Source organism: Staphylococcus sp. HGB0015, assembly GCF_000411275.1.
Classification (GTDB): domain Bacteria; phylum Bacillota; class Bacilli; order Staphylococcales; family Staphylococcaceae; genus Staphylococcus; species Staphylococcus schleiferi.
In genome coordinates, this window is the sequence record NZ_KE150418.1 from 580212 (window position 1) to 637882 (window position 57671).

Annotated in this window: 47 protein-coding genes and 3 pseudogenes (1 of these 50 only partly in view); 36 read left to right on the plus strand and 14 right to left on the minus strand. The window is 37.0% G+C overall.

The window, feature by feature from the left end:
* Positions 1 to 16 precede the first annotated feature (16 nt).
* The 5 genes from HMPREF1208_RS09170 to HMPREF1208_RS09190 all read left to right on the plus strand — a co-directional run bounded on the left by HMPREF1208_RS09170 (position 17) and on the right by HMPREF1208_RS09190 (position 5058).
* Positions 17 to 439, plus strand: a complete 423-nt coding sequence (locus HMPREF1208_RS09170) for a universal stress protein (RefSeq protein WP_016426100.1) — start codon at positions 17 to 19, stop codon at positions 437 to 439.
* 211 nt (positions 440 to 650) lie between these two features.
* Positions 651 to 911 carry a ferredoxin gene (locus tag HMPREF1208_RS09175; RefSeq protein ID WP_016426101.1) on the plus strand — a complete coding sequence of 87 codons (261 nt, stop codon included), beginning with the start codon at positions 651 to 653 and terminating at the stop codon, positions 909 to 911.
* Positions 911 to 2596, plus strand: coding sequence for a hypothetical protein (locus HMPREF1208_RS09180; RefSeq protein WP_016426102.1), 1686 nt, complete (start codon positions 911 to 913; stop codon positions 2594 to 2596). Before HMPREF1208_RS09175 ends, HMPREF1208_RS09180 begins: the two co-directional genes overlap by 1 nt.
* Positions 2597 to 2614: 18 nt before the next feature.
* A complete protein-coding gene (locus tag HMPREF1208_RS09185) occupies positions 2615 to 3862 on the plus strand; it encodes an ATP-grasp domain-containing protein (RefSeq protein WP_016426103.1) in 1248 nt (415 codons plus the stop codon).
* Positions 3859 to 5058, plus strand: coding sequence for an ATP-grasp domain-containing protein (locus tag HMPREF1208_RS09190; RefSeq protein WP_016426104.1), 1200 nt, complete (start codon positions 3859 to 3861; stop codon positions 5056 to 5058). The genes HMPREF1208_RS09185 and HMPREF1208_RS09190 overlap by 4 nt, the downstream gene beginning before the upstream one ends.
* Before the next feature lie 164 nt (positions 5059 to 5222).
* Here HMPREF1208_RS09190 and HMPREF1208_RS09195 read toward each other — a convergent pair whose 3' ends face one another.
* Complete coding sequence (locus HMPREF1208_RS09195; protein ID WP_016426105.1) at positions 5223 to 6452, minus strand: MFS transporter; 1230 nt, start codon at positions 6450 to 6452, stop codon at positions 5223 to 5225.
* A 158-nt stretch (positions 6453 to 6610) separates the two neighbouring features.
* On the opposite strand from HMPREF1208_RS09195, the gene cidR reads away from it, so the two are divergent.
* The 9 genes and pseudogenes from cidR to HMPREF1208_RS09235 all read left to right on the plus strand — a co-directional run bounded on the left by cidR (position 6611) and on the right by HMPREF1208_RS09235 (position 14267).
* A complete protein-coding gene (cidR, locus tag HMPREF1208_RS09200; protein WP_016426106.1) occupies positions 6611 to 7540 on the plus strand; it encodes a cidABC operon transcriptional activator CidR in 930 nt (309 codons plus the stop codon).
* Positions 7541 to 7618: 78 nt separating this feature from the next.
* Positions 7619 to 8011, plus strand: a complete 393-nt coding sequence (locus HMPREF1208_RS09205) for a CidA/LrgA family protein (RefSeq protein WP_016426107.1) — start codon at positions 7619 to 7621, stop codon at positions 8009 to 8011.
* On the plus strand, positions 8008 to 8694 hold the full coding sequence (locus tag HMPREF1208_RS09210) for an LrgB family protein (RefSeq protein WP_016426108.1): 687 nt from the start codon (positions 8008 to 8010) through the stop codon (positions 8692 to 8694). Before HMPREF1208_RS09205 ends, HMPREF1208_RS09210 begins: the two co-directional genes overlap by 4 nt.
* Positions 8695 to 8806: 112 nt before the next feature.
* The gene (locus tag HMPREF1208_RS12135) at positions 8807 to 8989 is read left to right on the plus strand and encodes a hypothetical protein (RefSeq protein WP_154840321.1); all 183 of its coding nucleotides are present in this window, start codon (positions 8807 to 8809) and stop codon (positions 8987 to 8989) included.
* A 400-nt stretch (positions 8990 to 9389) separates the two neighbouring features.
* Positions 9390 to 10358, plus strand: coding sequence for an ABC transporter permease (locus tag HMPREF1208_RS09215; protein ID WP_016426110.1), 969 nt, complete (start codon positions 9390 to 9392; stop codon positions 10356 to 10358).
* Complete coding sequence (locus HMPREF1208_RS09220; protein ID WP_016426111.1) at positions 10348 to 11307, plus strand: iron chelate uptake ABC transporter family permease subunit; 960 nt, start codon at positions 10348 to 10350, stop codon at positions 11305 to 11307. Before HMPREF1208_RS09215 ends, HMPREF1208_RS09220 begins: the two co-directional genes overlap by 11 nt.
* Positions 11304 to 12065 (plus strand): annotated as a pseudogene (locus HMPREF1208_RS09225) (iron ABC transporter ATP-binding protein). Before HMPREF1208_RS09220 ends, HMPREF1208_RS09225 begins: the two are co-directional and overlap by 4 nt.
* A 57-nt stretch (positions 12066 to 12122) precedes the next feature.
* Positions 12123 to 13157: a ferrated catecholamine ABC transporter substrate-binding lipoprotein SstD gene (locus HMPREF1208_RS09230; RefSeq protein WP_016426114.1), complete on the plus strand. Its 1035-nt coding sequence runs from the start codon at positions 12123 to 12125 to the stop codon at positions 13155 to 13157.
* Between the two features lie 228 nt (positions 13158 to 13385).
* On the plus strand, positions 13386 to 14267 hold the full coding sequence (locus HMPREF1208_RS09235) for a hypothetical protein (protein WP_016426115.1): 882 nt from the start codon (positions 13386 to 13388) through the stop codon (positions 14265 to 14267).
* 90 nt (positions 14268 to 14357) lie between these two features.
* Here HMPREF1208_RS09235 and HMPREF1208_RS09240 read toward each other — a convergent pair whose 3' ends face one another.
* Positions 14358 to 14807 (minus strand): MarR family winged helix-turn-helix transcriptional regulator, encoded by a 450-nt coding sequence (locus tag HMPREF1208_RS09240; RefSeq protein WP_016426116.1) that lies wholly within the window; start codon positions 14805 to 14807, stop codon positions 14358 to 14360.
* Positions 14808 to 14942: 135 nt separating this feature from the next.
* Between HMPREF1208_RS09240 and HMPREF1208_RS09245 the strand changes: the two genes are divergently transcribed.
* Positions 14943 to 15572, plus strand: coding sequence for a nitroreductase family protein (locus HMPREF1208_RS09245; RefSeq protein ID WP_016426117.1), 630 nt, complete (start codon positions 14943 to 14945; stop codon positions 15570 to 15572).
* A 323-nt stretch (positions 15573 to 15895) separates the two neighbouring features.
* Positions 15896 to 16639, plus strand: coding sequence for a GTP pyrophosphokinase (locus HMPREF1208_RS09250; RefSeq protein ID WP_037559438.1), 744 nt, complete (start codon positions 15896 to 15898; stop codon positions 16637 to 16639).
* Between the two features lie 116 nt (positions 16640 to 16755).
* Here the strand turns inward: HMPREF1208_RS09250 and HMPREF1208_RS09255 are convergent.
* Positions 16756 to 17311 (minus strand): annotated as a pseudogene (locus HMPREF1208_RS09255) (M23 family metallopeptidase).
* A gap of 227 nt (positions 17312 to 17538) precedes the next feature.
* Positions 17539 to 18396 carry a CHAP domain-containing protein gene (locus HMPREF1208_RS09260; RefSeq protein ID WP_016426121.1) on the minus strand — a complete coding sequence of 286 codons (858 nt, stop codon included), beginning with the start codon at positions 18394 to 18396 and terminating at the stop codon, positions 17539 to 17541.
* A gap of 599 nt (positions 18397 to 18995) precedes the next feature.
* Here HMPREF1208_RS09260 and HMPREF1208_RS09265 point away from each other — a divergent pair.
* A complete protein-coding gene (locus HMPREF1208_RS09265; RefSeq protein WP_016426122.1) occupies positions 18996 to 19457 on the plus strand; it encodes an ISL3 family transposase in 462 nt (153 codons plus the stop codon).
* A 319-nt stretch (positions 19458 to 19776) separates the two neighbouring features.
* Here HMPREF1208_RS09265 and HMPREF1208_RS09270 read toward each other — a convergent pair whose 3' ends face one another.
* The gene (locus tag HMPREF1208_RS09270; protein ID WP_016426123.1) at positions 19777 to 20490 is read right to left on the minus strand and encodes a hypothetical protein; all 714 of its coding nucleotides are present in this window, start codon (positions 20488 to 20490) and stop codon (positions 19777 to 19779) included.
* 429 nt (positions 20491 to 20919) lie between these two features.
* On the opposite strand from HMPREF1208_RS09270, the gene HMPREF1208_RS09275 reads away from it, so the two are divergent.
* Both HMPREF1208_RS09275 and HMPREF1208_RS09280 read left to right on the plus strand, forming a co-directional pair.
* Positions 20920 to 22338 (plus strand): phosphate--AMP phosphotransferase, encoded by a 1419-nt coding sequence (locus HMPREF1208_RS09275; RefSeq protein WP_037559439.1) that lies wholly within the window; start codon positions 20920 to 20922, stop codon positions 22336 to 22338.
* A gap of 88 nt (positions 22339 to 22426) precedes the next feature.
* On the plus strand, positions 22427 to 23302 hold the full coding sequence (locus HMPREF1208_RS09280; RefSeq protein ID WP_016426125.1) for an alpha/beta hydrolase: 876 nt from the start codon (positions 22427 to 22429) through the stop codon (positions 23300 to 23302).
* 193 nt (positions 23303 to 23495) lie between these two features.
* Here the strand turns inward: HMPREF1208_RS09280 and HMPREF1208_RS09285 are convergent, their stop codons facing one another.
* Positions 23496 to 23705 (minus strand): hypothetical protein, encoded by a 210-nt coding sequence (locus HMPREF1208_RS09285; protein WP_016426126.1) that lies wholly within the window; start codon positions 23703 to 23705, stop codon positions 23496 to 23498.
* A gap of 318 nt (positions 23706 to 24023) precedes the next feature.
* Between HMPREF1208_RS09285 and HMPREF1208_RS09290 the strand changes: the two genes are divergently transcribed.
* Together HMPREF1208_RS09290 and HMPREF1208_RS09295 are read left to right on the plus strand one after the other, a co-directional pair.
* Positions 24024 to 29039, plus strand: coding sequence for an Ig-like domain-containing protein (locus HMPREF1208_RS09290; RefSeq protein WP_016426127.1), 5016 nt, complete (start codon positions 24024 to 24026; stop codon positions 29037 to 29039).
* Positions 29040 to 29194: 155 nt separating this feature from the next.
* The gene (locus HMPREF1208_RS09295) at positions 29195 to 30340 is read left to right on the plus strand and encodes a hypothetical protein (RefSeq protein WP_016426128.1); all 1146 of its coding nucleotides are present in this window, start codon (positions 29195 to 29197) and stop codon (positions 30338 to 30340) included.
* Positions 30341 to 30542: 202 nt separating this feature from the next.
* Here HMPREF1208_RS09295 and HMPREF1208_RS09300 read toward each other — a convergent pair whose 3' ends face one another.
* Positions 30543 to 32060, minus strand: coding sequence for a M4 family metallopeptidase (locus HMPREF1208_RS09300; RefSeq protein WP_016426129.1), 1518 nt, complete (start codon positions 32058 to 32060; stop codon positions 30543 to 30545).
* A 289-nt stretch (positions 32061 to 32349) separates the two neighbouring features.
* On the opposite strand from HMPREF1208_RS09300, the gene HMPREF1208_RS09305 reads away from it, so the two are divergent.
* From HMPREF1208_RS09305 to HMPREF1208_RS09315, 3 genes are all read left to right on the plus strand, one after another.
* A complete protein-coding gene (locus HMPREF1208_RS09305) occupies positions 32350 to 33231 on the plus strand; it encodes an SDR family oxidoreductase (RefSeq protein WP_016426130.1) in 882 nt (293 codons plus the stop codon).
* A gap of 225 nt (positions 33232 to 33456) precedes the next feature.
* Positions 33457 to 34617 carry an FAD/NAD(P)-binding protein gene (locus HMPREF1208_RS09310; RefSeq protein ID WP_016426131.1) on the plus strand — a complete coding sequence of 387 codons (1161 nt, stop codon included), beginning with the start codon at positions 33457 to 33459 and terminating at the stop codon, positions 34615 to 34617.
* Between the two features lie 123 nt (positions 34618 to 34740).
* The gene (locus HMPREF1208_RS09315) at positions 34741 to 35124 is read left to right on the plus strand and encodes an NUDIX hydrolase (protein WP_016426132.1); all 384 of its coding nucleotides are present in this window, start codon (positions 34741 to 34743) and stop codon (positions 35122 to 35124) included.
* Between the two features lie 62 nt (positions 35125 to 35186).
* Here HMPREF1208_RS09315 and HMPREF1208_RS09320 read toward each other — a convergent pair whose 3' ends face one another.
* From HMPREF1208_RS09320 to HMPREF1208_RS09330, 3 genes are all read right to left on the minus strand, one after another.
* Positions 35187 to 35582, minus strand: coding sequence for a hypothetical protein (locus tag HMPREF1208_RS09320; protein ID WP_037559440.1), 396 nt, complete (start codon positions 35580 to 35582; stop codon positions 35187 to 35189).
* A 157-nt stretch (positions 35583 to 35739) separates the two neighbouring features.
* A complete protein-coding gene (locus tag HMPREF1208_RS09325) occupies positions 35740 to 36873 on the minus strand; it encodes a sugar diacid recognition domain-containing protein (protein WP_016426134.1) in 1134 nt (377 codons plus the stop codon).
* A 779-nt stretch (positions 36874 to 37652) separates the two neighbouring features.
* On the minus strand, positions 37653 to 38639 hold the full coding sequence (locus HMPREF1208_RS09330; RefSeq protein ID WP_016426135.1) for a YeiH family protein: 987 nt from the start codon (positions 38637 to 38639) through the stop codon (positions 37653 to 37655).
* Positions 38640 to 39742: 1103 nt separating this feature from the next.
* Here HMPREF1208_RS09330 and HMPREF1208_RS09345 point away from each other — a divergent pair.
* Positions 39743 to 39922 carry a hypothetical protein gene (locus HMPREF1208_RS09345; RefSeq protein WP_016426138.1) on the plus strand — a complete coding sequence of 60 codons (180 nt, stop codon included), beginning with the start codon at positions 39743 to 39745 and terminating at the stop codon, positions 39920 to 39922.
* Positions 39923 to 40411: 489 nt separating this feature from the next.
* Here the strand turns inward: HMPREF1208_RS09345 and HMPREF1208_RS12680 are convergent, their stop codons facing one another.
* On the minus strand, positions 40412 to 40633 hold the full coding sequence (locus HMPREF1208_RS12680) for a rolling circle replication-associated protein (RefSeq protein WP_420833315.1): 222 nt from the start codon (positions 40631 to 40633) through the stop codon (positions 40412 to 40414).
* A gap of 462 nt (positions 40634 to 41095) precedes the next feature.
* On the opposite strand from HMPREF1208_RS12680, the gene HMPREF1208_RS09360 reads away from it, so the two are divergent.
* The 9 genes and pseudogenes from HMPREF1208_RS09360 to HMPREF1208_RS09400 all read left to right on the plus strand — a co-directional run bounded on the left by HMPREF1208_RS09360 (position 41096) and on the right by HMPREF1208_RS09400 (position 50480).
* A complete protein-coding gene (locus tag HMPREF1208_RS09360) occupies positions 41096 to 42739 on the plus strand; it encodes an alpha-keto acid decarboxylase family protein (RefSeq protein ID WP_016426140.1) in 1644 nt (547 codons plus the stop codon).
* A gap of 567 nt (positions 42740 to 43306) precedes the next feature.
* Positions 43307 to 44710, plus strand: coding sequence for an anthranilate synthase component I (locus HMPREF1208_RS09365; RefSeq protein WP_016426141.1), 1404 nt, complete (start codon positions 43307 to 43309; stop codon positions 44708 to 44710).
* The gene (locus HMPREF1208_RS09370) at positions 44707 to 45291 is read left to right on the plus strand and encodes an anthranilate synthase component II (RefSeq protein WP_016426142.1); all 585 of its coding nucleotides are present in this window, start codon (positions 44707 to 44709) and stop codon (positions 45289 to 45291) included. Before HMPREF1208_RS09365 ends, HMPREF1208_RS09370 begins: the two co-directional genes overlap by 4 nt.
* A complete protein-coding gene (trpD, locus tag HMPREF1208_RS09375) occupies positions 45275 to 46279 on the plus strand; it encodes an anthranilate phosphoribosyltransferase (protein WP_016426143.1) in 1005 nt (334 codons plus the stop codon). The genes HMPREF1208_RS09370 and trpD overlap by 17 nt, the downstream gene beginning before the upstream one ends.
* Positions 46276 to 47055, plus strand: a complete 780-nt coding sequence (gene trpC, locus HMPREF1208_RS09380; RefSeq protein ID WP_016426144.1) for an indole-3-glycerol phosphate synthase TrpC — start codon at positions 46276 to 46278, stop codon at positions 47053 to 47055. The genes trpD and trpC overlap by 4 nt, the downstream gene beginning before the upstream one ends.
* Before the next feature lies 1 nt (position 47056).
* Positions 47057 to 47686: a phosphoribosylanthranilate isomerase gene (locus HMPREF1208_RS09385; RefSeq protein ID WP_016426145.1), complete on the plus strand. Its 630-nt coding sequence runs from the start codon at positions 47057 to 47059 to the stop codon at positions 47684 to 47686.
* Positions 47683 to 48888 (plus strand): tryptophan synthase subunit beta, encoded by a 1206-nt coding sequence (gene trpB / locus HMPREF1208_RS09390; protein WP_016426146.1) that lies wholly within the window; start codon positions 47683 to 47685, stop codon positions 48886 to 48888. Before HMPREF1208_RS09385 ends, trpB begins: the two co-directional genes overlap by 4 nt.
* 2 nt (positions 48889 to 48890) lie before the next feature.
* Positions 48891 to 49621: pseudogene (gene trpA, locus HMPREF1208_RS09395) on the plus strand (tryptophan synthase subunit alpha).
* Between the two features lie 145 nt (positions 49622 to 49766).
* On the plus strand, positions 49767 to 50480 hold the full coding sequence (locus tag HMPREF1208_RS09400; protein WP_016426148.1) for an HAD family hydrolase: 714 nt from the start codon (positions 49767 to 49769) through the stop codon (positions 50478 to 50480).
* Positions 50481 to 50584: 104 nt separating this feature from the next.
* Here HMPREF1208_RS09400 and HMPREF1208_RS09405 read toward each other — a convergent pair whose 3' ends face one another.
* Positions 50585 to 51013, minus strand: a complete 429-nt coding sequence (locus HMPREF1208_RS09405; protein ID WP_016426149.1) for a 6-pyruvoyl trahydropterin synthase family protein — start codon at positions 51011 to 51013, stop codon at positions 50585 to 50587.
* A gap of 980 nt (positions 51014 to 51993) precedes the next feature.
* Between HMPREF1208_RS09405 and HMPREF1208_RS09410 the strand changes: the two genes are divergently transcribed.
* Together HMPREF1208_RS09410 and HMPREF1208_RS09415 are read left to right on the plus strand one after the other, a co-directional pair.
* Positions 51994 to 53772 (plus strand): ABC transporter ATP-binding protein, encoded by a 1779-nt coding sequence (locus tag HMPREF1208_RS09410; RefSeq protein ID WP_016426150.1) that lies wholly within the window; start codon positions 51994 to 51996, stop codon positions 53770 to 53772.
* On the plus strand, positions 53769 to 55547 hold the full coding sequence (locus HMPREF1208_RS09415) for an ABC transporter ATP-binding protein (protein ID WP_016426151.1): 1779 nt from the start codon (positions 53769 to 53771) through the stop codon (positions 55545 to 55547). The genes HMPREF1208_RS09410 and HMPREF1208_RS09415 overlap by 4 nt, the downstream gene beginning before the upstream one ends.
* A 226-nt stretch (positions 55548 to 55773) precedes the next feature.
* On the opposite strand, the gene HMPREF1208_RS09420 is transcribed toward HMPREF1208_RS09415, so the two are convergent.
* Complete coding sequence (locus HMPREF1208_RS09420) at positions 55774 to 56202, minus strand: pyridoxamine 5'-phosphate oxidase family protein (protein WP_016426152.1); 429 nt, start codon at positions 56200 to 56202, stop codon at positions 55774 to 55776.
* 226 nt (positions 56203 to 56428) lie between these two features.
* Positions 56429 to 57671, minus strand: the 3' portion of a protein-coding gene (locus HMPREF1208_RS09425) for an alanine/glycine:cation symporter family protein (protein ID WP_016426153.1). The gene runs 143 nt beyond the window's last position; only the last 1243 of its 1386 coding nucleotides appear in the window; the start codon falls outside the window, past its right edge — the gene reads right to left on this strand; its stop codon occupies positions 56429 to 56431.

Below are 57671 nucleotides of genomic sequence, written 5' to 3' on the forward strand. Positions count from 1 at the left end.
TGAGGAGGGATTGGATATGTTTAAAAATATTCTAGTTCCATTTGATTTCGGAAATAGTTTTAAAAATGTACCTGAGCAATTAGTGAAATTAACAGGTGAAAATTCTGCATATAAAATTGTCGTTTTTAATGTTATTTCTGAAACGGAACTTGCAAATTATGTACGCTATCAAGGCAAACATTTTGAAGAAGTTGTTGAAGAGAAAAAAGATGAAATGAAACCATTTTTAAAATCTTTAGACGATGCCAACTTAAAATATGATGTCAAGTTTACGACAGGCGCAGCTACGAAAGAAATCGTCAATGAAGTTGAAAATGCAGACTATGACGTTGTAGTCATGAGTAACAAACGTTCCGAAGTTGAAATTAAGCACGTGTTAGGACATGTTACACATAAAATTGCGAAACGTGTCAATATCCCTGTAATGATTATAAAATAATAATAAATAACTTCAGTAAATGATATGGTTATAATGTAGTTTCTCCCTTCAGACATTCGTTGTTTGAAGGGTTTTTTCGTGGAATTGCTGGAATAAGCGGAATTACCATATTGACTCTATATTACTTTGTGGATATAATATAAAAAAATAATAGTAATAAGTGAATATAATATACATTTTATTTGTATTCGAGTAATAAGGAGGGAAGTTGATGCATTATTATGCGTATGTAGACAGAGAAGTGTGTATTTCTTGTTCAGCTTGTGGTGCTGCGGCGCCCCGATTGTTTCGGTATGATGCTCAAGGGATAGCGTACATGTGTTTAGATTGTAATAGTGGCACGGCGCATATACCTGAATGTGACTTAGAAAATTTAGATGATGCAGTTGAAAATTGTCCCACGTCAGCGATTATAGTGGGACAGCAGCCTTTTTCGTTACCGATCATATTAGACAGAGAGAAGGAATTCTAATGAAGCAAAAAGGTTTTGAACAGTTGTTGGAAGAAATGCACGTAAAGGTGACACAGCTCGAGCAACCGATAGAAGTGATTGAAACGATGCTAACATTGGATGGTAAAATTCCACTTGAGATTGCACGACAAAGTTTGAATTTTGAACAATGGGCGATTTATCAACATTTGGCGCATGCGACGTGTGTATTTACAGATGAACAACCATCAAATCCAAAGCAAGCCATCAGTTTTGGAATGTCAGCCTATGGGCGTCTTCACTTAGGACCGAGTTTCACTGATGACTATACGAAAGTTTGGGGTTATTTTTCATTGACGCCAGAAGCAATGTCTGAAATTGAACAATTGACGACACGTTTGCAATCGGAGGAAATGTTGCGTTATCAATCAGAAGTTGTTCCTTTTTTCCGGCATTTACAACCGCAAGACGTGTTACGAGTCATTGATGCAATTAAAGAAAAAGTGGATTTTATGGCACCGGTATTACTGTATTATAACGGGCATACGTATACGACGTTTTATCATTACAATAATCTACTTAAAAGCTTAGAAGGTGATACCGCACGCTTTTTACTAGATGATTTGGCTGAGAAAAATAAGGGTACGTGGACAAGAGATGAACGTATATTTATTTTTAACCTCTATACATTGTTGCAATCCGGTCCGCCTGCTAGAGGAGAAGAGGTGAATGGTGTTCATTTTTCACTGCATTATTTATCCCAATATTTAGAAGAAAAGTTAGCGATTTATCATGAAATGACGGATACGCCTTCCAAACCTATACCCAAATCTCTTTTAGCGAAAGCACGATTGATATGTCAGTTGCGTGAAAAAGTTGCGGAAAACTATGTCATTTACCGAAAAATTAACGGCCTCAACTTACATAAACAAGAACAGTTTTTAAACAAGCAAAAAGTTGGACTGTATCATGATGAAGCGATGGAGAATGAATTAGCACAAATATTAAGGATGTCGTCAGAAGAGACGTATCAAGACGCATTTATAAACTATATTGCGCAACATCCGGATATTACGGTGATCCAAACTTTGCTTGAAAAAATGGTAGGTTATGCGATACGGGCAACGGATTCAGATGTGGGAATGACGCGAGGTTTTAGACAGCCATGGATGTATAATGATGCATTAAAACACCATCAGTTAGAAACAATTTTTGAATGGAAACAGCAATTTTATTTTTGTTGTGCGATACCGAGTGACAAAATGAAACAAGCTTTTCTCAATCAAGGCCAAAAGTTGGCAGGTATTTTAACGGCGATTAGTAAACGCATGGAATACAACAGTTGGCACTATACACCGGGGAATTTTTTGAATGAGCGGCATCGGATTCAACGGCATTACTATTTTCCACCAGTGATGAGTGACATTACCGAATGGAGCAATCAGCATCATCAAGGGCATGTATATGCAAATGTGAAACATGCGATACGTTGTCCGGGGACAATTCTATGTCTACCGTATACGTTAAATGCCTATTATGATTTACGGTTGATGAAAACGTCTGGCGTGATGTATTCTGAAATAGACTTAATGAAAGCGCTTTATTACAAAGAGGTTGTTGGTGCACTCTATCAAGCGTGGTTTGATTATTGTCGTGAACATCAAAGTCAACTTGATATGACGGCATATGATCGTAAATGGTATCAACAGCAATATACAAAGATTTAATATAGGAGCGTGAAGTGCGTGAAAACATTACTATTTATTAATTTGAGAAGTCACAAAGTAGAGCGCGTTGCGCCGATAATTGAGGCAAAAAGACAAGGGTATCGTGTTGTATTGATGATAGACCATGATCCACAACTGATTGACAGTGGACTAGATGAAGTGATTGAAATCGATACATATGATGAAACAGCAGTCGTTGAAGCAGTGCTTGCGTATCATCAAAAACAACCGTTGAGCGGGATACTGACATGGTCGGATAAAGATGTGGAATTGGTTGCGCAATTAAATGACCGCTTACAATTGCCAGGTATTCCGATGTCGCATGTCAAAAATGCACGTAACAAATACTTAATGCGTGTAGCGTTCGATCAAGTGCCTGATATTTCACCTACTTTTGAAAATGTGCGCAGTGAAGATGATTTTCGTCGAGCTGTTGCACGCATTGGGACGCCAGGGATATTGAAACCAGTTGGCGCTTCGGGAAGTAAAGGAATCTTTAAAATCGAAAGTGAATCATGTATTGATGATGTGTACGAAACTTTACGTCATGCGACATCACCAGAACGTGACAAAGTGTATTCTTATTATCCGAATGATTACATTTATGAAGGGTATCTTGTCGGTGAAGAAGTGTCGGTTGAAGGTGTCGTACAAAATGGAGAAGTACGCATTGCAGGGATTACGGACAAAGCGGTCACACCTGAATATTCACTGGAGTACATTGCGATTTTTCCGTCTGATAAACATGCTACCTTGCAACAAGAGATTAAGACGAAAGCGACACAAGCCATTCAAAGTTTAGGCATTGACCACTGTGCATTTCATCTGGAAGGTAGAGCAACGAAAGATGGTTTTAAAGTCATCGAAGCAGCAGCAAGACCAGGGGGCGGTTTCATTACGTCACATTTAATTCCAGGTGCATCAGGTCATTCGTTTATTGAAAAAATATTGGATGTGTCAGTCGGAAATGATGTGACTGAAAATTGGCCTATTTTTGATCAAACGTCAAAGAAAATGTGTTTTTATAGCGTCATGGCGGAGCAAGCAGGAACATTTCAAGGGATTAAAGGGCTTGACCGCTTAGTTGAAATACCTGGCGTGCACTATGTCATTCCGTTAAAAAATGTTGGTGATGCTATCGTCATGCCACCGGAACATTTTTCGAGTTGCTTTGTGCTCAATATCGTTTTAGAAGGTGAGACGACAGAAGCGCTTCGCCAAAAAATTGATTGGATTCATAAAGTGATTGAGGTGGTTGTGGAATGACAATACTCATGTTATCAAGTACGGAGCATGCAAAAACACCTTATGATGAATGGTTTCCGGATACAGCAGAACAAATGATATTATTTTGTCCAGCTGAGAAAAAAGACAGTTATGCTGATAAAAACTATTTGCGTATTGAAGCCTTTGAACATTATATGGTAAATCCTAACATTGAAATGCGTGCGCTCGAATTAAGTGCGCAATATAACATTACACATGTGTTATCGATTTCGGAATTTGACGTCATTCGAGCAGCGAAAATTAGAGCGTTGTTGGAAATAGAAGGGCAGTCGTTAATCAGTGCAGAAGCGTATCGGGATAAAGTGCTAATGAAACAGTTGTTACAAAGCACGGCAGTAAAAATACCCCACTTTGATAAAGCGATAGACGGCGCGAACATACAACGATTTGTAGAAAAGTACGGCTATCCTGTCGTGCTCAAGCCGATTGATGGCTCAGGTTCGTCAGATGTCGTGATTGCACGCGAACAACAGGATATTGACATGTTTTTGCAGACACATCCCGACATCGGAAGATATGAAATAGAACAGTTTATTGATGGGGAAATGTATCATGTCGATGGACTTGTTCACAATGCAGAAGTGAAGTGTGCCTATGTTTCGCACTATTACAATGGATGTTTAGCATTTAAAGATCATCAGCCGTTAGCGAGTTATATGTTGAAGGCAGATAATTCACTCAGTCAAGCGCTACAGCAAGAAGTGAAGCAAGTCGTTGCGGCATTACCGACATTGCCGAACGGATCGTTTCATGCCGAATTTTTCGTGACACCGACGAATGACATCTATTTTTGTGAAATTGCAAGTCGTACAGGGGGTGGTGAAATCGGTCGTACGTTAGAACATGCCATCGGAATGCAGCTCAATCAAATGAGTCTTTACTTACAAACAGGGCGTGCAGATGAGGTAGATGGCCACACACAAATTCAACGGTATGGCGGATTCATCTTGTTACCTCCCCAAAATGCGACATTTCAAGGGATACAACAACAATTAGATGAAGATTGGGTGCTTTTTCAATCTCTTAAAGCGACACCAGGCCAATCATTTGGCGCAGCGCAATTAAGTGTGAATCATATCATGTCAGTCGTCATCGAAGGAGAAGATGAGGCAACATTGATTGCGCGTATTGATCAAGTCATCGCGTGGTATCAGAAAGAAGTACAGTGGAAATGATTGTATGCAACGGCACGCAATGATAACCTACGATCATGCATACACATCAGTTGATCAGGGGAGATTGAGTGTGGTTTTTATATTTGTGATAGGCATCGTTTAAAAAAGCGATCGGAAGGCTGGGAAAACTTAAATGCATCCCAGCCTTTTAAATGTGGACTTTTTCAAACCGCCTCATAACGTTTGACGGTTGAGAGTAATAATAGAAAGCCTATTACGACTGTTGCCAAAACTAAACCTGACATCATAAGTGGTGTGAGTACCGTACCAATGATTAAAAATAGCCGTGATATGAGCTCTGCACCAATCGGTACCCAACTGTCTAGTGCAGAATGTGCACCACGTGTATCGGCAGGAATAAACCGTATTTTTTCTGCTTCCACAGTCGGCGTGAACAAAATTTCGCCAATTGTGGCCATCAACATGAAGATAACGAGGACGACTGCGTGGTTATTACTCATAACGACAGTATAGCCTCCTGCGAAAAAGAGAAAGCCAATATTTAAAACGGTCGCGACTTTGAAACGTTTGAAATAATGTAAAATCGCAAAGCTTAAACTAATAATCGTCAAAGTATTGATTAATAACAATATTGAAAACATACGGACACCATCAATCGGAAAGCCAAACAATTGAAACGTTTTGAATTGATGTTCTAAACGCACTGCAACATAGGATGAGAGTGACATTTCCGCACTTAATATGAGCATACTGCTGATAAGCAATAAGACGAAGGGTCGATTCCGATATGCCACTTGATAACGTTGAAACATCGCCACAAAGCGACGTGCTGATGGATGACTGATTGTGCGTCGCGCTTCTTGTACACCAAAATAGAGAATCAACACATTCAAAGTCAAACAAATAAAAATCAATATAAATAAACACACTTTGAACGAGCTGTAAAATAATCCTCCAATCAGCATCCCGAGTGCAGTAGAGGTGTTCGAAATCCAATACTTAAAGCGGGCATAGGGTTGTCGGTTTGTCTCGTCAATACTATCTAAAGCTAAAGCATTGTACATCGGTTTGGCTAAGGCAGTAAAGAGCTCATTGAGAAGGTAACAAGCCAAGAAAACCAAAAATAATAATTGAAATGACTGTGCCCCTTCTAATTGAGCCAATACAGCCCCCATACCTAGAAAGAGCAGTGCACTCATTGCCGTTAAACAAGCGATGACATGCTTCTTAAGTGGTAAATGGTCGCTCAAATAGCCACCGATAATCGACCCGCTAAACTTTAATAAAATTCCGACAATGAGCATAAGTCCGGCTTTTTTACCGCCTAAATAGTGCGTGAGTAATAATGCCATAAACGGAAACACGGCATTCACTGAGGCATTTTGAATAAACAACATGAGTAAACGCAACTTCACATTTTTAGGTAATGTCATAAGCATATCTCCATTTTATAAGATAAAAAATATGTAAAATTAGTATTATATTACCTTTAAAGTGTAAGCGTGTCAAAATTTGTGTGAGACCGTTGTGCACGTTACAATTTTTAAGAGGCATTGGGCTATAATAAAGAGAAAGAATGGAGGGTTATCGTTTGGATATCAAACAAATGAAATACTTTGTAGAAGTTGTACGTCAAGAAGGGATGACACGTGCAGCAGAAACATTGTATATTGCACAGCCAACAATTAGTAAGGCAATCAAAGAGCTAGAATTAGAATTAGGAGAGCCATTATTTGATCGTTCGAAGCGGCAACTGAGCTTAACAGATGTGGGTGAAGTTTTCTTTAATAAAGCGTGTGAAATATTAAATTTATATGATAGCTTACCTTTTGAAATCAGTAGTTTACTTGGAATAGAGAAAGGTTATGTTTCTATTGGATTATCTGCCATTATGGATATGGAAAGATTTGGACAAGTATTGGGAGAATTTCATCAAAAGTATCCGGATGTCGTTTTTAATCTGAATGAGAACGGCGGGAAAACGATTGAAGCTCAAGTGAGAAACAATGATATCCATTTAGGGTTAACGTCCTTACCAGTAAATAACCAAGAATTCGATTCATTCCCACTCTATTCAGAGCGCTTTGAAGTGGTGATGCATCATCTCCATCCGTTAGCACACCAACAAAGTGTGACAATTTCTGATTTAAAAGACGAAGATTTTGTGATGTTTAACGAGGATTTTTATTTGAATGATAAAATCATTGCGGTAACGCGCCAAGCGGGGTTCGTTCCGCATATTGTTTCTAAAATTTCGCAATGGCGTTTTATTGAGCATTTAATTACTGCCAAGATGGGGATTAGTATTTTGCCTGAGAACATCGTGCGTATCATTGCTCAGAATCCAGAAATCAGAGTCTTACAACTGAGTGATGTCACTTTAGATTGGGAGATGGGCGTGATATGGAAAAAAGATGTGCACCTTAACCATGCCACTAAAACTTTTTTAGATTACCTGAATATCCATCTGCCATTGGCACAACAAGGAGATAGCGTTATCATAGAAAAAAGTAATGATTGATATGAAAAACCAATATTTTTCTTATGTATCATCACCCTTTACAATAGAATCATTCGAATGAAGAGAAGGGTGGATGAAATGATTAAGTTGAAAAAGTGTTTTAAAGTGTTATCACAATTACTCATCATATACGGCATTACATTATTAGGTAACGGGATTCAACAATTATTTCACATCCCACTTGCAGGAAGTATTGTTGGATTAATCCTATTTTTTATTTTACTGCAGTTCAAAATCGTGAAAGTAGAATGGATTAAAGAGGGCGCAAATTTTCTACTCGCTACGATGGTGTTTTTCTTCATTCCTTCTGTGATAGGCGTGATGGATGTGGTTTCTGAATTAAATTTAAACTTCGTTGTCTTTTTCTCGCTTGTTGTTTTAGGGACTATACTTGTCGCTTATAGTTCCGGTTTAGTTGCTGAAAAAATGACAACAGGACGTGTATTTCGCAAAGGGCATGAGCAATCATGATGTTTTTACAGGGCGTTGCAATGATTGCGTTGACAGTCGTGATGTATATACTGTCTAGAAAACTATATACAAAGTTTAATTTTCCTATTCTTAACCCTGTTTTAATCACATCTATAAGTGTCATTATGATATTACTCTTATTTCGTCTCGATTATCACAGTTATATGGTTGGAGGACAATGGATTAATCAATTACTCGGATCTACCGTTGTTTGTTTGGCTTTTCCATTGTACTTAAATCGTCACAAGATTTTAAAATACTTCAAAACCATCTTCGTGAGTGTGTTAACTGCGGTCACTTTAAACTTTTCCCTAATTTATTTTAGCTTAAAGTTACTCGGTTACGGTCGCGAAGATATCGTGACTTTGTTACCCCGGTCGATTACAGCCGCGGTCGGAGTGCAAGTGTCACATCAGCTCGGCGGCGAAGATACAGTGACAATTATGTTTATTATTGCTACTGGTCTCGTCGGAAGTATGATCGGTGCAACACTTGTGCGCATGACGAATTTTCAAACTTCTATCGCACGTGGGATGACATTTGGGAATGCTTCTCATGCATTTGGTACTGCACGTGCTTTAGAGATGGACTTAGAGTCGGGCGCATTTAGCTCAATCGGCATGATTTTATCTGCCGTTTTAAGTTCCGTTATGCTTCCAATCTTATTGATGTTGTTCTATTAATGAATAAAGAATCGTCATGGCTACCCCTACATGCCATGACGATTTTTTAATTTTATATTGATAAATATGATAATATGATATTATTCACGAAATGACATTGGAGGTGCAGGAAGTGAACACCATGTTCTTTATAGTGATTTTATCAATCTTAACGGTGATTGCTTGGGTCATTACCATACGTGCGTTTAAACGTACAGCAAAACCTGGTAAAATCAGTCCGAATAATTGGGCGGTGATTACAGCGGTTATCACAACGCTGACAATTATGTTAATGTTCATTTATAGCTTGATGTAGACTCGCATTAAGCATATATCATCATGACAACTTGAGTAGGTTGTTCAAACACCTTGAGTTCTTTTGAGGTGTATTTTACGATGGATATTGCATGACGCAGTCAAACCGCGTTCCCATGTTCACTGATGACTATTATCATATGTAAATTTCAATTTCCACATCATTTGCGATAACACTGTAATTTTAAATGCAGTGTGCGCGAAATGATGTGGCTTTTTTATTTTGATGTTTACATTGTGATGGTCGCTGATATGCATTTAACAACAATTTTTAAATGAGAACTGGATTTAAACTTAATAGAAAATTTAAATTTAATATTGTGTAAAAGTTGGCTTAATGCTAAAATTTTATTGATAATGAAAATCATTATCAATAATTGCTTTTATAAGGAGACAGAATAATGCGCGTGATAATGAATGTTTATGTGTTGTTCTTGATCCTTTGTGTGCTCACTGTCTGCTCTTTATTTATTGGTGTGAGTCGTGTCCCTATCACTGAGCTATTTCAATTTAATGCGCATCAACTGAATATCTTATGGGCAAGTCGAATACCAAGAACAGTAAGTATTTTAATTTCTGGGAGTGCTCTAGCGCTTGCAGGGCTTATTATGCAACAAATGATGCAAAACAAATTTGTGAGTCCAACGACTGCAGGGACGATGGAATGGGCAAAATTAGGTATTTTAATATCACTTATCTTTTTCCCAAAACAACATATCCTTTTAAAATTGGTTTTTGCCGTTTTATGCAGCTTATTTGGAACATTTATGTTTGTTCAAATTGTGCAACGGATTAAGTTCAAAGACGTGATCTTTGTACCGCTCATCGGCATCATGCTTGGCGGGATTGTCTCTAGTTTTGCGACTTTTATTGCATTAAGAACAAACGCTGTTCAGAGTATTGGCAATTGGCTAAATGGTAATTTCGCGATAATTACGAGCGGACGCTATGAAGTTTTGTATTTGAGTATACCGCTACTCATTCTTACATATATTTTTGCAAATCAATTTACGATTGCTGGAATGGGACGTGATTTCAGTAAAAATCTAGGCTTAAATTATGAATGGATTATGAATATAGGCTTGTTTATTACTGCCACGATGACTGCACTTGTTGTAGTCACTGTTGGGACGTTACCTTTCTTAGGGTTGATTGTGCCAAACATTGTTTCAATTTTTAAGGGTGATCATTTAAAAAATGCGTTGCCACAAACAGCGATTCTCGGCGCCATTTTTGTGATGATTTCTGACATTTTTGGCCGTCTTATCGTTTATCCATACGAAATCAATATTGGACTAACGATTGGTATATTTGGCACATTTGTTTTTATTGTGATGTTAATGAAAGGACGTCGACATTATGAACAATAAACCTTTGAGAACACTTATCTTTTTAATGTTAGGTACAGTGATTGCGGCTTTGATGTATTTATTGATCGGAATTGATTTCGAAATATTTGCCTACCAAATTTCAAGTCGACTTAGAAAATTTTTCTTAATTTTATTAGTTGGCGCTGCGATATCCGCATCGACAGTTGTTTTTCAGTCGATTACAGTCAATCGACTATTAACCCCGTCCATTATGGGATTAGATGCTGTCTACTTGTTTAGTAAAGTACTGATATTATTTGTATTTGGTGTGAATTCAGTCTTCGTCCATTCTTTTTATTTAAATTTTTCAATATCGCTTATTGCTATGGTCATATTTGCACTGCTTTTATTTGAAGTTATTTTTAAATTCGGTCAGTTTTCTATCTATTTTATTTTACTGATCGGTGTTATTCTGGGGACATTTTTTAGAAGTATTACCAGTTTTCTTGAGCTCTTAATTAACCCAGAAGATTTCTTAGCTGTACAAAGTGCCATGTTTGCAAATTTTGATGCATCTCAAACACCGCTTGTAATGATTTGTGCGGTTGTGTTACTTGTATTGCTTGGTATTACAGTGGCAGTGATTCCTTATTTAGACGTTCTCTTATTAGGGAGAGCCCAAGCGATTAATTTAGGTGTGAATTACAATGTGGTCACACGCTTACTGTTAATTCTTGTCGCACTACTAGTCGCTATTGCAACAGCTTTAGTAGGGCCGATTACCTTTTTAGGTCTTTTAACAATTAACTTAGCCCATGAGTTAATGAAAACATTTGAGCATCGCTATATATTACCTGCAACAATTTGTATCAGTTGGATTAGTTTATTTATAGCACAGTGGATTGTGGAACACTTATTCGAAGCAACAACACAAGTGAGTATACTGATTAATTTAATTGGTGGTATTTACTTTATTTACTTATTAATGAGAAGGAGGACAGCGGCATGATTCATATTCGAGGATTAAACCAATCTATCGATGGTAAAGAGATACTCAAAGATATTGATGTTGATATTGAAAAAGGAAAATTAACATCTTTGATTGGTCCAAACGGTGCTGGAAAGAGTACATTACTTTCAGCAATGAGTCGTTTGAATTCATTTGATTCTGGGGCTATTGAGATCGAGGGTCAAGCAATAGAAACGTATCAAAGTCAGACGCTTGCGTAACGTTTATCCATTCTGAAACAAACTAATCATACAGAGTTAAATATTACCGTTGAACAGCTCGTTAATTTTGGTCGCTTTCCTTATTCGAAGGGCTATTTAAAGAAAGAGGATAAAGAAAAAGTTAATGAAGCACTCTCATTATTAAAGTTGGAAGAAATTCGACATCGTTATCTTAAAACGTTATCCGGAGGTCAGCGTCAACGCGCTTATATTGCGATGACAATTGCTCAAGATACGGATTACATTTTATTAGATGAGCCTTTAAATAATTTGGATATGAAGCATTCTGTCCAAATTATGCAGACGTTACGTGAACTTGCTGCTTTTCACAATAAGACCATTGTGGTTGTCTTACATGATATTAATTTTGCTTCTGTATATTCAGATCGTATTGTCGCTCTGAAGGATGGCAAATTGATCAAAGCAGCACCTAAACGCGAAGTCATTCATACAGCTGTATTAAAAGAACTTTATGAAATGGATGTCAAAATAGAAGAAATTCGTGGACAACAGATTTGTATTTATTTTGATGAATAATGCTGTATATCATTAAAAGCAACACGATTAAATAGCTTAAATATGTGGAGGAAAACAATGAAAAAACTGGGTCTATTATTAATGATGACACTCATGGTGATTTTAGTCGCATGTGGTAATCAAAACAATGATAAAAAAGAAGAAACGAAAGAAGCGGACAGCAAAAAAACTGTTGAAATTAAAAATGATTTCACTTTAAGAGGGGAAGCTAAAGACGGTAGCGAAGACAAATCATATCAAGATACAGTGAAATTAGATAAAGTTCCTGAAAAAGCAGTCGTTTTTGATTATGGTACGGTCGATACGATGAAAGCACTTGGATTAGAAGATAAAATTGTCGCGTTACCAAAAGGTGAAGGTGGTGCATCACTTCCAGATTTCTTAGATGATTTTAAAGATGATCGCTATGCGAATACAGGGAGTTTGAAAGAGATTAATTTTGATGTTGTCGCAAAAGCAAAACCAGATGTCATTTATTTATCACCAAGAACAGCGTCACAGAAAAATATTGATGAATTAAAAAAAGCAGCCCCTAAAGCAAAATTAATTTATACGGGTGCTAACGATAAAAATTATGTAGCTTCTATGAAAACAAACACTGAAAATTTAGGTAAGATTTATGATCAATCAGACAAAGCGAATCAACTTGTTAAAGATTTAGACCAAAAGATTGATGAAATGAAAGCAAAAACGAAAAACATTGATGAAAAAGCAATGTACTTACTTGTTAATGAAGGTGAATTATCAACATTTGGCGCTGGTGACCGTTTTGGTAATTTAGTTTATGGTACATTAGGATTTAAACCAGCTGATGACCACATTAAGAGTAGTAGACATGGTCAGAATGTGACAAATGAATATGTCAGTGAGAAAAATCCAGGTATTATTTTTGCGATGGATCGTGGTCAAGCGATAGGTGAACAATCTTCAGCAAAACAGGTACTTAGCAATGATGTGCTTAAAAATGTAAAAGCAATCAAAGATAAAAAAGTTGTCGAAGTAGATCCAAAATTATGGTATTTTGCATCTGGTTCAACGACTACAACAATTAAACAAATTGATGAATTGGAAAAAGGGCTTAACTTAAAATAAGGTTCTAAGCTTTTAGTGATTCTATGTTATAGACAGGGTTGGAGCGACACGGTTCCAGCCCTATCTTTATATAGAGCATCGAGTTTGCAAGAAGCAAGTTACCATAATAGAACGCTTTGATGATGAACAATATGACACGCATGCTTAGCTATGGCGCTTATTCGATTCATTATCGATTAAAAAATTGGTATAATACGTTTAAATTGAAAAAACGAAAGAGTGAGAAGGATGGTCAATACTTTAGTCATCACAGACGGTCAACCTTACACCCATGAATATGTAAATATGATGCGGGAGCAAGGTCATAAAGTTTATGTACAAGTGTCACCGACTATGGCACAAACGACGAATGGGCGAACACGCCACATTGATTTATTTAACAAAGCAGATGTTGTAAAGGCGCTAGAAGATATTGCTTTTGTCGTGATTATTGGAGATCCACATTATTCTAACAACGCCTTAACACAAGGACGTGTGATTAATTTGGAGCGACTCATCTATGATAATTTAGCAACCGCTATGCATCAAGCGGGTGTCCAAAAATGTTTAGCAATTCAAGCACGTCTCAATCCTATACTTGAACAAACATTGGCAGCTTATAATATTGATGTGATTCATCAAAAAATAAAGGTGAGACATTTAAAATGGGGAAAACGTGCGCTTTACCAACTGAGTAAAGAAACACAAACTGTACGTTCTATACAGGCCCTTGAAATTCCTGAAAATGTTTCCATGGATGGTGTTACATCTATGTATGGTCGCTTTCTTAAGACATTGAATGGTCGATTGATCAACGGTGTCTATGATGGAACGCGTTTTACAATTATTTTAATGCCATTCAAGTTACCCCTCATTCAAATGTATCACGACACCACAAGTGATCCTGTTAAAAGCGTAGTACTCAATATTACAGGGGGATTGCTTGTTAAAAGAAGCGGTCGGATTCCAAGGTTAGAGTTTAGACGTTTAGAAGGCGCAACAACGACTTGCTTAATCGCTTTGCATGACTTTGTGCCGAGATTACCTTGGCCGATTTATCGTTTAACACAGGCGCCATTGCATGTAGGCGTTTCATATTTATTTTATAAGTATTGGAATAGCTTTAAATAAAGAAAAGGCTTTAAGTTCACTAAAAAGAAAAACTCACCTAGTCCATGAGACTGGGTGAGTTGAAGTGTATCAACGACCTATTTAGGTGTCTTACAGTGCGGTTGGATTTGAAGGGAAATTATTATCTAGAAAACGTTGTAAAATACCAACCATATCTGCCAAATCATTGCCTTCAAATTTAAGTGAAGCACAAGCATCAACAGTGACATTTCTTAATTGTTGTTTCAGTTGACGCCCTTCATCGGTCAATGAAATATTAAGGTTACGTTCGTCTTCAGGGTTTCTAATTTTTTCAACAAATCCTTGCGCAACCAACTTTTTAATAAGTGGTGTGAGTGTACCTGAATTTAAATAAATTCGGTCACCTAAACGTTTAATATTGATCACTTCATCATCTTCTATTGAAATCAATGTAATATAACCTGTATATGTGAGATTATAGTTTTTTAAATGCGCGCTATACTTTTTAATGACTTCTTTGGAAGCGACATAAAATAAAAAGCATAATTCTTTATTTAAATTTTTATCTTGATTTGTCATTTTCAGACCCCCAGTATATAGAAGTGATTATTTCTATTATAACACTTTTCTCTTGATTCAAAAGAAGGTATAAAATATAATCAAATAGCACTTGATTAAATGGATTATTATAAAAATAAAAGAAAGGTGATACTTATGGCACTTAATCAAAACTTTGAGGAAATAATGACAGGAAGACGCTCGGTAAAATTATTTGACGAATCTGTTAAAATTCCACGTTCAGAAATGAATGAGATGATTAGAAAAGCGACGTTAGCACCTTCATCAATTAACATGCAACCATGGCGCTTTGTAGTGGTTGACACTGAAGAAGGTAAAGATACATTACGTCCACTTGTTCAATTTAATACACGCCAAAACGATTCATCTGCAGCGATGATTGTTATTTTCGGTGATATGTTAAATTATGAATATGCAGAAGAAATCTACGGTTCTGCAGTTGAACAAGGCTTTATGCCAGAAGATGTTAAAGTTGACCTTGTTAAACGTTTTGTAGGTATGTATGAAGGTCTTGATCAACAATCAATGAATGACATTGTTAAAGTGGACAGCAGTTTAGCTGCAATGCAGTTAATGTTAGTTGCACGTGAACATGGTTATGATACGAACCCAATTGGTGGTTTTGAAAGAGAAAAAATTGCTGAAGGTTTAGGATTAGACCCTCAACGTTATGTACCTGTTATGATCGTAGCTATTGGTAAAGCAGCCCAAGAAGGTCGTCCAAGTGCACGTTTAGATGTAGACAGAATCGTTCAATACCGTTAAACCTAAAGAGGCATTGCTATTCGCTTTGTAAAGAGTGGCTTCATTGCGAATATGTTCTCCATCCCCAAGGCTAAAATGAACGTAACTTTCATTTTCTTAAATGAGATCAATTGCCACATAATTAAAGTGATAGTGACTGATGAACAAATTAATGGTGATAGACCAGATTTGCATCTGTTGCTATCACTTTTTTTGCAATTTTTAGCTAAAAATTTGATAATACAATCATAAGTAGTAAAGTGGTAAGTAGTGAGAACATCGATGACATGGGAGTAAAGACAAAAAATGATAAAACGCGTATTCAATCAATATGGGGTGAGAACATGTTTGTAGAAAAAAACGCGCCAATCAATGTTCAAAGTTTGAAGCATGAATTTGCAAGCTATCGAATTGAAGATTTAAAGCATTTGGACCAACCTGAGGAAATCATCGCATTTGTAGCACTGGAACATTCGTATCGCGCGGCGTTAGAAGAGATTAGTACAAAATTGAGGATACTAGACGAAGATTTCCAAGTCAAAAATGCCCATAATCCAATTCACCATATGGAGCGACGAGTGAAAAAGCTACCTAGTTTACTCCAAAAACTTAAAAGAAAAGGCATCGAAATCAGCGCGAAAGCTGCACAGACACATATCATGGATATTGCAGGAATTCGAGTCATCTGTAATTATATTGATGACATTTATACTGTGGAGCAACTATTGTTAAAACAAGCAGACATTAAATTGTTGAAGCGTAAAGATTACATCGAAGTGCCTAAGCAAAACGGCTATAAAAGTTTGCACATTGTTGTTTCAGTCCCTATATTTTTGACAGATGGGACGGTTGAAACGCCCGTTGAAATCCAATTACGTACGATTGGGATGGATATGTGGGCGAGTTTAGAACATAAATTGCATTATAAAAACACAAATGGCAATACAGACGTTTATCGTCATACATTGAAAGAATGTGCGCTTGAAATTGCAAATGTTGAACGCAAAATGCAGCGTATTCATCTCAATATTCAACAAGATGATGTGAGCAATCAAAATACAACGCATCATCCCCATTTGGAAGAATAACCTGATGTTATTCATAAGCATGCAACCAACGCATATGAAACATTGGTATAAATAAAACGCTATGTAAAAAGGACATATTAAGAAATCGAAAGGTGTATTGATTTCTCAATATGTCCTTATTCAATGCGATAAAGACTACGTTGTTGATGGGGTAATTGATGAATAAAAGGTTCAGGATCTTCGGCAAAACGATTACCAATACCGCCCTTCATACGTTGAAAATGGAGGTGAGGGCCTGTTGTTTGTTCTCCCGTATTACCAGATTGTGCGATGACATCTCCAGGAGACAGTATCGCCGGCTTTAACTTCATATCGGTTTAAATGCATAAACCATTGATAATGTGTGCCGTCAGCTTCGCGAATCTCTAAAACATTGCCACCTAATTTATTTTTAAAGGTACGTGTCACAGTACCGTGCGTTGGCGCAAGGATTTTTGTGTTTTCAGGTAAAGCGTAGTCGATACCATAATGACGGGAATCGCCATTAAATGATACACCATGACTATACTTTCCAAATCCATGTGTTTTTCGATCAGGATGTATATACTTTTCATATTGAGCTGTATACCAATGTGTGAGCTGTGACTTGAGCGTGCGGTCATTCCGAAGCACAGTAAAAGTCACTCCTAGCATGATCATAGAGAAAAGTATAAAAAATAAGGAACGTTTCATATATCCTCCTTATATGAATAAAGTAATATTATTTTATAAGGCATATGTAATCAGCACAATGATTTTGTTTCAAAGTAGCACGTAGCTAATGATATGGAAGGAAATAATTCATATATCATAGCAGTTTTATTATAAAAAGAAGCGCTAAGACGATTTTCTGTTAAGAATCATCTTAGCGCTTCTTATTTTAATATTGATGTTCTGATCTATTACATATTCACTAGCGATTAGTGAATAAAGTTATAACCTGCAGCTTGGCTTGCAGAGATTGTACGTGAAGTGACAACGCCAGCACCGTGGCCATAGTTCATTTCAGATACTGTTACTGAACCGTTTGAACCGACACTTTCAACGTAAGCAACGTGGCCATATGCACCAGCAGATGTTTGCATGATTGCACCAGCAGTAGGTTTGTTGTTTACTGTATATCCAGCAGAACGCGCTGCATTCGCCCAGTTATTTGCATTGCCCCAAGTAGAACCAATTTTACCGCCTGCACGTTCAAATGCATAGTAAGTACATTGACCAGAAGTATATAAGTTTGAGCCAGATGCAGTTGTTGCGATAGAACGTCCGCTTGTAGTTACTGTACCTTGGTTATCAGTAGGTGCTTCAGTAGCTATTGGTGTTGCTGTTTGTTGTGTTTGGTAGTTAACTTGGCTTGTTGTTGTAGTAGGGACTGTTACGTTTGATGTTGATTGTGCATTGTATGCACTGTATTGATAGTTTGTATTTGTATTATTATTTGTATTGACTACAGGTGTTTCAACTGCAGTGTAGTCATAGTGATAAGTGTAGTTTTGGTTGTTAGTTTGGTAGTAGTAATAATCAACTGTTCCATCACCATTTTCTGTATAGAAAACATAATCTTGGTTGTTAAACATTGATGGATCCCAGTTTCCGTCTAATGTATGGTGTTTGTTACCATTAGCGTCTGTTGTTACGAAGTCTTGAGTTGCTTCTGAATATGTTGTCGTGTAATGCGATGTTTCATTAAGTTCTGCTGCTTGGGCATCATTAGAAGCCATGTAGCCAACTCCAACTAAGCTCAAGGTAGCGATTGTAGCAGTAGTTAATTTTTTCATAATTAAAAAGTCTTCCTCTCTGAATTCGTTTTGTTACTGAAAGCATCATAGCACACTCATATGATGGAATAAACCATTGTAAACGATTTTAAGCGTGAATGTAACATAAATGAAACAAAAGATAAAACGATGTCTTATTTTACATTAGTGTGTAATTCATCTTTTATAAAACGGAACAATGGTAAATTTTGACTTTAATCAAAAATCAGAAAGCGATAAACGGGGTCAAACACTGCCCAAATAGCTTTTTATTTCTTTTAAATATGCTACATAAAATAAAAAAATATAATCAATTTTTATACAACAAAAAGAGGGATGTGATTGAAATTTACGGTGGAAGGAATATGAAATTCAATGCAAAATATAGAAATTTGAGGTCAGTGACAAGCGCTTAAGTGTTTAAATGGACTCCAAAAAGTTGACGCACCTTTTGTAAATGAAAACTGGATGAGGGGCAATAGGAATTAGCGTTACAAATTGGTTCTTCATTTTTTTTGGTGGGATGACATAAGTCATCCTGCTTTTTTGTACAAAAATAGCGCAAATGCCTCTATAATTTTAAGTGACTAAACCAAAAATAAAGGAGACATATTGCGCCTATGTGTAATGATATATTAAAGTTACTAAAAATTAAAGATAATAATATTAAAATCACTAAAGTTGAAGAAGATGTAGTTATTAGAGGTAAGAAATCTAACGTCATCTTTGGTACCCTTTCATACAAGCCTATGACTTGTCCTCACTGTTATCATTCGAATCCAAACCGAATACACAAACACGGAAAACGTTTATCGCGAATTACTTTTTTAAGATTCCAAGAGATAGCAGTGTATTTAAATCTGTTAAAACAACGTTTTAAATGTAGGGTTTGTGGTCGGACTTTTACTTCTAAAACAAATGTTGTTGAGGATAACTGTTTTATCTCAAACCATGTTCAGAAAGCTATTATAGATAAAGCAACACAAGTTCGCTCAGAAACTGATATCGCAAGTGATTGTAACGTTTCTGCATCTTCTGTAAAACGTGTGATTCATAAAGTAAGCAATGCCACTTTTCAATAGTGAAATTGCTTAAATAGATTGCGTGCCGAGTCGAGACTCCCGAGGCATAGAGCCGAAACCGAAAATCCATTTTGGCTTCTTATGAGCTACAATAAAAGCCAAAATTAGTTGAGGTAAGGCGCCTGGGAAAGCGAGACTCGAAGAAGCAATCGGAAGTTTGCGACTTAATTATTATAGACACATAACCACCATATAAAGTGTACAGCCTACAAATTAAGCTTCAAAACTCAAGAGATGGCGTCACCCGATCGGAAAATTATATGAAACACAAAAAAGGATTCCAAAATTGGAATCCTTTTTTATAATATATTGGGTTAAATTACATTCCCCAAGCACTTAAGCCTTGTGCTTTGTATGCTTTTGTAGCAGCGTCAACTTGTTGGTCGAAAGTATTTGTTGGTCCCCAACCTGGCATAGTTTGGAATAAACCTGACGCACCTGAAGCGTTACGTGCGTTTAATTGACCATTAGATTCACGAGCGATGATGTGCTCCCAAGTTGAAGCAGAAACACCAGTACGTTGTGCTAAAATTTGTGCTGCTCTTGAACCGTGGCTACCAGCAGTGTTACCGTTTGATAATGTTACTGAACCAGCACTGCTTGTTGAAGTTGATGAAGTTTGGTATGAAGGTGCTGATTGTTTCGCTGGTGCTGAGTAATTTGATTGTTGTACATTTGAAGCTTCGTTATTTCCGTGGTGTGCTGAAGCTTGTGCACTGTAGTCAGCCATTTGAGTTGGTTGTGCTACTGATGATTGTGCCATTTCTTGACCTGAACCGTTGCCGTATGACCATCCGAATGTCACACCGTCAGACCAGAAGTGGAAGTTTACGCCATTTACAGTGAAGTGGTAGTCGTACGCACCATCTTCAATTGCGTGTTCATTTAATGATTGATCGTTGTTTAATGCTAATTGTGCTAATTCTACTTTATTAATATTTTCTTCTGCGGCATTCGCGTCTGCTGAATGTAAAGCAACACCTGTAGTTCCTAATGCTAATGCTAAAGAAGATGCAAGTAATGTTTTTTTCATAATAAAATAAGTCCTCCAGTAAAAATTATTTTTCAGATTTTCATTTTCAAAAGCTTACTAAAAATTTTCAACAACCACACTCTACCAACGAAACACCCATTTGTAAATTACGTGTAAATAACAAAACATTACAATCAGTTTTCATTTTCTCCGTTTGTAATCTAACTGTCATATAACATGTCGTACACTGAATGATTTAATGCGTTATAAAACATTGATATGATAGGTTTTTAGCGATGTATTTAAATAATGGTAAAAACGTCCTTTTGTTACAAATATTACAAGATGAATTAAAACTGTAATGAAAAAAGGGGGGTGAAATTGAAGAAAATTGAATTGTAAAGCTAAATTTTTTTTGAAGAAAGGGCGAAAAAAATCCATGATTCAGTTAAAATATTCTTATATATTGATAGAAGTGGATGAGGTGAAATGATGAAAAAAATTGAAACACTACGACTAAAAATTGCGGAACTCACACGACAAACCCACGAACTTGGTATACCGATAATGATTGTTTTTGAAGGGGTAGCTGCATCAGGAAAAACGCGTTTAACGAACGACTTACTACTCAACTTAGATGCCAAATATACGAAATTTATTGCGACAAAAACACCATCTGAATATGACTTGAGATATCCTTTCTTACAGCGATTTTGGGAAACATTACCCGAGAAAGGTTATATCAATATCTATTTTAGAAGTTGGTACTCACATTTTGTGGATTATAAAATTCACCAAATTAAATATCCGCTGTTCAAAGATGAAAAAATCCTTAAAAGTGAGATTCAAGGCTTTGAATCCATGTTACAAGATGATCATCACGAAATTATCAAATTTTTTATCCATATTAATGAAGAAAAACGACAAAAGCATATTGCGCATATGAAATCGAATCCTTTAACACGATGGAAAGCACAAGAATATGAGCAAATTGTTTCGCCAGACGTTTATTTAGAGACGTTAAAACCGATGTTAGACCACACGTGGAAAGAAATTGATTATAGCGATAGAGAAGATGCGATTATAACAATGTATGAACATTTGCATGAACGCTTAACTAAGGCGATAGACAAGTATCAGAAGCGTAAAGGTAAGAAAGACGGTCGTTTTACGCCTTCTTTTCACTCAGATTTATTTGGCAAACCTAAAAACAAAGTGTCAAAAGAAGACTATCAAGATAAAATTGAAACACTCCAGTTAAGAATGCGAGAACTACAGTTTGCATTATATGAAAGAAAAATTCCATTAGTCTTAGTTTATGAAGGTATGGATGCTGCCGGAAAAGGTGGAAATATAAAACGGGTGAGAACTTATTTAGATCCTACAGGTTATGAAGTCAATGCCATTAGTGCACCGACGGATGTCGAACTCAACCATCATTATTTATGGCGATTTGCGAAAACCATGCCTAAAAGTGGCCATATCGGTATATTTGATCGCAGTTGGTATGGGCGTGTTCTCGTTGAACGTGTGGAAGGTTTTGCATCTGAACAAGAATGGATGCGTGCGTATGATGAAATTAATACGTTTGAAAAAATGTGGGTCAATGACGGCGCAATCATATTGAAGTTTTTCTTATCATTAGATAAAGATGAACAATTGAAACGTTTTAAAGCACGCGAAGAAGATGTAGATAAGCAATGGAAAATCACTGATGAAGATTGGCGCAATCGAGACAAATGGGACGAATACGTGGAAGCAAGTCACGATATGATTGAAAAAACAAATACTGAAGCTGCACCGTGGTATGTTGTGGCTGCAGATCATAAGAAAACAGCACGAATTGAAGTTTTAAAATATATTATTCAAAAATGTGAAGAAAAACTTTGGGGCGTTCAACAATATTAAAATCCGTCCTAAGTCTTTTGACTCGAAACTTTTTTCTACTATAATATATTTATTAATAAAACAATAGACCTTAGATAGAGGAATTTTTATGTCATTGGAAAATTACAAAACGGATATTAAAGTGTTAGAAAATGCACATCAAGCACAACTTGAAATTGTAACGATGGGTGACCCAGATGCAACCCATGCGGTCGTTTTACTTCATGGTGCGATTATGAATTACAAGATCATGACACTATTTGCAGAATATCTTCAAAATGCGCAGCTCATTTTTATTAACGCACCTGGCCGTGGAGAAAGTACGGGACTAGAGCGAGGTCAGTATGATCTTTCAGAATATGCGATACGGATGAACGAAGCACTTGTTGATATGGTAGAAGCAGGCCACATTGAGCAAATGTCCATTATTGGTTATTCGATGGGCGGATTAATTGCGACAAAGTTAGCAGGTTATAATACGTTACCCATCAAGCATTTAATATATTTGAATAGTGCTGCTAAAATTGATTACAAAGAGTTACGTTTTTCAAAGTTACTGAGTGAACTTGTTAAAGATATCAAACCGGGTGAGCAAGATAAAATGGTCAAGAGTATTCCCGAATTTATCTTGAAGCAAGGTGTTTCGAAAAAACACAATGAAGTGTTTAATTTCACCCAATATCTTGCACCAGTTGATACGATGATGACAGATTTGTTGTATACGTTGCGTGCGGATTATTTAGAGGATATTGACCTTATTCAAAATATGCCAGAAGTACTGTTTTTGTTAGGTGAAGATGATGTGATTTTCCCGAACAAAGACTCGCAAACAACTTACGAAAAGTTTGATGCATTAGGAGCAAAAGTTAAATCGATTGTTTATCCCGAAGTAGGACATTTAGACTTTTTGCGTGTCTTGGATGACACGCACGATCGACATCAAGGGAGCATCACTTATCATATCAACCATCTATTATCGTTATAATTTAAAGCTCATTTTATTAACATTAATAGCGGTTATTACAGGTATGAATAAAATCATTACAATACAAAGTTTTATCAAAAAAAAAGAAAGCGCTAAGACGATTTTTATTTTCAATCATCTTAGCGCTATTTATTTTGGGATTAATGGTTCAGCCTCTTTTTAGCAACATCAATTAGATTTGATTTTGAAAGGTTTAAAAGAAATCTGAAGGTAAGAACTCCTCAAAGTCAAAGTTTTGAACTTTTTGCACAGGACCACTATTTAATATTTCTTGAACAGGTTGGCTTTGGACCAATTCATATTTATAGTTTTCAATAGTAGAGAGATTTTCGTGATAATTTAGGAAATGTGCAGCAACGAGGATGGCTGCAATTGCGACTGTTGCTCGAATAATGACGCGCATGATTTTCCTCCTTCTTGTCGTTTGATACTTTTATCATACAGGATGATGCTGATGATTGACATGCGGCCTCAGCAATAACCCTACTTACGACTTTAGAATGATAATCGACATTTTATTAAAAAGCGTTTAAAGGATCCAAATGATATAACAATTGTTTATTTAAAACCCTATTTTGATACAGCCTTGTTTTTGAAAATAAAATACTTGCTTAAATGAATACGAATTACAGTACATCTTCCAAAACTAAAAATGTTTTGATAATATATATTGAGATAAAATTAATTTATATCAATAAAGATATAGGGATGTGAACCGATATTGAATAGAAAATATCATTTGAAATCAGAAAAGCAAGTACAGCAACAATTTGGCATACGTAAGTATAAAGTGGGCATTGTCTCTGTCATGTTTGCTTCATTTATTTATATCAATATAGGGCATAGTGCACAAGCTGCCGAATTACCTGCTTCCCATGAATCAGGGTCGTCTATAACACACAGCAATGTAAACACAGTAGAGAAAAAAGAAGTACCTGAAGCCGGGGAACACACAGCGCTCAAGTCTGAAGACTCAGTAGACGCGACAACGGTGACGCATGTAGAAAGTGCTGTTAATAAAGATAAGGTCATCAACCATACGCAAGCGGAACAACCTACAAATGCGGATACAGCCACAAGAGACACAACGGCAAAGGCACCACAATCTGATAAACAAGATGCAGAGATAGGTCAACAAACGGGTGAAACCACTTTTCGTGCAGCGGATTCATCTGTACCAGAAGCAAATGAAGCAGACATACATGCACCCGCACCTCAAGCACAAGCTCAGCCAAAAACAGTAGAAAAGATTCCAGAGAAAGTTTATGAAAAAAGCATCCCAGTCATGAAGCATCCTAAAAATGCACAAACATTAGGGATGGGAAGAGGCATTGGACAAGGACGCGAAAGTTTAGGTGTGATTGTACCTGCACATACGAAATTGTACATCCGTCAAGTACATCCTCAAAATAATGATGAGCTTCACGTAAGTTTGATGACGGATGATAGTCAGCAAAATAAAAGTAAAGTTATCCCTAAAACTGGAGAATGGGTCAGTGTAGAAGCAGCGATCGACAGTGCGGCGTTTGTCAATTTACCTAGAGGCCTCAATCATCAGCCGCTCGTTGATTTCTATATTCAAAACAATTTAGGACGCGCTTTGCCTACTTATCGGCGTGGACAAAGCCAAAGTGATTTTGAAGCGCAATGGGAAAAGCAAGATGCGAGCTATGCATTTGTAGAAGGTGAACATATCTCGTTTTTAATTCCAAAAGAAGATCGTCAACGCATTAGTAAAATGAAACAGAGTCAAGGTTCCGCTTTTAAAAATTTAGATGAAATGATTGACTATTATGATGATGTGATTTCGAAATATAGTCAATGGGCAGGGTTAAATGAAGACCCGCAATCGCCAAATTATAATGTGGAAATGAAATATTTTACGATGGCAGATAAAAACGGCTATGGCTTAGCTTATTGGACATGGGATCATATGGGTTCTAACAGCGCATCATTACATGGCTATTTGCAACCAGGATGGCTCGCTTTACATGAAGTGGGGCACGGATATGATGGTTGGATGGTCGGCGATAGTCGAATGGAATTGCTCGAAGTATGGAACAATATTTTTGCGAATGAATATCAAACAAAAGTTCAAGGCATTAAAAATGGTTGGTTATATGAGAACCGTCAACAAGCTTTTCAACAGCGCATTCATGATCAAATATTAAAGAATCCACAACAATTTTCATACGCCAATATCGGTTTACGTGATCGATTGGATTTTATGACGCGGATGGTTCGTTTGACGGGAATTGAAGGTTTGACTCAGATGCTTCAATCTGTACGTGAAGAGGCCTCACAAGGGCCAGTAACAAAAGATGTTCCACGCTGGATTAATACGTATTGGCTTGCGAATCGTGGGTACAACGGACTGGCATACTTTGATTTATATCATATCGATATTCCAACAAGTTTAAAAGATACTGTAAATGCATATCCTAATAGTTACATTTATCCATTAGCATTATTAATCGAGAATGAAACGGAACGTCAAAAATATGTGAAGCAGTTAGGCTTGTCGACTGCCTATGAACTTGTGCGTAGTTCGGATTTAAAAGAGAGCACTATCAAAGCGAGTGCAACGGTGACAGTGGATCAGCAAGGGCAAGTGTTACCTGATGGCAGTACGATTAAGTTAATAGATGGAACGACACAAGTAGCTGAAGCTACAATTGTAAATGGAAAAGCACAATTTGAACAAATTCGTCCAGGGATATACAAAATCGTAGCCCCGTTATCAAAAGATGCAGCGTTGCCAGAGCATGCGTATTTGATAGTGAAAGAAAAAGGGGAAAACGTAGCCACAGTGACATACCCTGCCCTCCAACATAGACAAACGGCAATGACTGAACGCATTGTATTACAGGGAATCTCCAACCGAGAATTTGTGAATATTGAATATCAACCTGAACATCAAAAAGTGATCTATCGTCAAAATAATGTTCAACCGCATTTTTATTTTACAGATGAATATGCGCATATTACGATAAAAAATCAAAATGGAAAGATTTTATTGGACCAATCATTAATAGGCAAAGAGACAGCTGAAGGCAAAGTTGCTACATTTGATTTGAAAGACGGTGACACCATTACGGTTAAACACCGTGAACCTCAATCACGTCGACAAGTGTGGCGTATCGAAAATCATACACAATTAAAATTACCGCAACCAGAAAAGGAAACAGTCACTTACACATTAACGGACAAAGGCTTTATCGTGGAAGGAGAAACTACTGAGGCAGCAGAAAAAAGATATGCTGAGCAAATGCAAGAAGATGTGACACAGCTGATTCAGCGATTGAAAGCAGAGCCAAATCGAGATTACCGCATTCCACTATACCGTATTGTTCAAGGCGTTCAACATATGGATGTCATTGAAAAAGAAAAATTGATGCAACAATTACAACCTTATTTACAAGAAATGGTGACGAATCATACTGAGCAACCCACAGTGTCTTCAACTGAACGGGATAAAGGTTTTATTACGGGAGATGCATCTGAAAATGCATGGGTCACTGTAACTTATCCATCAGGTACTATGACAAAAGTTCAAGCAGATGAATATGGTTATTGGGAAACTGCAATTCCTGAACGAGAAGCATTACAAGTCAATGATCAATTGGCAATTGTTGCTACATTGCCCGGGAAATTTCCTTCTCCGCCACTTTACGTTAAAGTCACGGATACTATTGCACCACCGCCGCCACAAGTGGATGATTTTGTAGAAAATACATCAACAATGACGGGTACATCAGCGTTGCATACGACTATATTGGTTACACTACCGAACAAGAAAACTTTACAAACAAATACTGTAGAAGGTAAATGGTCCATTGAAATACCGCCAAGTACACCTCAAACTGCAGATGATACGATTTTTGTCCAAGCGATAGATGATGTAGGCAATCGTTCAGCAATCAACTATGTAACACCTATTGACAATACACCACCTGTTCAACCGCAAGTTACAGTCACTGAAGCGGGCAAACATATTATTTGGGGGCATGGTGAAAAATATAAAGACACAATAGAAGTGACATTACCAAACAATGAAATCATCAAAACGAAAGTAGGACGAAATTTAACTTGGATGATTGGTGTCCCATTTCATACTGAACTGCGTGCAGGATCCAAAATATCAGTTATAGAAATAGATCGCTCTGGCAATCGATCTCAACCGGGCATAGGACAAGTTGTAGACACGACACCACCTCAAACGCCTACAGTCGATTTATTACAACAAGGAACACCGGTATTGACAGGGAAAGCAGAGCCGAAAAGTAAAATCATTGTGACGATTAATGAAAAAACCATGCTAGAAGCACAGGTCCATCAAGATGGAACTTGGGAAATTAATAATCCTGCCATCGCAACGATTCAAGCTGATGACAACGTTTCAGTCAAAGCTGTCGATGAAAGCGCAAATGTTTCACCGCTCATATTTGTTAAAGTTCAACCGATGACAAAAGCACCTGAGACGATAGAATCCGTTAAAGACAGTGAAACTTCAGCGCATACAAATGCATCAGAAACACCGTCTGTCCCTGTAGAAACACCAGAAGTAATGGAACAACCAAAGACTGAAAATAACGTCGAGGCAACAGAAACAGAGGAAACACCAGAGAAAGAGGTGCCAGTGGAAACAGAAGTAGCCTCAGGTCCTGTAGAATCACCTGAAATGGTAGAAGAATCAAAAGCCGAAGACAAAGTAGAATCAACAGAAGAAGCGGAAATGCCAGAGGAACCAACTGTTAAAGAAGAAACGCCAACAGTAGTAGCGCTTGCAGAAAGTATAGATGTACCGAAAGTCGAAAATCCATCTACGAGCGAGGAGTCATCTGAAGCATCATCAGTAGTAGAACCACCAAAGACTGAAGGTAACACTGAGCCAACCAAAACAGGGGAAGCACCAGAGAAAGAAATGCCAGTAGAAACAGAAATAGCCTCAGGTCCTGTAGAAACACCAGAAATAGTAGAAGAACCAAAAGCTGAAAATAAAGTAGAACCGACAGAAGAAGTCGATAAGTTGGAGAAACCAACAGTTAAAGAAGATACGCCAACAGTAGTAACACCTGCAGACATTGTGGAAACACCAGAGACTGAGGAACCGGTTGAAGTAGAAGAACGGCCTCAGACTGACGACAATGTTGTAGTCATAGAGGAAGACGATGTGACTGAGGAATCAACTTTAACAGAAGCAACGCGTCCATCAGAGGAAGACATCCTAGAAACAATCAGTCCGTCGCAAGTGGAAAACACTATTGGACATATAGAAGAATTAGAAAAGACAACACCAGTAGAACATGATAGTCCAACTGAAGCGGAAATAACAGTGGAGAACGATAAAGTATCTGAGGCTCAGGAAATTGAAGAAAATTCAACAACTCTAGAAAAGCCTGAGTCACAAGATGGACCTATGATAGAAGAAATGGATTACCAAAACCAATATAATGAACAGAACGGCGATGCCAAAGTCCAGTTTGTGAAGGCTAAGACGAACGTTACTCATGATTATAAAGCACCAGAAGTGACGAAGACGCATTTAACATTAACGCGTAAAACTGTACCGGTCGCGCATGTTAGTGTTAGTGACGAAAAACAAAGGTTATCCACTGCATCACAATTACCTGCTGCGGGGCAATCTGAAAATATACAGTGGAAAGGCTTACTATTGGCATGTGTGGGATTGAGCTTAATGACACGACGTTTCTTTAAAACGCATTCCAAACAATAGGACGTCTTGCCATATTGATAAAATTTGGAAAGCAGAATACAGTCTGACATGTGCTATACGACGTTCGTTCACTTTTCACATTCGTTTCATCTTTACATTCATTTAATATCCTTACGTTATGATGAAAGTAAAGACAAATGAAGGGAGTATCTCAGGTGAAAATCACTTTCGAGGCGATACAAAATCGACGCGGCTGGATACAAGCGGATTATAATGATGGTTTACATGAAGGATGCATTCGTTTTGAAATGTCAGATGCAATCGATGTGCGTGATGATTTAGTAGCTGAAGCGCTTGCTGCTTTGTGTGGACAATATTATGACACCATTGAAATGGCGCTAAAAGTATCGAATAAAACCAAAAAACAAATAGAAGCGCGTACCGGTGCGCAATTGATTTGTAAAGTAGGTATGTTATTTTGGAATATTAACAAGATGATGAGACAAGATATTAAGACTTTGAATTTCAATGGTGATTTGTCTAATTTATCGGCTTTAGCTTTAACGCCAGGCGAAGTGAATAAAGTGTCGCTAGACTTCGGTCAAGAATCACTACGAATGTATGAAATGTTTGATCGCTGGAATAGTAGAATCGTTAAAACGAATGTGATGGCAACCCATTTTCCAAAAATCACGTCTGATTATTATATGATAGGTAGTATTTTATACAAAGATTTTTTTAATACGACCTATATGATTACAGGTTTACAACTTAATCCGTTAACTTTTAATATGACTAAAATAGAAGCAGAGCAAGCGATAGCGGGTATGATTAATTTGCCACATTCTCTAGGATTAACTGTTGTCGGTCATACAAAAATTGCTTGTCGCCGTTGGTCTAATATGTTAGAAAGTGCTATTAACTCGGTTAAACTGTCAGAATCACATGTCAGTTCATTACAGAGATTATTAGTAGAAATTGAAAATGAACGTAATCATCTAGGTTTGAGAATCCATTCGCGAGATCTTCAACCGACCCAAATCGTGTGGGGAGCAGATGCGCGTTTAGATTTTATCGCACTCTATATTTTAAAATATGGGGGACGTGAAAAAGCTGAAAAATTAGTACGGGATATTCCAGTTTCTGCAGAAGCGTTAGTTGCTCAATGTGATTTCAATTTTTATGAACGCTATTATCCAGGTGCGTTTTATTATATGAGTCGATCATTTAGGGAAGCGGTACAAAAGGTATTAGAAAAGAATGAAATTTTACTCTATAGTGAAGCGGATTGGCAGAATTTTTTATATGTGAAAGATTGGATCGCAAACACAAGAAAAGATGCGATTCAAATAGGAAGATAATAAAAGGCATTTGCGTCTTTAATATTAAATAGGGAGCGGAACAGGTTCAAAATAATGACTGTTCCGCTCCTTTATCGATTCAGTTCAATGTATTGAGGGGTTTATTGAACAACTTTTAACAACATCAATTTTTATCTATATTTGGAAAAATAAGCGTTTTTATATGTTATGGCAATACAGTTACAAGGAGATGAAATGTTTTTTATACGCCAACATCTTCCCAAGCTTGAGCAACTTGACTCGCTACATTTTGTCCATATAAATCTAAAGCAGATTGATATAGAGATGCTTTTGCATCATTGAAATTAGAAGTTGAAGTTAAATATTGAGATAAGGCTCTGTAATAAATTTGTTCTGAACGGTCTTTACCGATACGTTGAATCGTATTGTAAGCTGCTTTGTTCGGAATACCTGAATTTGTGTGAACGCCACCATTATCACTTGAAGTATGGACATATTGACTCATATGAGAAGGTTGACCATATTGTTCTGGTGAAGACATGCTACGTAACGCATCGCCATCACGTCCTGGCGTGTATGCATCTTCCCCAATTAAGAAATCTTCTGAATCTACAAAATAAGCGAATACGTCAGAGAAACTTTCATTAAGTGCACCTGGTTGGTTGCGGTATACGAGGTTTGCTGTACTTTGTGTCACACCGTGCGTAATTTCGTGTGCAACGATATCATTCGCAGCAGATAAGTTTGTAAAAGTTACACCATCGCCGTCACCATAAATCATTTTATCGCCAATCCAAGCGGCGTTATTACGGTTGTCTTGTCCATTAAAACGGTTGACATGCGTAATAGATACAATTGGACTATCTTTATCGTCATACGAAGCACGACCAAATTTCGTTTTGTAGTAATCGTAAACTTGTTTCGCATAGTAGTTTGCATCTACACCTGCGCTTTGATATTTATCTGTAAAGTTTGTATCTCTATCAGTAATTAATTGAGCGGAGCCTGTTGCTTCATTAACTGTATAAGCAGACATAACAGCAGGTGCTGTGACATCTTCTAAACTATAACCATTACCAATACTGTTAATGTTGATCTCTTTAGTATCACCTAGTACCCCACGGCCAGTTCCTTTTGCAGCGGCATGCTTAATTAAATTCGTTTTTTCAATAATTTCTCCAGTTTGTGCATCGACTTTAATATCCCAATGGGCAACATCTGGTTTTGTCATAACTAATTCAATGTTATAAACGAATTTATTCTTTTCACCATCGATTTCGACTTTGTTTTCTTTAACAACGTGATCATCAATATTTTTAGCTTCTGATGACTTGACATCAACACTTTGGAATGCACGGTCGATGGCTTTATCTTTTGAAATTTCAACTTCGTTTGTCGGTTTGACTTTTTTAGCTTCAACTTCACCATTGACAAGAACGACTTTATTATCTTTATTCACGTGGACTTTGACTTCTTTGTCTGTCGCAAATGCACCATCAACAACGGGTTGTAATGTGTAATGTGTAAAACCAAGTTTGTCCTTTTCTGCTTTAACGACTTCGTAATCTTCATAGTTCTTTTTAATGTCGCTAGGTAATTCTTTAAGCACTTCGTGTGCTTCAGATTGACTATGAACAGGTTGTTTAAAGTCATGTTTGAGAGGAATATCGGCTTTCGATTCAGCGTGAGCAGTGTCAGAGATAGGTAAAAGACTTAAGCATAAAGAACTAGATAATACTAATTTTGAAATTTTATACATTTTATCAACTCCATTAATTTTTAATACAACAGAAGTTTAATAAAATTATAAGTTTAAAATACAAATTTTGCCTAAGTGTAGATAAATAGTTCGTAGATGTTAAAATTTTTTAAAAAATAAGATATTTATTCGACAATGAAATTTTGTTTTTAAGATTTATGTTTATTTGTTAACTATTTAATAAGTAAAACTATATATAGATGACGATACAAATAATTTTATAGGTGTGTATGTTTTTAAACACATAAAAAGGGAATGGAAATCATATACTATTGAAAGGGGTTTTATCATGTCTAATAATAATCCGTTGAAGCAATTTTTTAATGGTGATTTTGAAGAACAACCTCAAGAATATCCTGGGATTCAAAAACAAATGACGCCTGTCCCAGATTGTGGAGAAGAAACATATGAAGGTGCCAATAAATTAAAAGGTAAAAAAGCATTAGTGACTGGTGGCGACTCAGGTATTGGTCGTGCTGCTGCAATTGCATATGCCAAAGAAGGCGCGGATGTTGCGATTGCTTATCATCCAGATGAACAAGAAGATGCTGAAGAAGTCAAAGCAGTGATTGAAAAAGCAGGTCAAAAAGCGGTATTACTGCCTGGTGATTTACGTGATGCTAAATATGCAAAACAAATGGTTAAGGATGCCCACAGTCAATTAAATGGACTTGATATCCTTGTATTAAATGCAGGTATGCAACAATATGAATATGAAATTGAAAACTTAGCTGCAGATCAATTAACAGATACATTTGAAGTCAATGTTTTCTCAAATATTTATTCAATTCAAGAAGCATTGCAATATTTTGAACCTGGTGCGAGCATCATCGTAACTGCATCTATCCAAGGTGTAAAACCGAGTGCACATCTAGTGGATTATGCGATGACAAAAGCTTCTAACATTTCAATGACGAAAAGTTTAGCCGCACAATTAGGACCTAAAGGCATCCGAGTTAATGCGGTTGCTCCAGGCCCTATTTGGACACCACTTCAAGTAAGCGGAGGTCAACCACAAGAAAGCCTTCCAAAATTTGGTCAAAATCAACCACTGCAACGTGCAGGTCAACCTGTTGAACTTGCAGATGTCTATGTGTTACTTGCGTCAGACAATGCAAGCTATATTACAGGACAAGTTTATGGTGTAACAGGTGGTGCACCGATTAATTAATCGGTTTACACGTACACACATCTTTTTATATAAGAGCCAGAAGTCGAGCGTATTTCGATTTCTGGTTTTTTATGCTGGATTTCCTTTGCAGTTCGAGAGTCATCCATTGTCAGATGCTTTAAAAATCGAATCAAAAGCGCTATTCGCATAAATAAACAGTTGATTTGAGAACGAATTTCATTTATCATAAATCGTAATTATTACTATTTTAGATAGGTGAAAAAGATGACATACGAATGGGTTATTATCGGAGGTGGCGTACAAGCGACAACGATTGCGTTACAATTAAGAAGCCTGGGGCTACCGAAAGAACAATTGAAAATGATTGATCCACATGAGCGATTGTTAGGACAATTTGAAATGCAAACGGGGCGAATTGGTATGCCTTATTTAAGATCGCCATTAGTGCATCATTGTCATCCCGAGCCGTTTGATTTGAAAAAATTTGCGAAAAAAGAAGGCTATGTTCAGGCGATGATTGGACAATATCAACGGCCACGTTTGGATATGTTTTTTGATCATACGCGTTATTGGATAGATGCATATGAATTAGAAACATGTCACATTTGTCAAAAGGTGCGACACCTTTGTCAATGTGATACGTTATGGGAAATTGAATTAGAGGATGGGCAAAAAATTAAAGCGCAACAATTAATTTTAGCGATGGGAACACATCATACGCCATTCATACCTCAAATATTTCAACATCAACCTGATGTTCAACATATTCATAGTGAACAATTAGAGCCTATTGCTGAAGTTTCACATGTGGTCGGCAGTGGGATATCAGCTGGACATTTAGCTATCAAATTGATTAAAGAAAATCAAGATAAGACGATTCATTTGTGGATGAAGAAAGACTATGAGATCCATGATTTTGATGCAGATCCGGGTTGGTTAGGTCCGAAAAATATGAAACATTTTCAAGAAGAGCCACTTTCTGAACGCGCGCTTGTTAATCGCCAAGAACGCCATAAAGGTTCGATGCCTAAAGATATGTGTATGACTTTAAAAAATTATGAAAAACAAGGTCGATTGATTGTTCATCATACAGCCATTGATCACGTCGAAGATCATATGATTATCGCGGGAGACTTAAAAATGCATTATGATGGCATTTATTTAGCGACAGGTTTTGTGCCAGATTTAATGACACAGCCTTTACTTCGAGACATTTTGGCTTTACCAGAAGCACAATTAGTCTCAGGTTATCCTCGTATTTCAGATGAGCTAGAATGGTTACCCCATTTATTTGTCTCAGGAATGTTAGCCGATTTACAATTAGGTCCTTTTGCGCGAAATATTATGGGAGGCCGTCAAGCTGCATTAAGAATTGGAAAGGTTTATTCAAATCGAATCGCAACGTATCAACAAGCAGTAAGTTAACGCTCATGCCTCGTTTCAGTTGGACATTCAAATTGCGTCATAATGCCATTCGTTATAAGATGAGAATATGTGTGTAAAGATGTCTTATTCTTTAAAAACGATTGGAAAAGGGGAGTGGCAAGCATGATTAAGTGTGTTTGTTTAGTAGATAGAAAGGCAGATCACTTACGCTTGGTTCAAGTGAGACATAGAGATAAAATGTACTTCCCAGGCGGCAAAATTGAACCGGGTGAAACGATGGAAGCGGCATTAATTAGAGAAGTGAAAGAAGAATTACAGTTAGAGTTTAAACCTGAAAATATCATTTATGTCGGAACCGTTGTAGGACAAGCTTATCCGCAACATGATGAGCAAACGGAATTGAATGGCTTTAAAGTGAATCATGCTATTGATTGGTCTCGCGTTTCAATCAATGCAGAAATTACAGATATTGATTGGGTCCATATAGACGATGTCGACCGCATTGCACCGGCTGTTCAGCAATGGATTGATACTTACGAACGTTAAAAAATAAAACAGCTTATCGCTATTTTCCAATAAATTGGAGCTAACGTAAGCTGTTTTATTTTTTATTGCTTGATTTGGTATAGATTAGGATAAAAACCAATTCGAGGGAAATTAAAGCCTATCGTTTTAATTTCAGCTTTTTTACCTTCTACAATATCTTCTTGAATGCTTTGGCTATTAAATTTACCATGCAACAATATATCATCATTTTGAATTTTTATCGTCTCTTTACCATGTTTTAAAACGATAAAACGACTTGTTCCAGTCGTTAGACCATGATTTTCTTTATATTTTTCAACGACGACCCCTTGATAAGTTTTATGATTTAGTTCAGGTATAACGGTTGCCATACCTATAAAAAGAATCGCAAGGATAAAAACTGTGACAAAAATAATTTTCATCACCTTTGGGCCGACCTTTTCAAAAAAAGAATTAATCCATTGCTTAATTTTATTCATTAAAATCGCTCCTAACACCCGCATTATATCTAATAAATGACGACATGCATAGTCTGCAGGCACTTTGAATACCGTAAATGACATAAAAAAATCATGAGGTCGAAGCCCTATTCGGAAATTGGATTCGACCTCATGATTTATTTTTTTATCATTTGAATTAGCATTGTGCACTTTCATATAAGATTTGTGCGATTCGTAATAATACAATCCCGTCTATCGTATTGGGGTCCCATCCTGTAATTTCATGGATTTTTTTAATGCGATAGTTCAGCGTATTGCGGTGAATAAATAAGTCATTTGCCGTTTTGACGAGTTTACCGTGATTTCTAAAGTAGGCCTCAATCGTTTCATTGAGATATTTATCTTCTCCAAAATCTAACAATTTTTTGTAGTTAGACACAAGTGACATTTCATTCGACGGCGTGAATTTTTTAATGTTATTACAAATTGTCGCCAGTTCATGGCTTTTATACGTATGCAAGCCTTCTTGAATTTTTAAATCGTGCATCAGCACTTTAAGGGCTGTCGCCTCATTATAAGATTGTATGAGTCCTTGTAATCCGTTAGTAATGGAGCCAAGTGTAATTAATGTGCGGGAAAAGATGTCATCTTTCATCTCACTCTCAATGGAGGCTCTGATTTCAGATTGTGTTTGACCACGATTGTCATTGGATTTGAGTATGAATACATATTCAGAAGGAGAAATTTCAATAATGTCATCGCCTGGTAATTTCCAGTCTTCTAAAGCGCGGCGCAATGTCATGATTTTCGTTTTACTTGTACTATTAATCGAGATGAGTGCGACAGTAAAGTCTTCATTTAAGCCTAACTTTTCAATGACATTTTTACGGTTATAGGCTTGGATTTGTCGCTGTGGATTAAATAATATATGTGCAAGCATCTGTGTTCGAGATAATGTTTCTTCAAAGCGCGTGGAACGTTCGAATTCTTGTTCGACGATGAACTCTGCATTTAATTTTAATAAATGTGAATAAATTCTAATTTCATCTGGCTCTCCTACTACAAAAAGTGCGCCGTACGTTTTCCCACTATGTGTAATCGGAATAATGACACCAGTCTGTTTAACCTTCCAAAATTTCATATCCTCTTTTTCAATATCGATAGGGAGATTTCGTTGTATAGAATGGCGGGCAGCAGGGTAAAAAACGCCTATTTTATCTGAATTTGATGTTGCGATGACGTAACCGCTTCTATTCAGGATCAGTACATCTGACTTAATAATTGATGATGCTTTTTTTACGACTTTTTGAGCCCAATGTTGTTTAATCATTAATTCCAGCTCCTATTGTTATGTATTTCGCCAGTAGGATGTGAAAGCATCCTCCTTTATAAAAGAGATAAAAATACAGCAGACTTTATGTCAACGATGTGTATTTTTTAAGCATGACTATGCTCTAAATCTTTTGATAGGGAAGAGAATAACACGATTTAACGTATCCGCTCTGGTTTAAAAATTTTTTTCAGAATCCCTTAGTCATTTTCAATATATGAATCGATATACCATTGTTTGAAACAAATTGTTTTCATCAACAATCAAAACCCATCAATGAAACTATCATAGCATTTGTTGTAGTGACACACTAGAAAACAACTTGATTCTATTTATAAAGATTTTTATTTAAAACAATGTTTCGTACGTGTTTCATATTATTACATTTCCGTTACGTCTATGCTTAAAACATAATTTCGTTAAAATTGTTAAATAATTTAAAACTTAGATTAATATCCAAAACATAAAAGTATGAGTCCATATTTGAATGTGAATAAGTTTCCTTGATTGTACATTTTACCTATTCTTATATCATAAAGCACATTTATCTTCATATGCAAATTATATTGAATATTTTTTTGAATTTATAAATACTATTGATTTTACATTTGTACAAGGTTTTGTACTGTGGATTGAAACTGACAAATGGTGATTCAATCTTCATCTTTACAAGAGTTAACAGAAAAACCGAATAAGAAATGAAAACATGAAAAAACAAGCAAAGAGCAGACTGAAAAAAACAAATCTAATTGATTTCTGTTCCCCTTGCTTGTTCATTTTTATAGCATTCCGAATAGGCTCAACACAATAAGGCTTGTCACAATTAAAGCAGCCCAAGTTAATAGGCCAAGCAAAATAGGTCTTAGCCCTGCTTTTTTAAATTGACTGAATTTCACAGATAATCCGACACCCGCTAAAGCGACAGTGATAAGAAAGAGCGCAATCATTTTAAAAATTTGAATGACATCATGTGAAAAGTTAAACAGCGTACTGATGAGTGAGGCTACAATAAACCAAATAATAAATCCTGGAACCGCACGAATAATGGTAGGACGCTCCCCTTGTTTTTGAGCTTCTTGCCGTTGTGTAACCCATAGGGCAAGAATAATCGTAATAGGAATAATAAAGAGTGTTCGTGTTAGTTTAACAATCGTTGCAACCTCAAGCGCTTTTGATCCGTAAAGGGCACTCGCAGCGACAACACTAGACGTATCGTTGATCGCTGTCCCACTGAAAAAACCAAAAGCTTCTTGACTCATATGTAAAAAATGACCGATTGGTGGAAAAATAATCACTGCAACTAAATTGAATAGAAACACGGTTGATAAACTAAAAGCAATGACCTCATCTTTGGCTTTAATGATTGGACTTGTTGCTGCGATTGCAGAACCCCCACAAATAGATGTACCGACGCCTATGAGTATACCGGTGTGGGTATCAATTTTTAATAGTTTAACACATACTGTAACAACGACGAGCGCGACGAGTAGTGTCACGATAAGGATTGGCAAAGATTTAAGTCCAATGGAACCAATCGACTGAAAGCTAAGTGTGAAACCGAGGGCGATAATGCTGTAATGTAATATTTTTTTACTGCTGAATTGAATCCCTGGTTTTAACGTTTGCGGCAATTGAATACAGTTATTTAGCACCATACCAATAAGCATTGCGAAAATGGCACTTCCTATAATAGGAAAGAAATGACCGAGCAATGTGGCAACTATCGCAATACTCAATGTAAGCATGAGACCTTTAATTTTAGACACAATGGACCTTCCTTTCTCAAATTGTTAAGTCATACATTAATGCACGAAAACACAATCAATGGGTGATAAATACGTGACTATTTTTAGCGCAATTATTATGAATTGGAAACAATTTGAACACGATGATGTACTAAAGTGCGCAATCAATTACTTTGAATCAAGTAAGAAACGGGCAACCCACCCATCAAAAATTTTTGCAACTCCTCCATATTTTTTCATCATCTTCAACAAACTTAATTTTGTTACTCAAGACAAAAAAACTCCTTTTCAATTTTTATTTAATTTAGCTATAATATAGCACTAAGAGCGTGTACAGTCTAATCAGACTAGTACACGCTCTTTTATTATTTATTCCAATTTCCTTTTGACTTGGAACCTTTGAGCTATATGTTTTTTAGTTGGTGTTAACTTGGTTTAATCCCAATTCAACCCCACCAACTTTTACAGACAAGCTGTAATAACATATAGCTCTATTCCAAGCACAAAAATTTTTTCGGCATAAAGGTAACGCTACTGTTTATTTTCATCTTGCTTCTGATGATTATATTCTTTTAAATAAATCAGGGAAAATATCAAAAGGAACAACGGAATCACAAAAACCCACAAATTTAAATTCCATGTATACAAACAATATATAATCCCCAAATCAGCTAAAAGAAAAGCCACAACAAAAACAAATAAAAAATTAAAAAACTTCATAAAAACCCTCCCTATTTGAGTTATAACTACAAAAAACTAAAAATAAAAAGATACAGGAGAACAAAAAATGAAAAACAAATTGATAATATGCATTTTATTCACTTGTTTAATTAGTTTTAATTTACTAAAAACACAGTCAGTTGCCAACGCAGAAACACAAGATAATTCTTAGTTATCTACTTATGAAGAAGATATAATAACAAATGATATTTCAATTACTGAAGAAAATGGAGACAAAATCTGCTTTGAAAGCGAAGAAGATAAAAAATGTACTTGAAGAAGATAAAAAAATGTACTTAAATAACCAAAACAACAATATATAATCAAGAGCCGTTGATTTATCACAAAAAGTAAAAACTATATCTTCAACAAGATACAATATGAGATTTTCGGGATATTCTAATATGACTCCTAATTGGACAAAAGCCTCAAAATACACAACACATGCAGGAAGATCTTTAAAATTTAGTACAGGTGCCCAATATAAAGGTATTAATCTCACTTTAGGATTTGGTAGAACTTATGGTGTAACAACAACAATAAAAGCAAATTCAAAACGATATAGTAGATTAGCAGGTTACTAAGATATAACATTAACGAAAAAGCAAAGAATATATTATCAAGCCGAGACAAAAATTAATACTGTAAACTTTGTAACTCAAAAAACACATGCAAAATATGTGAAAGTAAAATACAAATGATTTTTAGTATAACAACACAAATGAAAATATAATAGCATCTCAGTCCAACACTATCGCGTCGCTTTGCGTTCATGCGCGCTGCCCAAACGCTTAACGGGTTCCACCCTTTGCGTTTTCACGGTCGCAAAGCATATTATCATACTCTAAGCACCCAAATATCACACACATCTGTGCTATAATTAGGCTCTATCACTTTATCTTGCTCATCACGCATGAAATCCATTATAGAATCATTAGAAACACCATATATAGTTGGTAATGTTAAATTATTACTACTCCAATATTTACGTTTGTTTTTTCGTGCGGGGGTATTTAATAAATCTTTCGTAATATATTTCGTTACATAACTACTGATTTTTGATTTAGAACGCATCATATGCACATTCGAAAAACCATGTCCCCAATCAATACAATTATAAATCTTTTGTTTTTATGTGTTTTACCTGAATCAATTAAATTAGGCTCCAAATTGTCTGTTACCATGTGCCAATGTACTAAACCACTCTTATGCCTTTCTGGTATAGCTATATACATAAACGGCTTATCACTTTTTCTAGAATGTCTTTTGCGCATCTTATTTAACCATTTCCGCATTTCAACAAAACGATACTCATCTTCAACCGATTCAACACATTTTTTTCGGATCAAAAGTAAGAGTCCAAAACATATCAAAATGATTATTTAAAACCAAATCTTTAATCTTTGTTTTCCCTTTAAACATATATCTTTTTTGATTATCTAAACGTCTTCCCCACTCAAATAAGGGGAGGAATCTAATCCGTTTTTTTTGGTGGATAGAAACAATGGATTTTTGACGCTTATTTTTATATTTTATGACAGTTAAGCGCCCGTCGTTATAAGCTTTTAACTTATATTTGTAATCATTAGTACAGTCGCTAATGTGTCTGTTAAGTTGCCCGCATGTTAAGTGCAGAACGGCGTTTATATTATTTCAATAGAAGATTTAGTGCTATTAGGTCAATATCATTGACTTATTTAAAAGTGACGTGTAGAATTCTAATTGTAAAAAAAATATCAATCAAGGACGGGATGAAAATGAAAAAAAGAGTAGGACAATTTTTATTTGACGAAATTGCAAAACACGGTGTTGATAAAATCTTTGGTGTGCCTGGAGATTTTAACCTTGCCTTTTTAGACGACATTGAATCACATGAAACCTTACAATGGGTAGGGAATACAAATGAATTAAACGCGAGTTATGCAGCAGATGGCTATGCACGTATCAACGGCTTAGCAGCCATGGTAACCACATTTGGAGTAGGAGAATTAAGTGCAACAAATGGTATTGCAGGATCTTACGCTGAGAATGTGCCGGTGATTGCCATTACAGGTGGCCCTACAACAGTCGTTGAGAAAGCTAAAAAATATGTCCACCATTCATTAGGAACAGGTATCTTTGATTCATATCGTAAAATGTTTGCACATATCACAGAAGCACAAACGTATTTAACAACAGATAACGCTTTAACAGAGGTACCTCGAATCATCCAAGTCGCAATAGAAGAAAAACGCCCTGTACATGTTCATTTACCTATCGATACAGCGATGAAAGAAATTGAAGTGCCAGATCAAATTGAATATCCTGAAGTAAAAGCGTCAGAGGACTTATCAAGTATCATTGAAAAAGTAACTGACACACTTCAAAATGCGAAACAACCGACTTTAATTGTAGGACATCAAATCAATAGCTTTGGTTTACAAGATCAAGTTCAACAATTAGCTGAACGTTTAAACTTACCCGTTGCACAGTTATCACTTGGGAAAGGTGCTTTTAATGAAGAAAGCCCACAATATATGGGTATTTTTGATGGCAATATTGCAGATGAAGCGATTCGTGATTATGTAAATGGTAGCGATGTCGTCATTACTTTAGGGGCAAAATTAACAGACTCAGCTACTGCAGGTTTTTCTCAAGAATTTAAAGATGACGTTGTGATGATTTTAAATCATCGTCAAGTTCGTATAGGAGCATTTGAATCGACTTCACCAGCACTTCCTGAAATTGTGGAAGCACTTGGACAAATCGATTATCACTATGAAGGTCAGTTCCCTCAATTTGTATGGCCAAAAGCTGAAAATGTAGACTTAAATGATGAACCGTTAACACAAGAAAATTACTTTAAATTAATGCAAGGTTTTCTTAAAAAAGGTGATGTTGTTTTAGCTGAACAAGGTACGTCATTCTTTGGTTCATATAGTCTGGGTATTGAAGATTCAACAACATTTATTGGTCAACCTTTATGGGGTTCAATTGGTTACACATTGCCATCTACTTTAGGAACAACATTAGCTGCACCAGAACGTCGTAACATCTTACTTATTGGTGATGGCTCTTTACAATTAACAGTACAAGAAATTTCAACAATGATCCGAGAAAAAATGAATCCAGTTATTTTTGTCATCAATAACGATGGTTACACTGTTGAAAGAAAAATTTATGGTGAAAAAGCACATTATAATGATATTCAAATGTGGGATTACAAAATGTTACCAGCTGTATTCGGAGGCCATGATATTCCAACTTATGATGTGAAATCAACAAAAGCCTTAAAAGAAACAATGGATGCGATTGAACAAAATCCAAATACAATGCATTTTGTAGAGGTCCACATGGATGTGATGGACGCACCAGAAAAACTGAACATCATTTCAAAAGCCTTTGCAAATCAAAATAAATAGGCAAAACCATTACTAAATTCTCTATATTCTGATGATTTTCAAAGTCAGTTGTTGACATGAGATTCTGAATGGTGTTATAGTAAGCCTTAACTTAATATACGTTAGATTGAAAGTAGTTTTTATCGTTTGTAGCATGCAGAAAGCTAACGGTTGATGAAAGTTAGCACGGCGTTAAAAATGAATTGGGCAATCACGCATTAACGTAATAATTGAATCTTGATTTTAAAAGCGAATATGGCACAGTAGTCATATTAACTAAGGTGGCACCACGGTAACGCGTCCTTATAGAGGATGGGAAACCGTGGTGTTTTTTTTATTTTTTAGTGAGATATAGATAAATAGTGAGGTAAGATGAAGTAGTTTGAATCATCGGTAGCATCAGAAAATAGACGGTTGATGAGAGTCTATACCGACTTCAAATGAATTGGGTTTTACTGGAAGCAGCCAATTTTATAAAATTTTGAGTGAACGGAAGTATATCTGTTAACAAAGGTGGTACCGCGTGTGAGCGTCCTTTTTTAAGGAGACACACGCGTTTTTTTATTTTAAAAATTGAGGGGGAGAACAATGAAGATCCTATATCGCATTTTAGATGCACCCATTAATCCAGAAACACTAGCACGACATAGACAACAAAAAATTGTATTAGAAAGTGCCACAACATCTCAAACCAAAGGACGTTATTCAGTTGTTGCGTTTGATGCGTATGGTGAAGTGACATTGACTGAAGCGGGTTTAAATATTTCGACGCCTCAATATTCAAAATACGACACAGACGCGCCGTTTGAAAAACTAAAGGCATTTGTAGGCGCGCATCAATCAGATATTACGTATGAAGCATTACAACAACTTCCTTTTATTTCAGGGTTCATGGGTTACTGCAGTTTTGATTTAGTGCGACATGCATTTCCCATACTTCAACAATATCCAGTTCAAGGAGAAACAGAAGACGTCCATTTTTACATGATTGAATCGGTCTATGTCTTTAATCATTATAAAGAGCAGATTTATGCGATTGTGACGAATCTTTTCTCAGGTGCTTCAGAGCAAGAGATGGCACAACGTTTGGATGCGATGATTGATGTATTTAATCACATTCAACTGTTTGAAGAGGAAATAGCATACAACTTGCCACAACGGAAAATTGAAACCAATATTGACGAAGCGACTTTTATCAATCAAATTATGCAGTTTAAAAAATTAATTCAAGAAGGGGATATGTTTCAAGTCGTTCCTTCTCGAGTTTACAAATATGCACACGGCTTTGGTCATCATTTGCATCCATTAACGTATCGGCTTTATCAAAAATTAAAGCGTAAAAATCCAAGTCCTTATCTGTTTTACGTAAATATGGGAGGACCGATTTTAATCGGGAGTTCGCCAGAAAGCTTCGTTAAAGTAAAAGAGGGCAAAGTCATGACCAACCCAATCGCAGGCACAATTAAAAGAGGTGCGACAGAGGAAGAAGATTTTAAACATGCGCAAATGTTGTTGGAAGATGAAAAAGAATTAAGCGAGCATCGCATGTTAGTTGATTTGGGGCGTAATGATATTTTGCGAATCGCTCAACCTAACTCATTAGAGATACCGAAGTTAATGACGATAGAACGCTATGAACATGTTATGCATATTGTGACAGAGGTCATAGGTGAAATTGATGCCAAGCGTTCTCCTCTTGATATTATTGCGAGTCTTTTACCTACAGGAACAGTTTCGGGTGCGCCGAAATTACGTGCGATTCAACGTATTTATGAGAATCACCCGTATAAAAGAGGCGTTTACAGCGGGGGTGTAGGTTATATCAATTGTGATCATACGTTGGATTTAGCCCTAGCCATTCGAACGATGGTCATTGATGATAACGAGGTCCATGTCGAAGCGGGTTGTGGGGTTGTCTATGACTCTGTGCCGGAGAAAGAATTAGAAGAAACGAAACTCAAAGCGAAAAGTTTATTGGAGGTCACACTATGATATTAGTCATCGATAATTATGATTCCTTCACTTACAACCTAGTGGATATGTTACGTCCATTTGATGATGTGCGCGTTCTTTATCCAGATGATGCATCACTCTTTGATTTGAACCCAGATGCAGTCGTCATCTCGCCCGGACCGGGTCATCCAAACGATAGCGATGATTTGCATCGGATTATTCAATCGTTCGAACATGTACCTATTTTAGGGATTTGCCTTGGGGCTCAAGCCCTCTACTGTTATTACGGTGGGGAAGTGAACGTTGCACAGAAAGTTATGCACGGTAAAATTGATCAGTTATCTTTTGATGCACCGAGCGCTTTATACAATGGGATTTCAGAACATTCTGACATTATGCGCTACCATTCACTGATTTGTGAAGAAACCACATTACCCGCTTCGTTATTAATTACAGGACGTACGCGAGATAGCATTCAATCATTTGAACACCGAAGTCGGCCACACTTTGGTCTTCAATATCATCCAGAGTCTTTTGCAAGTCAAGATGTGGCGAAGGTTGTTGAGAATTTTATATCCATCGCAAAGAAAGGTGTGAAGTCACATGACATTGCTCAATAAAATAATGAATTTTGAAACGTTAAATGCAGATGATATGGCATTATTCGTCAATACTTTAATCTCTGAAACAACTCCGATAGAAGATAAAGTAGGATTGCTCGTCGCATATACGATGAAAGGTGAAACAACTGACGAGTTGTATGCATTATGTGCGCGTTTGATTCAAACCATGTATGAAGAACAACCACAATATGCAGGAAGTATGTGTGTCTGTGGCACAGGGGGAGACGGATCGAATAGTTTTAATATTTCTACGACCGTTTCATTTGTTGCTGCAAGTGGCGGCATTCATGTTGTCAAACATGGAAATAAAAGCGTGACTTCGCAGTCGGGTGGCATGGATATTTTACAGGCAATGGGAATCCCAACAACGCCAGTTCAGCAAGTTTCACAACAATTGGCGACATCCCGTTTAGCATTTGTCAATGCGACAGAAGCATATCCATTAATGAAAAATATGCAACCTGTACGTAAAAAATTAGGTCGGCCGACGATTCTGAATTTGATCGGCCCTATCATTAATCCTTATGCCTTAGATTATCAAGCAATGGGGGTCTTTGATCCATCAAGAATGGTGAAAATTGCAGAGGTGCTTCAAAAATTAGGACGTAAGAGAGCGATTGTGATGCATGGTGCAAATGGCATGGATGAGGCGACGTTATCTGGAGAGAATCAAATTGTAGAAATGAACCAACATACAGGGATTGACGTTTATACCGTTAATGCCATGGATTACGGATTGCGATACGCGCCTGATGACGCTTTAAAAGGAGGCACACCTGAACAAAATAAGCAAATTAGTTTAGATATTTTAAAGGGAAAAGATCGCTCTTGTCGGAGAGATGTGGTGTTATTGAATGCGGGGATTGCTTTCTATACTGCTGAAAAAACAGCATCTATTCAAGACGGCATTATCTATGCGGCTGAATGTATTGATTCAGGTGCAGCTTATCACCAATATGAACTAGCGAGAGGTGTCATCGTATGAGTATCTTAGACGAAATCATCACATATAAAAAAGCATTATTAGCAGAGGGCTATTATGAACAGAAATTGGCTCAGATAGATGCCATTAATGTGGCGCACAAGCCACGCCTTGCGCAACTGCTTGCGGAGGATTCGAAAATAGGTGTCATTGCAGAAATTAAGTCAAAAAGTCCAACAGTGTCAGACATTCCTGAGCGTGATTTAACTGAACAACTGCAACTTTATACGGAAGGAGGAGCTTCGGCCATTTCTGTTTTAACAGATGAAAGGTACTTTGGAGGCAGTTACGAAAGGTTGATAGAGTTAACACAGCAAACAAACTTACCCGTACTTTGTAAAGATTTTATTGTCGACGAACGCCAAATAGACCTTGCGCATAAAGCAGGGGCCTCGATTATTTTATTAATTGTCCATGTTTTAACAGATGCACAACTCCAACAATTATACCATTACGCGACTGAATTAGGCTTAGAAGTATTAGTTGAAGTACACGACCGTGAAGAGCTTGAGCGTGCACATCATCTCAATCCACAACTGATAGGGATTAACAACAGAGATTTGCGCCGCTTTAAGACTGACGTTGCACACACCTCTCAAATACTTACGCGTAAGCAAGCGGGTGTGCATTATATTTCGGAAAGCGGTATTAAGACTCCTGCAGATGTCGCTCAACTGATTTCCACAGGTATTGCAGGCATTTTAGTAGGAGAATCATTAATGAAAGCAAAAGCACCTCAAAAACAAATTCAAGCTTTTAAATTAACAAAGGGTGTCTAATATGTATTTAAAATATTGTGGTTTTACGAGACGACAAGATATTGAAGCTGCGATTCAATGTGATGTATCTGCAATCGGTTTTATTACTTATCCTAAAAGTGCACGGTACGTTAATTTAGAAACATTGCACAGACTTTCAAAGCAAGTGCCCGATGACATTGATCGCGTGGCTGTGGCTGTAAATGCTTCAATGCAAACTTTACAAAATATCGTTGAACAGACGAATATTAACACCCTCCAATTTCACGGTGATGAATCTGTAGAGACATTACGTACATTTAAAAAACGCTATCCACAGATACAAGTGTTCAAAGCACTTCCTGCTGACGACATGTTGCGTTCTCATATGATGTTGTATCGTGACGCTGTTGACAAGTTTTTGATTGATACGCCCTCACAACAGTTTGGTGGGACAGGGGAAGTGTTTGATTGGTCATATTTAAATGACTTACCCGAAGCAAAGTACCTGATTGCTGGGGGATTAAATACACAAAATGTAGCGCAATTATTAAAAACGCATACACACATTGACGGAATCGATATTGCGAGTGGTATCGAAATAGATAAAGGCATTAAAGACCCAATCAAAATGAAACAGATGTGTGCAATTGTGAAAGGAGCAATAAGATGAAACATATTCAATTAGAAGTAGATGAAAATGGATTCTTTGGAGAATATGGTGGCAAGTATGTACCAGAAACATTGATGCCAGCGATAGATGAACTCAAGAAAGCCTACTTAGAGGCGAAACAAGATGACGCATTTCAAGCCATGTATCATGACTATTTAAAACATTATGTAGGACGTGAATCTCCATTAACTTTTGCGGCATCTTATACTGAACAACTTGGCGGCGCTAAAATTTATCTTAAGCGCGAAGATTTAAATCATACGGGTGCACATAAAATTAATAACGCACTTGGACAAGCCCTTCTAGCGAAAAGAATGGGCAAAAAGAAATTAGTTGCTGAGACAGGCGCAGGACAGCATGGTGTGGCCAGTGCAACCGTTGCGGCATTATTTGATATGGAACTGGTTGTTTTTATGGGAAAAGAAGATATCCGTCGACAACAGTTAAATGTATTTCGTATGGAATTATTAGGGGCTAAAGTGGTGCCTGTGACAGATGGGCAAGGAACGTTATCGGATGCTGTCAACAAAGCATTACAATATTGGGTGGCGCATGTTGAGGACACACATTATCTATTGGGTTCAGCGCTTGGTCCAGATCCATTTCCGACAATGGTACGTGATTTTCAACGTGTGATTGGTGATGAAATTAAAGCGCAACTTGATGAAAAAGAACAACGATTACCTGATGCGATTGTAGCTTGTGTGGGTGGCGGTTCTAATGCGATAGGGACTTTCTATCCTTTCGTCAATGATGAAGCGGTTAAGCTGTACGGTGTGGAAGCAGCTGGAGAAGGCGTGCATACCGACCGTCATGCGCTAGCCATCAATAAAGGAAGTAAAGGCGTGCTGCATGGTACTAAAATGTATCTTATTCAAGATGAACAGCATCAAATTAAATTAGCGCACTCAATCTCAGCTGGGTTAGATTATCCTGGTGTTGGACCTGAGCACAGTTATTATCACGATATCGGTCGTGTTGACTATGTGACGGCAGATGATAAGGAAGCTATGGACGCATTAGTTCGTTTCACACAAGCGGAAGGAATTATTCCAGCAATTGAAAGTGCACATGCATTGAGCTATGTAGAGAAACTTGCGCCTAAAATGGATAAAGATGAAATCCTTGTGGTTACAATTTCAGGTCGAGGCGACAAAGATATGGAAACAATTAAAAATTATCTTGAAGAAAGGGAGCGTTAATCATGACTACGAAGCAATTTGTCGCTTATATCATGGGGGGCCTCAGTTTATTGACGAACTTAAAGCTTTAGATGAAATAGGTGCTGATTATGTTGAAATAGGGATTCCATTTTCTGATCCTGTCGCTGATGGGCCTGTCATTATGGAGGCAGGACAAGCTGCTATTCAAGCTGGTATGACCGCACAGAAAATTTTAAACCAATTAAAGGCGGTACAGCATGAATTAAAGACACGCACCATTTTAATGACCTATTATCACACTATCGAAACGTATGGTGAAGCGGCATTTATAAAAGATGCCGAAGCAGCAGGTGTGAAAGGTCTGATTATTCCAGATTTACCTTTTGAATATGTGCAACAACTAAAAGCACGTCATCCAGAGCGTCAGTTGCAAATCATTTCCTTAATTGCGATGACAGCTGCAGCTTCACGACGTAAACGTATCGCAGCGTCTGCGGAAGGCTTTATCTATACGATTACAATGAATAAAGTGACAAGGCAAAATGGTCATTTTCATCCTGAACTCAAAAACAATATTTTGGATGTTAAAGCACAGAGTAAAGTTCCTGTGTTTGCTGGTTTTGGAATCCGAACACCCGAACACGTGCGTGAAATTATAGAAGTGGCAGATGGTGTCATTATCGGTAGTGAAATTGTAAGACGCTTTAAAGAAGAGGGAATCGACGCGACAAAAGCGTATTTAAAAACAATTAAAGTGGCTCTTGAGTCGTAAGAAACATAGTCCTATTATTTGATCATTTTAATGAACAAATAAAACGATTAAACGGTTTGAAAAACTGTTCATGCCGATGTGGAAATTATATAATAATCTCAAAGATAAACGGATTGAATTGCGACGAATATAGGGGGTGTATTGGATGATGAAGGTCATATTATTTGATTTAGATGACACGCTTTACAATCAATTGGAAGCTTTTGAATTTGCATATCATCGTCATTTTGCGGATAGTGATATTGGTGCAGAAACATTGTATCGCCACTTTAGAGTTTATAGTGATGCATTATTTGAAGCGACACAAACTGGTGAATTGTCACTGAAGGCTATGCATATTGCACGCATTACACAAGCAGTGCAAGATTTTGATATTGATTTACCAGAGCGCATGGCTATTGCGTTCCAACAGGATTATGAAGCTGCACAACAACATATCAACTTATCAGAGACGATGACACAAATACTCAACTTTTTAACGTCTCAACAAGTTGAATTAGGTATTTTGACAAATGGTGAATCTAATCGTCAACGTCGTAAAATAGCAGCATTAAAGTTAGATGCTTTTATTCCTGAATCACATCAATTTATTTCTGCAGATTTCGGTCTATCGAAACCAGAACGAGACCTTTTTAAAGTTGTCGAGCAGCAGTTAGAGGTTGCCCCACATGAAATTTATTATATCGGAGACCATTTTGACAATGATGTCATCGGTGCCATTGATGCAGGTTGGCATAGTATTTGGTTTAATCGTCGAAACCGGCCTATGACGCATCAGCAATACCACCCTGACCATATTGTGATGACCGAAGAAGAGTTATTCCAAACCATTAAAGCATTGTTCGAAACAAAACAATAACTAACGATGCGGAACGTCAACACCCCTATCTTTTCAAAATGATGAGAAGATGGGGGTGTTGTTGCATTTCAATGCTTTATAGATAACGGCAAGATTCAGTCTATTTATTGTGCCATAATATTACGTGTTAATTTTGTGCCTTGATCAGGTGTTTCAAATAATGTGATTGTATTCAATGAGACGCCTTCTGGTAGGTGCGCATGGAATTGTTGCCAAATCCAATGGGCAATATTTTCTACAGTGGTGTTCATTTCAGGTAAAGTATCGTTAATCAACTGTCCTTCAAGTTTAGGCGCTAAATAATGGTTATAGACAGCATCGATTTCTTTAAAGTCCACAGCCATCCCTTGGTCATCTGTTTTTGACCATAGTTCAACCTCTAGTTGATACGTATGTTGTTCTAAATCTACATAGCGTGTATCAGAAAAATAAACACGATTATCACACGTGAACGCATAATGCTTAATAACAATGAGCGTTTTGTGATGGCGTGCAAAATGTTGCGGTGGACGTACATAATCGAATTTTGTCATGTTGTTACCTCATTTCCTCTCTTTTTTATTAGCTTAACATATGAACAATAAAGTTGTGTAGCCCTCTCCGTTTTGCTGCTATGTCATCCATTTTTTCACCCGGCTTATCTCGCTTTGTTTATCATTCGTTTTAAATGGCGCAATCACTTTTATGAGTCTCAATGGTAAATATCGCATTAACTCCCACCTTAAATTCTAGCCTATAGATAGCTACTCATAGGCAGTGCAGATTGTATTTCCTAAAAATTAAAGCAATAAATACAAGATCGTCATGTTGGGCGAGATAAAGTATGATAAAATGGTTTAAAATGTTATCGAAATATTTTGACATTTAAACGTAGTCGAAGGGGGAAGCAGGATGAAGGATGAGCAGAAAATGGAAAGTGTAAAAAGACAGCGTGCTATAATAAGAGGGCTTAGTAAAAAGGTGGAAGTTAGAAAAATTGAGTGGATATGATACCGCTGGTAAATGTAGAAGTTTTCATTAAAGTATCAAAGCATAGATAAATAAAGAGTGTCTAATTTATTTGTGCAACGCGTAAAGGGCTTATCTCAGCACATAGCATAGCTTTAGAAAGGGGCGAAAACATGTAGGATGTAGATAAGGTTTAAAGCGAATTGCGTCGAGCGTTTGTGTCAATAATAGCGCAAAAGCGCATAACCATCGCTTTAACCATTCACGTTATGGATTAGGATAGAGGTTTCTTAATCTATGAAATGATTCTAGCCAAACAATAGAATAGTAGCGATCCAGATGATATAAGCGACACTGGTATCTATGTCTATGTAGCCCTTGCTCACGCGCCCCCAGAATAGGGAATAGAAGAGACGTGAGTGTTTCGTAAAATGGATTTGATGTTGTTTTAACGATGATGGGTGCATGGTTTGAATAGAATACAGTAAAAGCGTGTCGATGCTATTGTTCTTAATACAAACCAATATGAAAGTACAGTCTGTGCTTAGAAAGAGTAGGTGGCAACATGAAAGTTTTTAAGCAACTCGGGTGGTTTTTCAAGCAAGAAAAATGGCGCTATATAAGTGCTCTGATTGCTTTAGTCATTACAGCTTTATGTAGCTTGATTCCACCGCAAATTATAGGTTTTGTGATAGACCATATCGCACAACACACGTTGACACCTCAAAATTTAACAATGTATCTTGTGATTATCTTTATTGTCGGTTTAGCAGTTTATGCGTTACGTTATTTTTTGCGTACGCGATTTTTTGGCGCAAGTGCAAAACTAGGAAGAATTTTGAGAAATCAACTTTATGAAAAATATACACGTATGAGTCCATCGTTTTATCAAAATTACCGTACGGGTGATTTAATGGCGCATGCGACAAATGATATTCGAGCGGTGCAAAATACTGCGGGTATCGGTGTGTTTACGATATCTGAAGCAGTCATTACGGGTGGCATCACATTAATAATGATGTGTGTGACGATTAGTCCCAAACTGACACTCATTATGATGATACCTTTGCCATTGTTGGTTATATTGACGAGTTATTACGGCCACTTGTTGCATAAGGGTTTTAAAGAAGCGCAAGGGGCTTTTAGTCAATTAAATGATAAAACGCAAGAAAGTATTGCAGGGGTCAAAGTGACAAAATCTTTTGGTTATGAACAAGCAGATGAAACGGATTTTCGACAATTGAGTGACCGTGTCGTAGCTAAAAACTTAGTTGTATCCAAAATTGATGCACTTTTCGATCCTACAATTGAATTGGTCATTGGTGCAAGCTACCTTTTAAGTGTGGTTTTTGGGGCATTGATGGTGATTCATGATGCCATCACGATTGGTCAACTCATTACCTTTACGACTTATTTAGGTATGCTCGTTTGGCCGTTATTAGCGCTTGGATTTTTCTTTAATATCGTTCAAAGAGGGTCGGCATCTTATGACCGGATACGCAAAATAGAAAGTGTACAAAGTGATATTGTGACAACATCTCAAACATCGGCAGTTCCTGAAGGTGATATTGATTTCAATATTGATACATTTCAATTTGAAGGCGAAACAGAACCTGATTTAAAAGATGTTCATTTCCAAATTAAACAAGGGATGACGTTAGGGATTGTTGGACATACGGGCTCCGGTAAAAGTTTATTAATACGTCTTTTACTTCGTGAATTTGATACGAAACACCCTGAAGATATTCAGTATGGTGGACGACCTATCCGTGATTATGAAATTAACAAACTTAGAGGGCAGTTCGGCTATGTACCACAAGAACATTTTCTATTTTCATCAACAATTCGCGGGAACATCGCATTTAGTCAACCGGATGTTGCAGATGAAACAATCTTTCATGCTAGTTCAATGAGTCATATTCATCAAGACATCTTAAGTTTGCCTGAAGGTTATAACACCGTTGTCGGAGAGCGAGGCGTTTCATTATCAGGCGGACAAAAGCAACGGATTTCCATTGCACGGGCGTTAATGACGGATCCACAAATTTTAATTTTAGATGATGCCCTATCCGCTGTAGATGCAGAAACTGAAACAGCCATCCTGAACAATTTGAAACAAGAACGTCAAGGTAAAACAAATATTATTACGGCGCATCGGATGAGTGCGGTCATGCATGCAGATATGATTATTGTAATGCGACATGGCACTATCATTGAGCGGGGGACACATGAACAACTCATGGCAAATGAGGGTTGGTATGCGGAGACGTACCGTTCACAAGCGATGCAAAGTCGTCTTACCCACGATTTAGAAAGTGAAGTTGATGGAGGTGAGCGAAAATGATGCAACAAGACGTTAAATCTCAATTGACGACGAAAGAACAAACACAAACTTTAATGCGACTTATTCGTTATACATTTCCATTTAAAAAGTTAATTTTTCTAACTTTAGCAATGCTCACTTTTTCAACGATGGCAAGTATGTCAGTCCCTTATCTTGTCAAAATGTTTATTGACCAATATTTAACACCGCAACATTTCCCGAGAAATGAAATTACGATTTTGTTAGTCGTTTTTGTTGCAGTTGAATTAATAGGGGCAGTCACTACGTATTTAAGTATTTATTACTTACAATATCTCGCATTTAAAGTCATCCAACAACTGCGTATTGATGCTTTTCATAATATCAGTCAATTAGGAATGAAGTTTTTTGATGAAACGCCGAGTGGGAGTATTGTTTCGCGTTTAACAAATGATACTGAGGCAATCGTCGAAATGTTTACAGGCGTGCTATCTTCCTTTTTAATTGCATTTTTCATGATTATCGCAAGTTTTGTCATGATGTTTGTTTTAGATATTCGAATGGCGTTTTTCGCAATGTTGTTTATCCCGATTGTAATTGTTGTGCTCGCAATATATCGGAAATATGCCTCCATTTATTTCTATGAAACACGTCAGCGCTTGTCTGATTTGAATGCCAAACTAGGTGAATCTATAGAAGGTATGAAAATCATCCAAGTGTTTAATCAAGAGCGACGTTTACGAAATGAATTCGAAGCCATTAATACATCACATTATCAATATTCAATTAAAACAATACGTTTAGACGGTCTATTATTACGACCTGCGATTACGATGTTATCAACATTTGCAATCGTTGTGATATTGGCGTATTTTGGTATTTTAAGTTTTTCAACCACTGTCACAGCAGGGGTGGTGTATGCATTTATTCAATATATGCAACGCTTCTTTGAACCTGTCAACCAAGTGAGTCAAAATTTAAATATTTTCCAACAAGCCATAGTTTCAGCTAGTCGTGTTTTCAAAATGATGGACGACCCCACTTTAGCGCCGTTACAAAATGCGCAAAGTGAAGGTGAAATTAAAGACGGAAAAATTGAATTTAAAGATGTTTCATTTAGTTATGATGGCCAACATGATGTACTTAAAAATATTTCATTCACAGTGGAACCCGGCCAAACAGTAGCTTTAGTAGGTCATACGGGTTCCGGTAAAAGCTCTATCATTAATTTATTTATGCGCTTTTATGAATTTAACCGTGGTGAAATTTTAATTGACGGGCAATCGATTAAAGATTTTCCACCGGCACAATTAAAGCGAAATATCGGACTTGTGTTGCAAGATCCATTTATGTTTTATGGAACGGTCGCTTCTAATATTAAGCTATATCATCCGACGATGACCCAAGAAGAAATAGAAGCAGCAGCCCAATTTGTCCATGCAGATGAATTTATTCGTCAGTTGAAAAATGGCTATGCGCACGAAGTAATTGAGAAGGGGAGTGCTTTCTCAAGTGGTCAACGTCAATTAATTGCTTTCGCAAGAACGATGGCGATTCAACCTAAAGTGCTTATTCTTGATGAAGCAACGGCAAATATTGACTCAGAAACGGAAGAAGCGATTCAACAGTCACTCAATCGTATGCGGACTGGACGAACAACGATTGCAATCGCGCACCGTTTATCGACGATTCAAGATGCCGATCAAATTTTAGTGTTGAATAAAGGGAAAATTGTAGAAAGAGGAACGCATGAATCCTTAATTGCGCAAGAAGGCATTTATTACAAAATGTATCAATTACAGCTTAACGGCGCGTAATGTACAGAGGCAGTATACAGAAGCATGTGATGTCATGTAGTTCTGTATACTGCCTTTTTGTGTGGAATACGGCTATATATAAGGACTAGCCATTTGATATAAGCAAAAACATAATAATGGCGGCAGTTGGAAATTGAAAGCATTTCCTCGACCGCTCCCGAATAAGTTAATGATTCAAAAACTGACAGCTTCCTCAGTGCGCGCTTAATAAATCTGAACGAATGAATTAAAGGGCACTGACGTCAATTTCGAAAGGTGTATCTAAATCTTCACTGTTGAGCAGCTTGATATGTGATGGGATGACACGGATAACAACTAAATCCGGATCATTTTTTGAATCAAAAAATGTTTTATCCTGTTCTTGCCATAACCAGTCTATTTCTTTTGAATTCGTAATAATATCAATTGTACCATCGATTTCGACATAAGGATGACCAGAACCTTCTTCATAACCAAGTAATACGTGTGCTTTTGGATTTTGTTTTAATTCTTCAATTTTTTGAGAAGAACGGCTTGTTTTTGTATATAAATCTAAGTCGTCATTATAAAAAATCATATAACGACTATTAGGCTCATTGTTAATTGCAGTAGAAAGAACACCGATACGAGACTTTTCAAACACTTGTTTCATTTGATCAATAACTTTTTGTTTCATTGATTTTTCACCTCAATGTATCCATACCCTCCTAAAGTAGAATCAAACGAAAGCATGGAAAGGGGGCAGTACGAGTCAAAGATTACTGGATGAGGCTGTACCCTCGAACAGCGAAGTCATACAATACAATGTTTTATCATAAAAAGATAGCGCTCAGACGATTTTCTATTAAAAATCATCGGAGCGCTAATTATTTTAGAATTCTGTCACAGCTTCTTGTTTTATTTTATGAATATTGACGTACAGATGGTTTAAAGTAAAGATCTGTTTCTTCTTTAATCACTTTGTATAAGAATAAAATACCAATTAAGTTTGGAATCATCATTAAAGCATTCGCTGTATCTGCAAACATCCAAACCGTTCTTAAGTTGGCTACTGTACCGATGAATGTTGCGATGACATAGATGATGCCATAGAACATGACAAATTTTACGCCGAACAGATATTCAAAACATTTTGCTCCATAGACGAACCAAGCAATAATCGTTGAAAAGCCGAAGAAGATGACCGATAGAGATACAACATATTCACCCATCGCACCCAAACTTGTACCAAAAGCTTTACTTGTAAGCGCACCTGCTTCTAAACTTGCATCATGATGCACACCAGAAAGTATGCCACCTGTTGGATCCCAAAATCCTGTAACGAGAAGAACGAGTGCAGTCATTGTACAAACGACAATCGTTACGATAAAAGTTCCTGTCATTGCGACTAACGCTTGAATGGCTGGTTTTTCAGCTTTAGCATTTCCTGAAATTAAAGCGACCGTACCCAAACCTGCTTCGTTGGAGAAAATCCCTTTAGAAACCCCATTTTGAACGGCTTGCATAACTAAAATACCTGAAAAGCCACCTGCAGCGGAAACGGGTGTAAAGGCATATTGAAAAATTAAACCAAACGATGGCATAATTTGATCGTAATTAATGATTAAAATGATGATGGCAGCACCAATATAAAAAATGGCCATCATTGGAACAAAAAAGCCTGCCACATTACTAATGCGTTTTAAACCACCAAAAATAATCAATGAGATTAATATCACTAAAACGATGCCAGTCACAAAACCACTCACATTAAAGCTATTTTTCATGACATCGGCAATCGTATTTGATTGCACACTATTACCAATACCCAGCGCAGCAAAAGCACCGAATATAGCGAAAGCGACCGCTAAAAATTTAAAGCGGTGACCGAGACCTTTTTCTATGTAATACATCGGACCACTTGAAAATTCCCCTTTATCATTTTGAACGCGGTATTTCATTGCGAGTAAAGCTTCCGCATATTTCGTTGTCATGCCAAGCAAGCCTACGACCCACATCCAAAATACGGCGCCGGGACCCCCTAAAGTGACAGCAGTTGCTACACCGGCGATATTCCCATTCCCAATCATTCCAGCTAGTGATGTCATTAAAGCTTTAAAGTTACTAATATCGCCTTCGCTGTCTTTGTCACTTTCATTTGGAACG

What these genes read in the sequence shown, in the direction of transcription:
- HMPREF1208_RS09170 (WP_016426100.1), top strand. Translation starts at nt 17, where the DNA reads ATGTTTAAAAATATTCTAGTTCCATTTGATTTCGGAAATAGTTTTAAA.
- HMPREF1208_RS09175 (WP_016426101.1), top strand. Translation starts at nt 651, where the DNA reads ATGCATTATTATGCGTATGTAGACAGAGAAGTGTGTATTTCTTGTTCA.
- HMPREF1208_RS09180 (WP_016426102.1), top strand. Translation starts at nt 911, where the DNA reads ATGAAGCAAAAAGGTTTTGAACAGTTGTTGGAAGAAATGCACGTAAAG.
- HMPREF1208_RS09190 (WP_016426104.1), top strand. Translation starts at nt 3,859, where the DNA reads ATGACAATACTCATGTTATCAAGTACGGAGCATGCAAAAACACCTTAT.
- HMPREF1208_RS09195 (WP_016426105.1), bottom strand. Translation starts at nt 6,452, where the DNA reads ATGACATTACCTAAAAATGTGAAGTTGCGTTTACTCATGTTGTTTATT.
- HMPREF1208_RS09205 (WP_016426107.1), top strand. Translation starts at nt 7,619, where the DNA reads ATGATTAAGTTGAAAAAGTGTTTTAAAGTGTTATCACAATTACTCATC.
- HMPREF1208_RS09210 (WP_016426108.1), top strand. Translation starts at nt 8,008, where the DNA reads ATGATGTTTTTACAGGGCGTTGCAATGATTGCGTTGACAGTCGTGATG.
- HMPREF1208_RS09215 (WP_016426110.1), top strand. Translation starts at nt 9,390, where the DNA reads ATGCGCGTGATAATGAATGTTTATGTGTTGTTCTTGATCCTTTGTGTG.
- HMPREF1208_RS09220 (WP_016426111.1), top strand. Translation starts at nt 10,348, where the DNA reads ATGAACAATAAACCTTTGAGAACACTTATCTTTTTAATGTTAGGTACA.
- HMPREF1208_RS09230 (WP_016426114.1), top strand. Translation starts at nt 12,123, where the DNA reads ATGAAAAAACTGGGTCTATTATTAATGATGACACTCATGGTGATTTTA.
- HMPREF1208_RS09235 (WP_016426115.1), top strand. Translation starts at nt 13,386, where the DNA reads ATGGTCAATACTTTAGTCATCACAGACGGTCAACCTTACACCCATGAA.
- HMPREF1208_RS09240 (WP_016426116.1), bottom strand. Translation starts at nt 14,807, where the DNA reads ATGACAAATCAAGATAAAAATTTAAATAAAGAATTATGCTTTTTATTT.
- HMPREF1208_RS09245 (WP_016426117.1), top strand. Translation starts at nt 14,943, where the DNA reads ATGGCACTTAATCAAAACTTTGAGGAAATAATGACAGGAAGACGCTCG.
- HMPREF1208_RS09250 (WP_037559438.1), top strand. Translation starts at nt 15,896, where the DNA reads ATGTTTGTAGAAAAAAACGCGCCAATCAATGTTCAAAGTTTGAAGCAT.
- HMPREF1208_RS09260 (WP_016426121.1), bottom strand. Translation starts at nt 18,396, where the DNA reads ATGAAAAAATTAACTACTGCTACAATCGCTACCTTGAGCTTAGTTGGA.
- HMPREF1208_RS09265 (WP_016426122.1), top strand. Translation starts at nt 18,996, where the DNA reads ATGTGTAATGATATATTAAAGTTACTAAAAATTAAAGATAATAATATT.
- HMPREF1208_RS09270 (WP_016426123.1), bottom strand. Translation starts at nt 20,490, where the DNA reads ATGAAAAAAACATTACTTGCATCTTCTTTAGCATTAGCATTAGGAACT.
- HMPREF1208_RS09275 (WP_037559439.1), top strand. Translation starts at nt 20,920, where the DNA reads ATGATGAAAAAAATTGAAACACTACGACTAAAAATTGCGGAACTCACA.
- HMPREF1208_RS09280 (WP_016426125.1), top strand. Translation starts at nt 22,427, where the DNA reads ATGTCATTGGAAAATTACAAAACGGATATTAAAGTGTTAGAAAATGCA.
- HMPREF1208_RS09285 (WP_016426126.1), bottom strand. Translation starts at nt 23,705, where the DNA reads ATGCGCGTCATTATTCGAGCAACAGTCGCAATTGCAGCCATCCTCGTT.
- HMPREF1208_RS09300 (WP_016426129.1), bottom strand. Translation starts at nt 32,060, where the DNA reads ATGTATAAAATTTCAAAATTAGTATTATCTAGTTCTTTATGCTTAAGT.
- HMPREF1208_RS09305 (WP_016426130.1), top strand. Translation starts at nt 32,350, where the DNA reads ATGTCTAATAATAATCCGTTGAAGCAATTTTTTAATGGTGATTTTGAA.
- HMPREF1208_RS09310 (WP_016426131.1), top strand. Translation starts at nt 33,457, where the DNA reads ATGACATACGAATGGGTTATTATCGGAGGTGGCGTACAAGCGACAACG.
- HMPREF1208_RS09315 (WP_016426132.1), top strand. Translation starts at nt 34,741, where the DNA reads ATGATTAAGTGTGTTTGTTTAGTAGATAGAAAGGCAGATCACTTACGC.
- HMPREF1208_RS09320 (WP_037559440.1), bottom strand. Translation starts at nt 35,582, where the DNA reads ATGAATAAAATTAAGCAATGGATTAATTCTTTTTTTGAAAAGGTCGGC.
- HMPREF1208_RS09325 (WP_016426134.1), bottom strand. Translation starts at nt 36,873, where the DNA reads ATGATTAAACAACATTGGGCTCAAAAAGTCGTAAAAAAAGCATCATCA.
- HMPREF1208_RS09345 (WP_016426138.1), top strand. Translation starts at nt 39,743, where the DNA reads ATGACTCCTAATTGGACAAAAGCCTCAAAATACACAACACATGCAGGA.
- HMPREF1208_RS12680 (WP_420833315.1), bottom strand. Translation starts at nt 40,633, where the DNA reads ATGCGGAAATGGTTAAATAAGATGCGCAAAAGACATTCTAGAAAAAGT.
- HMPREF1208_RS09360 (WP_016426140.1), top strand. Translation starts at nt 41,096, where the DNA reads ATGAAAAAAAGAGTAGGACAATTTTTATTTGACGAAATTGCAAAACAC.
- HMPREF1208_RS09365 (WP_016426141.1), top strand. Translation starts at nt 43,307, where the DNA reads ATGAAGATCCTATATCGCATTTTAGATGCACCCATTAATCCAGAAACA.
- HMPREF1208_RS09370 (WP_016426142.1), top strand. Translation starts at nt 44,707, where the DNA reads ATGATATTAGTCATCGATAATTATGATTCCTTCACTTACAACCTAGTG.
- trpD (WP_016426143.1), top strand. Translation starts at nt 45,275, where the DNA reads ATGACATTGCTCAATAAAATAATGAATTTTGAAACGTTAAATGCAGAT.
- trpC (WP_016426144.1), top strand. Translation starts at nt 46,276, where the DNA reads ATGAGTATCTTAGACGAAATCATCACATATAAAAAAGCATTATTAGCA.
- HMPREF1208_RS09385 (WP_016426145.1), top strand. Translation starts at nt 47,057, where the DNA reads ATGTATTTAAAATATTGTGGTTTTACGAGACGACAAGATATTGAAGCT.
- trpB (WP_016426146.1), top strand. Translation starts at nt 47,683, where the DNA reads ATGAAACATATTCAATTAGAAGTAGATGAAAATGGATTCTTTGGAGAA.
- HMPREF1208_RS09400 (WP_016426148.1), top strand. Translation starts at nt 49,767, where the DNA reads ATGATGAAGGTCATATTATTTGATTTAGATGACACGCTTTACAATCAA.
- HMPREF1208_RS09405 (WP_016426149.1), bottom strand. Translation starts at nt 51,013, where the DNA reads ATGACAAAATTCGATTATGTACGTCCACCGCAACATTTTGCACGCCAT.
- HMPREF1208_RS09410 (WP_016426150.1), top strand. Translation starts at nt 51,994, where the DNA reads ATGAAAGTTTTTAAGCAACTCGGGTGGTTTTTCAAGCAAGAAAAATGG.
- HMPREF1208_RS09415 (WP_016426151.1), top strand. Translation starts at nt 53,769, where the DNA reads ATGATGCAACAAGACGTTAAATCTCAATTGACGACGAAAGAACAAACA.
- HMPREF1208_RS09420 (WP_016426152.1), bottom strand. Translation starts at nt 56,202, where the DNA reads ATGAAACAAAAAGTTATTGATCAAATGAAACAAGTGTTTGAAAAGTCT.